This is a genomic window from Mesorhizobium sp. Arg314 (assembly GCF_053714275.1).
The window spans coordinates 54,583-97,831 of sequence record NZ_JBSKBP010000023.1 but is presented as its reverse complement, the minus strand read 5'-3'; the positions used below and the strand labels follow the sequence as shown (position 1 = coordinate 97,831).

The following is a 43,249-nucleotide window of genomic DNA, read 5'->3' as shown; positions in this document are numbered from 1 at the left end:
ACGTTCTCGTATTCAATCGCCGATCCCTGTGGCCGCTCGTTCCAATTTACGAGGTATTTCATAATCTCCTCCTCCCTCTCGGGTGACCGCGAAATCCCCGAATCGCATTGTAGCTCTCCGAGGCGGACTTCCGACCGCCCTTCATCTCCTACAATACACGAAAGTGGTGAATCTGTCCGACGTTTGAGAACGTATGAAGAACTCATTCCTGCTCGACGGTGGATACGGCTGAAGCGGGTGGAGCAGTTCACGCAAGCGCTCGCCGACCACGAGGACGGACGTCGGGCCGCCGAAGCATTGCGCTCGCTGATCGGCGAGATCGTCCTCACGCCCAGCGACAGGCGGGGCGCGGTCCATGCCGAGCTGCGCGGCGAGTTGTTCGGCATCCTCGAATTCGCCAATCCTGAACAAAATCAAAGGATTGACCGTATTATGACAAAAGGGGTTGCGGGTCCCCGCAACCACCACATTTGCAATGCTTGCTATCGGGGTTGCCAAACCATCCTGTCAGAACCTGACGTTGAGGTTTGCCTTGGCGCCGTTGTCGGTGCTGTGGCCGCCGAACTGGCCGACATAGGATAGGCCGAGCGTGGCATTGGCCGACATTTGTAGGTCGAAGCCGGCCTCGATCACCGCGCTGTCCCTGGCGACAGGCACGCCGGCGATGGTGAAGGCATCGCCGCCGGCGAGGGCGAAGGTCGAGGTCGGCGTGACATCGCCGAAGGCGTGGCGCCAGCCCAGCATGCCGCGCGCGGTCGCGCTCATGCCGCCGAGCGCGACTTCGGTCGAGGCGCGCAGCCCGAGCGTGGTGAAGGTGGCATTGGTTGTTGAGCCGGCGCTGGCCAGCGCCGCGGCGCCACCTTGCTCGGTGAAGCCGTCAGTGTGCACGCTGACATAGGCGAGGTCGGCGAAGGGCTCGAAATGGAACCGATTGGCATCCATCTTGTAAGCGAGTTCGCCGAACACCTGCGCCGTGCCGGCGTCACGGTCGGCCGATAGTTGGTCGGCGAAGCCGTTGAAGGCGACCGAGCGTTTTGTCGAGATGCCGTTCCAGCTGTAGGCGGCGCCGGTGCGGAAGGCTATGGCCCCCCAGTTGGTGCCGCCATAGAGGCCGAGATGGTAGTTGTCGCTGCTCCCGCTCGAATAGCGGGCATCGGCGTGGAAGGACGAATGGCTGTAGCCGCCGATCAGGCCGACGCGCCAGTCGCCGACCAGCCTGTCGGCGCCGACCAGCAGGCCGCCGGTCGAGCGATCGAAGGCGGCGGCATTGCCGTCGCTGTCGGTGTTGCCCCAAGCGCCGAAGGCCTGACCCCAGACGGCGAAGCGGTCGGTGTCGGCGGCCGCCATTTCCGGTCCGCCTTCGCCATACGCCATGACCGGCAGCGGCGCAGCGCCTGCGTCGCCGAACGCGGCGGCGATGCGGTTCGTGGTGGCGTCGCGGATGAAGCGGCTGTCTTCCAGCAGCATCCCCTTGGCCGAGGCATGGATCTCGCCCGAGAGCTGGTCGAAGGCGTCCTGGGCGGCTGCCGCCGTCGGCAGCACCACGGTCGCGTCGTAGAGCGGATTGCCAGCCCCCAGGCTTTCCGCGCCGCCGCCCGTGGCGATCTGGTTCGGCGTCAGGCCGACCGAGGCGAAGGACTTTGCCTGCACCACGTCGAGATAGACATGCGTCGGGTCGTAATTGGCGACAAGGCCGATGAAGGGGCCGGCCCCGCTGAGCGTGTAGGTGCCGGTGACGCCGGCATCGGCCTGCAGCACGGTGTAGTGCGTGCCCAGCACGTAAGGCGCGGCATCCGTCTTGACCACGTCGAGGACCGCTCCGGCGGCGATCGTCGTCGTCCCGGTCGCGTGAATGAGATCGGACTGGCCGGTCGAGGTGAGTTCGACCCGGTAGATCGAGCCCGCTGCCTGGTCGATATCGCCCGCGACATTGAGCGTGCCGATCGAATTGCCCGGTGCGATGATGCCGCCCGACTGTGCGACGATGCCGCCGACCGTGCCGTTGCCGCCCAGCGTACCGCCCGAGATCGTCACCAGCGAGTTGGCCAGCGAACCGTTCACGGCCAGCAGTCCGCCGCTTACATTGGTTGCACCGGTGAAGCCGCTCGAATTGGCGGTCAGGTTCGTCGTGCCGGCGATCTGGTTGATCGTGCCGATGCCGCCGATCGCAGAGGCGAACGTGTAGTTCGTGTCGGTGTGGTTGAAGTTGATCGCGCCTGCGCCGGCGCCGAACTGAACGCTCGCCGCATTGAGCGAGCCGGCGGCCGCCGCTGGCGATCCGCTCGCCGCACCGATGTTCAGCGTGCCGACGGAGCCCGCCAGGACGGCGATGTCGACCGCGCCGCCAGCCGACACCGCGCCGCCATTCGCGATCGTCAGTGTGCCTGTGCCGGCGGTGCCGACAGTTAGGTTGCCACTGCTGGCCCAGATCGAGCCGGCGCCATCGACAGACACTGCGCCGATAGAGCCGGCAACACTGCTGATAGCGCCGTTCACGAAGCTGACATTGCCGCCACTCGAGATGTTCAGCGTGCCGCCACCAGCGCGACCGACATAGAGGTCGAAGCCGCTGGTCCAGGTCGAGCCCACGCCGGCGACCGTCACTGTGCCATTGGAAGCGGCCAGGTCGCCCACAATGCCGGTCGCGCTGGTGACGGTTCCGCCGTTTGAAATGGTCAGCGTGCCAGTGCCACCGCTGCCGACGACCAAGGCGAAGCTGCTGGCCCAGATCGAGCCTACGCCGTCGACCGTCGCAATGCCGGTCGAGCCTGCCTGGTGGCCAACGTAGCCCAGGGCATTTTTCACCGCGCCGCCGTTCAGGATGTTCAGCGTGCCGGTGCCCTGGTCGCCGACGTAGAGGTCCGAACTGTTTGTCCAGGTCGAGCCCGCGCCGGTGACCGTTGCTGTGCCCGTACCGCCCGCTGCCTCACCGACAACACCCTTGACATCGCTGACCGCACCGCCGTTCGAGATTGTCAGCGTGCCGGTGCCGGAGCCGCCGACGGAGAGGGACCAACTGTCGGTCAAGGCCGACCCCGCGCCATCGACTGCGATCGATCCGGTGGAACCGGCAGCGTATCCCACAAAGCCAATGCCGTTGCTCACGACACCGCCGTTCGTGATTGCTAGCGTGGCATCACCATTTTGGCCAATGACGAGGCCCAAATTGTTGGTCCAGGTCGAGCCGGCACCGTCGACGAATACCAAGCCGGTCGAGCCCGCGAGGGCGCCGATAACCCCCACGTCATTGCTGACGGCGCCGCCTTTCGAGACCGTCAACGTTCCCGTTCCCTGATCGCCGACGACCAGATTGGAACTGTTTGTCCAGGTCGAGCCCGAACCGTTGACCATCACGATGCCGTTGGAGCCCGCGTGCCAACCGATGGTGCCCGTGGCATTGCTGACCGCGCCGCCATTGGCGATGCTCAGCGTGCCGGCGCCAAGTTCGGCGATATACAGATCCCCGCTGTTGGTCCAGGTCGAGCCGAGCCCGTCGACGGTCACTGTGCCTGTGCCCTGGCCGTAGCCGACATGACCCACGGTGTCGCTCACGGCGCCGCCGTTTGAGATCGTCAAGGTGCCGGTGCTGTTCGTACCCAAGGCAAGGAAAAGGTCGGAACTGTTGCTCCACACCGAGCCTGCTCCAACGACGCTCACCGTGCCGCTCGCGTTCGAAGCATAGCCGAGATAGCCGGTAGTATCGGAGAGGGTGCCGCCGTTCGTGATCGTCAGCGAGCCTGCGTAGCTCGCAATGGTGCCGACATACAGATAGTGGGCGGCCGCATTCGGTGCATTGATCACGGTCGGATTCGGGAACGTCGCATCGAGAGTAACGTCGTCGCTCGATGTCGGAACAGCGGCGGGGTTCCAGTTTCCGGCGGTAAACCAGTTCGTGGAGGCAGCGCCGGTCCAGATCTCGGCTGCCGTGGCGCTTGGCTGACCAAGGCCGATCAGCGCCGTCGACGTCAACGCCAGATATTTCAACGCCTTCTTGCGGCCTTCAAATCCATTCTGCGGCATTCAATTCCCTGACATGACAGTCGTTTCACCCTGGGGCTGACATGTCATCGGCGCCCGGCTGTTGTCTTGGGCAGGGCCGCACCGGAATTGGACTGGAGAGAGGTGCGATATCTTGCTCGCGCACTGTGGCGGTTTGGCCCCATCGATCACCGACGGCGCCGTGGCTTCTCATGGCGAGGGAATCGGGCATGGCGGCGATTCGCTGGTTGCCGGAGGCCGCTCGGGCTTATCTGGCGCTCGTCGGGGTGTAGCCGAAGCGACGGCGGAAGCAGCGATTGAAATAGGACACGTCGCTGAATCCGCTCATCATCGCGATTTCGCTGACCCTCATGTCGTCAAAGTGTCTTTGCGAGAGCATCTTGTGAGCTCTTTGCAAACGCAGCTCGAGCACACGCTCGGAGAAGCTGATACCCGTCTCCTGAAGGATGTCGTGAACATAGCGCGCCGACAGGCGGAGTTGTTTTGCGACGCCCTGCGCGGAGATGCCGGGGTCGGCGAAATTGCCTGCTATCTTGGCCAGGACTGCCTGCAGCCTGGCCGCTCGCAGGCCGCGCAGGCCGGCCAATTCGGCAGCCTCGCCTTTCGCGCCCGTCACCAGACCGATCAGATCGACGATCGTGTCCGTTGCGTGCGTGGTGAGATCGGCCGAGACGAGGGGGCGGCCGGTCTCAAGAAGTTGGCAATAACGTTTGAGAAGATCGAGAGCCTCGTTTTCGGCGCCGATCTTCAATGCCAGCCTGTCATCGATCTGCGGGAAGGCCTGTGTGAGGACGGCGCGCGGGACCACCACGTTCGCCCACACATTCCTGTCGGCGCCGACCATTTTCAGTGATTCCGATGCCGTGACCAGAACCGCTTCTCCCCTACCGACACCGTACTCGCGGCCGACCTGTGCCCCGGTCAGGACGGTGTCGGCTCCGTTGATCAGCAGGAGATATCCGTCGTTGTCGTCATCGGCGATGTTGCTCGCCTTCCTCGTCGCATGCCTGATCGTTCCGGCCATCCGGCCAAGAACCAGCGATCCGACAGCCGTGGCTTCGATTGCCGCCTCGAAAGGCAGGGTCGAGGATATGCCGTACTCAACCGACCAGATCTCCGCGACATGGATGTCTTGCCAGAGGGAAAATCGATCGCGTTCGCTAAGATGCGAGGGCAACTGAGCCGATGAAAACACCGTCTTTCGCGACAATCGAACACCCCGAAAAATCTACGCTTCAAAAAAATCGAACGCGACACTTTTCAATCCGGAAATAACCGGCAACATTGATCGCCTGGCGTTCGACCGATCGCATTAAACGCTTAGTCGAGTTCAACCACGCGCGGCGTCACCCGAAAGTATGACGTCGCAAAATCCTTCGAGGCGAGATCGGCGTCTCTTGTGCCGAGCCGCCGGTCAACTTGTTGCTGGTCATTTTTTTGCTCATTCCCCATGAGTGGGCAGGGCATGTCAGGGGGTGTGGTGGAGAGGCTGGGCAGCGAAGTACTTTGTTCGATTATCGGTGAAATTTATGATTGCGTTTTGAATCCGGAAGGCTGGACCGGGGTCATGACCCGGATCACGGAAGCTGTCGACGCTGCCTATACCACTGTCGCGCTAGCCGGCACCGCTGACAACCACGGCCGGTTCACGGCTCAATCGCCCTGGGACCCCGTGCAGATGCGGGTGCTCCAGGAGGACTATGACTTTGATGGGATTCCCGGACTGAAGGCCGCGGTCGCCGGCGACATCGACACGCCTGTTGCGACGCTGTCGCATATGAGCGAGGCCGAACTCCAGCAGACGCCGTTTTTTCAGGATTGGGCCAAGCCGCAGGGATTGCGCGAGGCCTGCATCACGAAATTCGTTCACACGCCGGACCGGATTGGGCTCATGGGCTGCACCACGCGTGCCAACAGGGGAATCATAACCATTGAGGAACAGCGTTTCCTGGCCTCGCTCTCGCCGCATCTGCGTCGCGCTTCCCTGATTGGAGATCTGCTCGACCAGACCCGCATCACCGCCAATCTCTATCGCGAGACGCTCGATCATCTCGCCGTGCCTGTCGTTCTTGCCAGCGCCGACGCAGCGATCCTCCATGCCAATGGAGCTGCCGACCGGATGTTTTCCGGGCAAGGTCCCATTCTTTCCAGGAACGGCCTGCTCCAGCCGCAGAATCCGGCGGTCGCCCGCGCTTTGGCGGACGCAATAGCCGGCGCCGCGAGCGCGGATGCTTCGCTTGGCTCTCGCGGCATAGGGCTGCCCGTTTCAGCGCCGGGTCAGCCGCCCGCCGTGGCTTATGTATTGCCGCTGACCGAAGGAACCGCGCGCGCGGCCTTCCGGCCCGCCTGTGCCGCCGTCTTCGTATCCACCACAACGTCCTCTTCCCCGCTCCCGGAGGCCGTTCTCACGACGCTGTTCGACCTTACTCCCGCGGAGGCCCGGGTCCTCCTGCGGATCGGCGGCGGATTGCCCGCGTCCAAGTGCGCCTTGTCGCTCGGCATCAGCGAAAACACCCTGAAGACCCATCTCAACCGGATCTTCGCCAAGACCGGCACGAGGCGCCAGGCCGATCTCGTCAAGCTGAGTGCGGACATAGGCATGCCTTTCGCAACTCATGCAACTCATCGGCGCTGAAGGAGCGAATCCTTCCCCTCTGTTCGGACTGGCTCCTCATCGAAATGCGCATGCGGAGAGCCGATCGCATGCCACCTGACGGCATGGCGCGCGCCGATCGACTGAGGCTGAATGGCCACACCGATCGAGAAAGCGCCGCGATGCGTTCCAGGACAATTCGGATGCGGTCCTGCCCAAGACGCGGATGGCCGACAATGCAACACCGGAAGCCTCGACGACACCTGGACCGCGCGGAGCATTTCCGCTGCGGGAAACGCAACATCCTTGGGGCAGCAAACAAGCAATGAAAACGGTTCTTCTCGCCACAGCCTTCATTCTCGCGCCTGTCGGCATGGCGTCCGCGGCGGACATCAATGAAACCTCGCCCGGTGCCACCGCTTACGACTGGTCCGGCCTCTATGCCGGCGCTCATTTCGGTTACGCAGCCGGAAAATCCAATTTCTTCATCGCTGGCGCCGGCGGCGGGGGCACCGATGTCGGCGTTCCCCTCGATCCGAGCGGTTTTATTGGCGGCGTCCATATCGGCTTCAATCAAGAAATGGCGAACCGCTTCGTGCTCGGTGCCGAGGCTGACATTGCGTACAATGATGTGGATGGACTGACGACCTTCCCCGGCGGCGGCACGTTGCTCAAGAGCGAAATCAAGTGGTCGGGTTCGGCGCGGTTGCGGGCTGGCTATGCTCTCGATCGGACTTTGCCTTACATCACTGCAGGCGTGGCCGCGGCCAAGTACGAAGTGACTGGGATCTCCGGCACCCCCAGCGGTGACATATTGCTCCACGACGAAACCCATGTTGGCTGGACGGTTGGGGCCGGCGTTGAGCACGCCTTCACCGACAAGTGGATCGCTCGGGTCGAATATCGCTACTCCGACTTCGGCAGCAAGGATCTCTCCGCAGCAGATGGTCTTAACACGATCGCGGACGTCGATCTCAAGACGCACGATCTACGGGTCGGCCTCAGCTACAAGTTCTGATGCGGCGGACCGAGCAAACCCCGGCGCTCGCGCCGGGGTTTGCTTGCGCGGCGAGGTGACCTCCCGTTGGAGGGAGGAGACCATCCGTCTTCGTCCTTACCGCCGCCACGGCGGCTCCGGCGCGAAGCGCTTGCCGATCCAGTCGGCGAAGGCGCGGGTCTTGGCGGCCTGGCCCTTGGCCGATGGCATGACGACATAGACCGCGCCTTCGTCGGCCAGCGTCCAGTCCTCCAGGATCGGCACCAGCCGCCGGTCGGCGAGCTCGCGTCCGACCAGCCAGTCTGTGCTCATCATCAGGCCGACGCCCTGCACCGCTGCCTCGACCAGCACCTCGGCATCGTCGCTGACCAGCGGCCCCGAAACCTCGACGCGCGCGCGCCGGCCCTCGCGGTCGGTCATCTCCCAGGCCGGAAAGGTCTGGAAGCCGGTGAAGCCGAGGCAGGAATGCTGAAGCAGTTCCTCCGGCGTTTCCGGCCTGCCCCTCCGGGCAAGGTAGGAGGGCGCGGCGCAGAGCAGCCGGCGCCGCGTGGCCACCTTGCGCGCCACCAGCCGCGAATCCTCCAAGCTACCCAGCCGCACCGCGACATCCAAATTCTCGGCGACCAGATCGGCGAAGCGGTTGGAGAACTCGGCCTCGATGCGGACATCGGGGAATTCTGCCAGGAACTGCGGCAAGAGGGGCCCGACCCACATGCGCCCGAATGTGCCGGGCAGCGCCAGCCTGAGCAGGCCGCGCGGGCCCCCGGCTGCATGCGCGGAGGCGGCGGCCTCGGCTTCGTCAACGGAGGCGAGGATGGCGCGCACGCGCGGCAGGAATTCGGCTCCGGCCTCGGTCAGCGAGACGCTGCGCGTCGTGCGATGGAGCAGCCTGACGCCCAGCCGCGCCTCCAGCGACTGCAGGCGGCGCGACAGGACGGTGGCATCGCGTCCGACGCGCGCTGCCGCCCTGGTGAAGGAGCGCGCCTCGGCGACGGCCGCGAAGGCCGCCATTTCGGCGAGCGCCGCCGGTTCATGGGATTGCTGCATGCTACGCAATACTCAAATGCAAAGACCGAGGATTATCGAGGAATAGCGCAGCAGATAGGTTTACTCAACCCGCCAAACGGCAACCCAGGAGTGAACCATGAAAGCCATCGAACTGAGCCAACCCAGGCTGGACGCCTTCCGCGCAGCCAGTGTCGCCATACCTGAACCGCAGCGCGGCGAGGTGCTGATCCGCCAGCGTGCGGCGAGCCTCAATTTCGTCGATGTCGCGGTGGCGAGCGGCAGTTATCCCGGGCCGAGCTTTCCGCTCATTCCGGTCGCCGACGGCGCCGGCGAGATCGTTGCGCTGGGCGAGGGCGTTACGAGGTTCAGCACGGGCGATCGTGTCGTCGCGCATGCCAAGCCGCGCTGGATCGGCGGTCGGCCGCGGCCTTACGAGATGACCCAGATGCGCGGCATCTCGCTTCCGGGGTCGCTGGCGGAATATGTGGCGTTGCCGGCGAATTCCGTCGTGCCGGTCCCGGCGCATCTCTCCTTCGAAGCGGCGTCGACGCTGCCGATCGCCGGCACCACCGCCTGGAACGCCATCCGCGCCGCCGGTGTCGGGCCGGGCTCGGTGGTCGTGCTGCTCGGCACCGGCGGCGTCTCGATCTTCACGCTGCAACTCGCCAAGGCGGCCGGCGCCACCGTCATCATCACCTCGTCGTCGGACGAGAAGCTGGAGCGGGCCAAGGCGCTCGGTGCCGATCATCTCATCAACTACCGCGCGACGCCGGACTGGGACGGCAAGGTGCTGGACCTGACCAACGGCCTCGGCGCCGACCTCGTCGTCGAGACCGGCGGCACCGCCACCTTCGCCCGCGCCGTCAACGCCACCGCGCCCGGTGGCACGCTGTTCACCATCGGCTTCGTCACCGGCGCCGAGGCCACGGTCAATCTGCTGCCGATCATCATCAAGGCGCTGAAGGTGGTCGGCAACAACACCGGATCGGTATCCGACCTTCGCGACGCCGCCCGCGCCATCGGCGCAGCCAGGATCGAGCCGGTTGTCGACAAGGTGTTTTCACCCGATGAAGCAACCGAAGCCTATACCCACATGGCCGCCGGCGGCCTGCATTTCGGCAAGCTGGTGTTCGGGTTGGAGTGGTAACAAGAGCACCGTCGGAGATTGGCGAAAGCCGGCGAGCGCTGATCTCCCCCCTTGTGGGGGAGAAAGCGATTTCAACATCTTAGCCGAAGGCTAAGTGTTAGAAATCGCAAGAGAGGGGAAAAGCACCGACGAAGAAAGTTGGCGCTCTGCGAGAGAGCAGTGTCCGCGTCCTACGAAATCCCCTCTCTGGCATTTTCCAAACACTTGCTCGGGGACAAGCCCGCTCGCAAATGCAGGAAAATGCTTTCTCCCCCGCAAAGGGGGAGATAGAGCGGCACTAAATCAGCTTCTCGAGCGTGATCGGCAGATCCCGCACGCGCTTCCCCGTCGCGTGGAACACTGCGTTGGCGATCGCCGGCGCCACGCCGACGATGCCGACTTCGCCCACGCCCTTGCCGCCGAGCGCGGAGGAGTGCGGGTCGGGGATGCCGACCGAGATCGTCTGGATGTCGGGAATGTCGGCATTGGTCGGCAGCATGTAGTCGGCGAAATTGCCGTTGACGATGCGGCCGTGGCGGCGGTCGACGATGCCTTCTTCGAGCAGCGCCTGACCGATGCCCATGATGATGCCGCCCTTCCACTGGCTCTCCGCCAGCTTCGGATTGTAGAGCCGGCCGCAATCCATTGCCGACACCACGCGCGACACGCGCACCGTGCCGAAATCCTCGTCGACCCTGACTTCGACGAAATGCGCGCACCAGGAATAGCGCGAATAGTCGCCCTCGGTGTGCGGGATCGACATGGCGATGGTGGTGTAGTTCTTGTAGCGCTCCTCCGGCGTCGTATTTGCCGGCAGCGTATCGCCCTTGGCTTCGACGCTATCGCGGCCGAGCGCGCTCATCAGCTCGGCGATCGACAGCTCCGGCCCTTCGCCGCGCGGCGAGGCGATGCGGCCGTCTCGCACTTGCAGCGTGTTCGCCTGCAGCTTCTGGAAAGGCGAGCGTGGGTCGGAGAGCGCCAGCCCGATCAACTCGTCCAGCGCCAGGCTGGCCGCCTTGTAGACGGCGCCGGTCATGACGCCGGCCAGCCGCGAGCCGCCGGTGACGCCCGCGCGGGCGAAGTGGGAATCCCCCAGCTTCACCGAGACATGCTCCACCGGCACGCCGAGCGTTTCGGCGGCGGTCTGCGCCAGGATCGTATAGGTGCCCTGGCCCATGTCGATGGAGGAGCTTTCGACCTCGACCGAACCGTCGGCCAGGATCTTCACCACCGCCTCGCCATGGGCGCGCCGCACCGGATAGGTGCCGGCCGCCACGCCCCAGCCGATGAGCTGGTGGCCGTCGCGCATCGAGCGCGGCTGGGGCGAACGCTTGGCCCAGCCGAAGGCTTCGGCGCCCACCGCGAAAGCCTCGCGCAACTGGCGTGTCGACCACGCCTTCTTCGCGTGCGGATCCTGTTCGGCATAGTTGATCAGCCGCATCTCCAGCGGATCGATCCCGAGTTCATAGGCGAGCTCGTCTATGGCGCATTCGATGCCGAAGGCGCTGGGGTTCTCGCCCGGCGCACGCTTTGCTCCCGGCACCACCGTATTCACCCGCACGACATTCTGCTTCGAGGAGAAATTCGGCGTGGCGTACATGATCGAGGTGACTGAGCCGAGCGGCTCGACCCACATGCCGTCGACCGCCGTCTCGTTGACGCCGCGATGCACGATCGATTGGATGCGGCCTTGCTTGTCGGCGCCGATTGCCACCGTCTGGCGGGTCGCGGCGCGGCCGCCATAGGAGGTGAAATTCTGCGGCCGGTTGAGCACCAGCTTCACTGGACGTCCCAGCATCTTGGCCGCCGCGGCCGCCACCGCGCTGTGCGCCAGCGCCAGCGCCTTCGAGCCGAAGCCGCCGCCGATATAGGGCGAGACCAGCCGCACATTCTCGAACGGCACGGAAAACCACTCGGCATAGGTGCGCGCCATGCCGTCCAGCCACTGGCTCGGCTCCCAGATGGTGAGCTCGTCGCCTTGCCAGCGCGCGATCAACCCGTGCGGCTCCATCGCCGCCTGGAATTCGCGCGGCGTGTTGTAGGCCACGCAGACGCGCACCGGGGCGGCAGCGAACGCGGCTTGCGCGTCGCCCCATTCCTTGGCCATGGCGTCGATCGGGATGCCGTCGCCGGCCTTGCCGTCGCTCAAATCGACGATCGCCGGCGTCTCCTCAAAGGTCACCTTGACCAGCGCTGCCGCCGCGACCGCCTGCTCGAAGGTCTCGGCCACCACGGCCGCGACATGCTGGCCGGAAAAGGTGACCTCGCGGGCAAGAGGATTGTAGGTCGGTTGCGACGGCGGGTTGCCGAGCCAGTCCGAAGCGCCCTTCAATTCCATGATGGTGTCGGGCGTCAGCACGGCCAGCACGCCGGGCGCCGCCTCGGCCGCGCGGGTGTCGATGGCGGTCACCTTGCCGGCGGCAATTGTCGCGCCGACCAGCACCGCATGCGTCAGCCCGTCGAGCTGTTGCTCGAAGGCATACTTTGCCGCGCCGGTGATCTTGGCCGGCCCGTCGACGCGCGACAGCCTGCCGCCGACCGCTTCGAGGCGCGCGCTGTCGGACGCGGCATGTTTCATGTCATGAACGGTCATGCCGTCTCTCCCAATTTGAGGATGGCGCGCGTGATCACGCGCGGCGCCAATGCGATCTTGTAGTGGTTCGCGCCATGGTCGACGGCGCCCGCCATGGCGAGTTCGCTCGCCTTGCGGACCGTGGTTTCGTCGAGCGCTTTGCCCTTCAGCGCCTCTTCGACCGCGCGCGCTCGCCAAGGCTTGGTGGCGACGCCGCCGAGCGCCACGCGGATGTCGCGGATGGTGCGGCCGTCGCTTTCGAGCTCCAGCCCTACCGCCGCGCTCGCGGCCGCGAACTCATAGGACTGGCGGTCGCGCACCTTGAGGTAGGTCGAGCGCCTGGCCGCGGCCGAGCCTGGAATCTCGATCGCCGTGATCATCTCGCCGGGGCGGATGTCGTGCTCGCGCTCGGCAGTCGCGCCGGGCGCGAGGAAGAAGTCCTCGGCCTTGAGCTTGCGCTCGCTGAGATCGACCTCGGCGTCGAAGGCGACGAGCGCCACCGCCAGGTCACCCGGATAGGTGGCGATGCATGCCTCGCTGGTGCCGAGCACGGCATGGCCGCGCGTCACGCCGCCGATCGCCGAGCAGCCGCTGCCCGGCGCGCGTTTGTTGCAGGCCGGGAAGTTCTGCGGGTCGCGGAAATAGGGGCAGCGCGTGCGCTGCATCAGATTGCCGCCGATGGTCGCCATGTTGCGCAGCTGCGCCGAGGCGGCCTGCCAGAGCGCTTCCGAGACGGCCGGAAACAAGCTCTTCACCTCGGCATTGTCGGCGACATGGCTCATCTTCGCCAGCGCGCCGATGACGGCGCGGTCGACGGTTATGTCGATGGCGCTGAGCCCTTCGATATGGCTGATGTCGATGACGGTCGATGGCTCGGCGACACCGCATTTGGCGAGGTCGACCAGCGTCGTGCCGCCGGCAAGCAGCATGGCGCCGGGCAGCGCCGAAGCATTGCGCGCGGCCTCGATACTGCCCGTTCGGATGTAAGCGAAATCTCTCATGAGCGGAGCTCCTGTGCGGCCTGGCGGACGGCGGCGACGATGTGCGGATAGGCGCCGCAGCGGCAGAGATTGCCGGCCATGTATTCGCGGATTTCCTCGTCCGAGCCGGCATGGCCCTCGCGGATGCAGGCCACCGCCGACATGATCTGTCCGGGCGTGCAATAGCCGCACTGGAAGGCGTCCTGTTCGAGGAAGGCGGCCTGCACGGCGTTGAGCGTGCCGTCTTCGCCGGCCAGTCCCTCGATGGTGGTGACCGAGCGGCCTTCGACCTGGGCAGCGAGCGTCAGGCAGGCCAGCACGCGCTCGCCGTCGACATGCACGGTGCAGGCGCCGCACTGGCCCTGGTCGCAGCCCTTCTTGGTGCCGGTCAGCGCCAGCCGCTCGCGCAGCGCGTCGAGCAGCGTCACGCGCGGCTCGATGTCGAGCGCGTGATCGCGGCCGTTGATGGTGAGATGGATGGAAAGCGTGGTTGGACTGATGGTGACTTGGTCATTCATGGGGCGTCGGGCTCCGGGTTGCTGGACGCTAGGGGGATGGAAATGGGGCTTGGGAGGAGAGGGGCAAGGGTAACGTCCGAGGAAGAGCTCGGGCGCGGTGCCGACTGATCTCCCCCGCAAGGGGGGAGATTGGCAGCGTCACCGCCTCCGCCCTGCTCCAGCGGCCAAGGAAAGCTCTCCGTCTTTCGACACGTGACATACCGCTTCCCCTGGTTATATGATAAAAGCACTCCACTAAAGCGGAGGTGCCTCCGTTTATTTAACTGGGGTCTGGCCAGCCATGGTTCAACCCCCCATATTGCGTTCAGTGGAGAAAAAAGTGCCTGACCAGGAAATGACCACCGAAGCGACGCGCGACGCGCCGGCGCAAAAGCCGTTGCGCGCCGATGCGCAGCGCAACCGCGACAGGCTGGTCGAGGTGGCGGCGCAGGCTTTCGCCAGCGACGGCGTCGACGCCTCGCTGGAGGACATCGCCAAGCGGGCAGGGGTCGGCATCGGCACGCTCTACCGGCATTTCCCGACGCGCGAGCATCTGGTCGAGGTGGTCTACCGCCGCGAGGTGGAGGGGCTCTGCCACGCCGCCGAGGAACTTGCCCACGAGCATCCGGCCGATGTCGCGCTCGAATTCTGGATGCAGCGCTTTGTCGACTACATCGCCACCAAGCGCGGCCTGGCGACCAGCCTGCGCTTGTTGCTCACTACCAATTCGACGCTGTTCTCCGACACCTCCGGCCGCGTCTCGGGCGCCATGCGAAGCCTGATCGAGGCTGCCGCCGCCTCGGGAAAAATCCGCGCCGATGTCGACGCCTCCGATGTCATGCATGCGCTGGGCGGCATCTACTCCGCGCCCAACACGCCCGACTGGCGCGAGCGGTCCGGGCGGCTGGTGAAGCTGTTGATGGACGGGCTGCGGTTCGGGGCGAGGGGTTAGCGCTCGCCCTCTCGTAGGAGGGCCGGCGGCGAAGCTGCCAATCTCCCCCCTCGTGGGGGAGATGTCCGGCAGGACAGAGGGGGGCGCTGTCCCGCCAACATCTCAAGTCGGACCGGCCAACCCTGCGGCAATAACAATGTGCTGGCAGACATTGTCGATGTCTCGAATGACGTCGTCGTTCCAGAACCGCAGGACCATCCAGCCATCCTGCTCCAAGCGCTTGCTCCTGATCGCATCTGCCTCAGCACGACCTGCATCGCCGTGTTGCGAGCCGTCGACCTCCACGGTCAGCTTCTTCTCTGGGCAAGCGAAGTCTACGATGTAGTCAGCGATCGGGAACTGTCTGCGGAAGCCCAAGCCCATAAGCCGATGGGCACGAAGCTCATTCCAAAGCTTCAACTCTGCGTCGGTCATAACCTTGCGCATCGATTTCGCTTTGGTGCGATGCGTGGGCGGCGGGGGGTGTATGCGGCATGGTCGAATTACGAGGCTGAAGTTGGTGTCGCCAACGTTTTTACTCTACGGCGCCCCCCTCTGTCCTGCCGGACATCTCCCCCACGAGGGGGGAGATTGGCAGCTTCGACATCGCGCCACCCTTTTGCCAGTCATCCTCTCGCATTCCCCAACCCACGGCCTACATAGTCGGCACCACCCTCCCTCCCAAAAGGACCCTCCCATGCCTCAACAGCTCGCCTTGAACGACGGCGCCACCATTCCTCAGATCGGGCTTGGCGTGTGGCAGGTCGATCCCGATATCACGGCCAAGGTCGTTCGCTGGGGCATCGAGGCCGGCTACCGGCTGATCGACACCGCCGAGGGTTATGGCAATGAGGAAGGCGTCGGCGAGGCGATCCGAGCCGCCGGCGTGCCGCGGTCCGACCTGTTCATCACCTCCAAGCTGCGCAATGGCGGCCACCAGCGCGACGCCGCGCTGCGCGCCTTCGACGATACGATGCAGAAGCTCGGCATCGACCGGATCGATCTCTTTCTCATCCACTGGCCGGTGCCCAGCCAGGACAAATACGTCGAGGCCTGGAAGACGCTGGTCGAGCTCAAGCAAGCCGGCCGCACCAAGTCGGTCGGTGTCTCGAACTTCAACCAGGACCATCTTGAGCGCATCATCGGCGAGACCGGCGTGACGCCCGTCGTCAACCAGATCGAATTGCACCCGCGCTTCCAGCAGCGCCACAAGCGCGATTTCCACAAGCAGCACAACATCCACGTCGAAAGCTGGAGCCCGCTTGGCAGCGGCAGGCTGCTGGCCGATCCGACTTTGGAGAAGATCGCCAGGAAGCACGGCAAGTCGGTGGCCCAGGTGATCATCCGCTGGCACCTGCAGGAGGGGCTGGTCGTCATCCCGAAGTCGGTTCATCAGGATCGCATCGCCGGTAATTTCGACGTCTTCGATTTCGAGCTGGACGGCGAAGATATGCAGACCATTCGCGGCATGGATTCCGCCGACGGGCGTACCGGACCTGACCCGGCCACGGCGGCGTTTTTGTTCTGAGGCGTTGCGCCTCTTTTGGCGCGCAGCGCGGAGCTGCCAATCTCCCCCACGGGTGGGGAAATGAGTAGTTCTACCGAAGACATGCCAGCGCTCATCCGGTGAGCGCAGAGACCGTCTTCCGGGATGTCGATCCGGCGCAGGTGACGAAGCTTCGTATCTCGTCAACCAGGCGGTCGCAATCTTCGCCCCAGATCACGTGGTCCCTGCCGGCCAGCTCGACGTATCTGGCGCCTTGGATGTGCGTTGCCAAGTAACGCCCTTCCTCTGGGCGTACCCAACGGTCGCCCGTCCTCTGCACGATCAGCGTCGGGATGCGGATCGCGGGCAGGATGTCGCGAACATCGACTTCGGTACCCCAGCGCCAGAGCGCGATTGCATCGGCGGGCGAGGCCGAATTCCTGAGATAGGCGGCAAACCACTCGCGTTCGACCATGTTTTCGGTCAGGCTGGGCGCTGCGTTGCTCATGTCGGCGGGCTTGCCCCATTGCCGCTCGACGGCGGCCACGTCGTCGTCCACCTGCGCAACGGTTCTGGCCCAGGGATACTCTTTTGACCACGTGCCCTTGGCGTAGGTTCCGTTAAGCACCAGCGCGGACGTGCGCTCGGGATAGGTGGCGGCGAAAAGCATGCACATCGGACCGCCCTCAGAGCTGCCGAACAGCACCGCTCGGCTGGAGCCGACCGCGTCCAGCACCGCACGCACATCCTCCATGCGCTCTTCAGCGTCGGCAGGCCGACATTGCGGTCGGATAGACCGGTGCCGCGTTTGTCGAATCGTATCAGGCGCGAGAAGGTGCCGAGCCGCTTGAGTACATGCGCGAAGCGCGGCGAGCCCCAGGCAAGGTCGAGATTGGAGACCCAGCCCGGCACGTATATGAGGTCAATCGGCCCTTCGCCGGTCACCTGATAGGCGATGTTGATTCCTGCCGATTTGACGTAGTGGGTGGGCGGTGGCATCGGCTCGCCGCCGGAAAGGTTCCCGCTGGCATTTGCCTCGGAACCGGCCGCCGGCTCGAAGACCGCAGCCGGACGCTTCGAGTGGGGCGATGAGCTCATCCGGCGTGCCCTTAGCGCCTCGTACAGTTGGCGCGTTTCCAGTTCTGGCGGAAGTCCGAGCTCTCTCTCCAGCGCCTCACGGCAGAGCTCATACTGCTTAAGGGCAAGGTTGATGCGGCCCTGCGCGGCATAGGCCCTCATCAAGGCCCGGTGGATATCTTCGCGCAGAGGCTCCATGACGAGCAGTCGCGCAGCCGTACGCGCGCAGGATGAGTGGTCTTTCGATGCGCTGTAATGCGCCACCAGCCTGTCCAGTGCCGCAACCGCGATAGTCCTCAGGCGCTCACGCTCGACCCGCAGCCAGTCCTCGAACGGCTCCTCTTTCAGGCCAAGACCGTCGAGCAGGTCGCCACGGTAGACGGCAAGCGCCTGCTTGAGGTCTTCGGGCGAAGAGCTTGCCGCCAACATCTCGAACCGGGCGACGTCGAAATCGAAATCGTCGAGGCGAAGGGCAATGCTGGTCCCCTCGGTCAGGAACCGGCCGCCGCCCGACTTATACATCGCCTTCCGGACGGCCGACACGGCTTGCCTGAGGCTCATCCGGGCCTGCGCCTCGCCGTTCAGGCTCCAGAGCAGGGCGGCGAGCTTCTCGCGCGACTGAGCCTGTCCGGTTTGCAAAGCGAGATAGGCCATCATCGCGCGCGCCTTGCGGCTGAACGCAGGAACCTCGGCTCCGACGCCGGCAAAGTCGAAACCACCTAGCAGATGAAGATGAGGCTCCGTCATAGGATTTCGCCCAGGCATTGGCTCGGCCAAGATTGTTTCGCGCATCCGCCTCTATTTCAACCGCGATTTGCCCACCGCGTCATATTTCACGATTCCATCACGCTGCGCTCACCTACTTCATCACGGCAATGGCCCAGGGTTGCTCGACAACCCAGGAGAAACACCATGCTGCCCCCAGGTCCAACCGACTGGCCCTTTCACTATATCGAGGACATCTGGCGGAACCCTCGCCTCAACACGCCGGCACCGCAGCGCCACGAGATAGCGCTGGAACGCTACCTGGAGCAGCAGCGGGCTCGCCGCCTATCGGCCACGCCCATCGTCGATTTGCGGCGGGTCGCGGGCCGGCTCTTCCGGCTGGCGGCCCGGATCGCCAACGCTCCCGTTTCTGTCTTGTGGGAAAAGAAAAGAAGCGTCGCAACCACCCCTTCGATTCCACCAGCATGACCTGCGACTCCGGCGCCACGCCATCATAGGCCATCGCGTCTCAGTGCCGCTAGCTTGTCCATGTCCGGCACGTCCATCATCAGCGCCACAACGGCAGGGGCGTGGTGCGTCCCGAGACCGTCGCGAAAGTGGCGGAGGCGGCGCGGTTCGCTCGACTATCCGCGCCGGCTGCCGGAGGCGCATCGTAGCGTCATCCGCATCGAGGTGATCCTGAAAGCGCCAGCATCTTCTGCGACGGAGATCACGCTGGCGATCTATGTGAGACGACCCCTCTGGCCTGCCGGCCATCTCCCCCCGGGGGAGATCAGCCATCGCGCCGGCTTTCGCCAATCGCCAGCGAGAGACTCAGATCCCTTCCCCATCCACCAGCGGCACGTCATCCCCCTCCCAAGGGCTCGGCATCGAACCGCGCCCTGCCGTCGGCAACGGCATCCAGCATCTGAGCTCCGGCTCGGCATATTCGACCACGCGGCCGGGCGAGGAATCCGACGCCCGCCAGCCTTCTTCGCCGAACTGGTCGGCGCGCGACCAGTAGGCCATGTCGACCTCGGCCGGTCCCTGCTCGGAGGAGCGCACCGTCACCAGGATGCGGCTGCCGTCCCGCGGCGCGCTCGCCATGTTGCGCCAGTGGTCGGTGTCGTCCATGCGAATTCCTCCTGCTCAAAGCAATTCCAGGAAAAGTCTGCAGCGATAGTCGCCGCCCTCCGGGGAGGGGTCAACCCGAACTTGGCGCGAGACAGAAATATCGTTCAGAGCTAATATATTCGCCGACCGCAATCGGACAGGCAACGATGGACGAAGGATTGCTGTCTCAAGCCACCCGTCTCGGGCCGGTCCATCTCAGGGTGACCGACATTCCGGCGGCCTTGACCGTCTGGCGTGGCACGCTCGGGCTAACGCTGGTCGGCGAGGAAGCCGCTGCTCAGGCGGAGCTCAGCGCCGGCGGCCGGGCGTTGATCGTGCTCCATGCCGGTGCGGAAGTCGCCCTGCCGCAGAAGTCGCGCGATCTCTTTCATGTCGCCATCCACGTCACGACCCGCCGCGACCTCGCGCACACGGCCGCCCGCCTCAAGGCGTCGGGCTTGCGATACAGCGCCCAGGACCACCTTGCTTCGGAATCGCTCTACGTCTCCGACCCGTCCGGCAACGGCATCGAGATATGCTTCGACACGCCGGAGCGCTTCCTGCGGCGCGAAGTGTCGCCCGACGGACGCGTGTCGCTGATCGCTGTCGACGGCAGCGCGCATTCCGGGCTCGAGCCGCTGGACGTCTCGGGCTTGCTGCGCGATCTCGGCAATTCCGGCCATGTCGAGCCGAGGATGGCGCGGGACGCCTTCATCGGCCACATCCATCTGCGGGCCCGCTGGCCCGAGACGCTGATGGAATTCTATCTCGGCGTGCTCGGCTTCCGGCCGCATATCCAGTCCCGGACCTTCGGCATGTTCGATTGCGGCACCCAGCGCCGCGCGCATATGATCGCCTTCAATGTCTGGGCGCGCGATGAGCTGCGCGAGCCGCCGCCGAATGCCGCCGGCCTCGACCATTTCACCGTCGAGCTTGGCTCGGCGGAGGAGCTTGCCGCCGTGGGGCGCAGGCTCGAAGCGGCCAATGTGCCGGCGAAAAAGGATGGCGGCGTGGTTTCGACCGCCGATCCGGAGGGCAATAGCTTGCGGTTCCTGGTCCAGGGAGGTTGACCGCGGCCGCTTGACGAGGGCAAACGCAAAGGGAGGGGAAAATGTCGCTCAGGGTGATAGGAACCGGCTTCGGCCGGACCGGCACGGATTCGATGCGCGAGGCGCTGACCATGCTTGGCTTCGGCCCTTGCCATCATATGTCGGAAGTGATGGCGCATGCGCAGCAGAAGCGGCTCTGGCGCGCGCTGGCCAAGGGCGCCGCGCCCGACTGGGACAGGCTCTTTGCCGGCTACAAATCCTGCGTCGACTGGCCGTCGGCGCATTACTGGCGCGAGCTGATCGAAACCTATCGCCAGGCGCGCGTCATCCTCACCTGGCGCTCGCCCGAAAGCTGGTGGGAGAGTTTCCAGAAGACCGTCCTGCCGGCCATTGCCGACAGCAAGGACCAGGACGCGCTGGGCGTCGCGCTTGTCGCGAAGCAGGTCTTCGGCGACCGCCCGCAGGATCGCGCGCATGCGATCGCCGTCTACGAGGCCAATGTCGAGGCGGTGCTGAACACCGTGCCGGCGGAGCGCCTTCTGGTCCACAAGCTCGGCGACGGCTGGGGGCCGCTTTGCGCCCATCTCGGCGTTCCCGTGCCGGATGAGCCCTATCCCGCCCGCAACACCGCGCAGGAGTTCCGGACGGCGCTGTCGCTGAACTGAAAGGCAGTAGGGCAGTAGGGGAGTAGGGCAGTAGGGGAGTAGGGGATAGGAGAATAAGGGAGGGAAGTTGCCGCGTGCGAACGACCTGATATTCTTACTACTCACTACTCACTACTCACTACTCACTACTCACTACTCACTACTCACTACTCCCTACTCCCTACTCCCTACTCCCCTCAATCACACATGCACGTCGCCGAAGGACAGCTCGCCGTCGTCGGCACGCATCAGGAACGCGGCCGCAAGCATCGCGAGGTAGCAGACCACGACGCCGCACACGACAACGACGCCCGGGATGGGCCCCAGCGTCGCCACCCGGAACGCATCGATCAGCGAGGCGCTGAAGCCGATGGGCGAACCTTCGCGCTGCAGGCTCGGCGTGGTGATCTTCAGGATCCAGGCAAGCATCAAGATCGTGTACATGAAGATGTAGTTGCGGCGCAGCCGGCGGATCAGCGCCGCGCGCTGCGTGATCAGGAAACGCGGCGAGCGCAGGCCTTCGCCCAGGATGGCCAGCCAGTTCGAGGCGTAGTCGGGCTGCGGCGAGAAGACCTGCGCGAAATAGTAGCGCTCGAACTGCCGCACCCGGGCGCGGTAGACATCGAAGAAGCGGTAGCGCCGCGCCTCGATCCACAACAGCAGCGTGATCAGGAGCATGGCGAAGAGCAGCACGCCGTGATGCGCGCTCGGCGTCGACAGCGACACCGACAGCATCGCCGCCACCACGGTGATCGACCAGTTGCTGGTGCGGTCGAGCCGGTCGCGCCAGCCGGCCATGCGCGCGATCTCGGCGCGGTGGAAATGCGACAGCGTCGTGGTGAATTCGGCGGAGCTGAGTTTCAGCGCCAGCGTGTCGGAAGCGCGCGGAGGTGCCGCCGCCTCGGTTGATGTCGCTGGTGCGGCCGCCTGTACAGACTTTGTCGGCCCAGCCGCGTCGGTGGATTTTGCGGCCTTCGTCTGGGACATTCTCTGCCATGCGCCTCCCACCGCCATGGCCGGCCGCATCCTGAGTTCGAGAACAGCCGGCCACACCCCAATTATCACAACGTGCGGCCGGCCAGAATGTTCCCGCCTTTTCAGGCGGATAATTCAGGATGCAAGCGGTGGAAGTCCGCCATTCGCGCGCCGCGGAAAGGGCAGCACCTCGGCCATCGGCCTGGCATGCTGGGCCGCCGCCACCGCGTCGATCACAAGGTCGAGCGCCGCAAGCGCCGCGCGGCTCGTCTCATCGTCGCCACGCAGGTAATGGCACGCCCGGTCGAGGTGCAGGTGGGCGGCGGCAAAGTCGCTTTTCATTAGCTTCTCCTTATTGCCCGCCACGGCGCGACCATCGCCGAGTCGCTTTACCGGGGAGCAAAGATGGGCGGTGGTATTTGAATCGAATTGTAAGGGGATGGCAGTTGGTGGCGGACTCCGTGAGTTCGTCATCCTAGGGCGGAGCAAGGAGCGAAGCGACGCGCGCAGACCCTAGAATCCATACCGTGACGCTAAGGCGTTGCGGCTTTTCAGAATTCTTCGCCGTTGCATCTCACGCGTGTGGGTCACGGCATGGATCCTCGGGTCAAGCCCATCGGGGAGGTGCTGGAAACGCTCGGACAGGAAGCGGCGGGCGAAGGCGGTCGATACCGCGCTCTCGGACGGATCCGGTGACACGGCAATGATGATGGACAACCTGTCGGCCTGAGGCTTGGCGCGGGCGGGAACGCGGGCGCCCGAATTGTCGCCGCCTTGCGCTCACCTGCCTTCGAAGAAAGCGTGGATCGAGGCGTCCAGTTTCTCGATGAGATCGGCGTTGCGTGTGCTGCCGGCCCAGATCAGCGCATTGAGCCGCATGTCCTTGTTGAGGAAGTTCACCTTGCGGGACGCCAGCAGATACTGCGCCACCTCGTAGTGCCGCCCCTTGATGGCCTCGATCAGCGCGCTGTTGCGACCTGTCTTGTCGGCCAGATTGACGTCCGCGCCACGCTCGACCAGCAGCTTGACGACATCGAGATGCCCGGTCCTTGCCGCCTCGATCAGCGCCGTCCTGCCATAGTAGTCGGCGCGGGCATCGATATCGATTTCGGGACGTCTCACCAGTGCCTGGATGCAGTCGTAGTGCCCCTTGGCCGAGGCCAGGCTCAGGGGCGTGCTCTTCCACTTGTTCCTCGAATTGACGTCGATCGCCGGGTGCGCCACCAGGACTTCGAGCGCCGCCATGCGGGCATTGTGCGCGGCAAGGTGCAGCGCCGACCAACCGCCTTCGTCGGTCTGGTTGATGTCCGCTCCGGCGGCAAGCTCGGAGCGCACTGCCGCGGCGTCGCCTTTCTCCGCCGCGACCAGCAGGTTGGACCAACCCCTGGCTTCTTCTGCTTCCAAGCCTGCGGTCACTGCAATGTCCCCGGACCATGGATCGCGCCGGCCTCGCCGGCATTTCACGTGCAGCGTCTTGGCGCAGAGTTTCATACTCGCCCCGGTCCCGCAAATGGAATTCGCGCCAACTCGTGGCTTCGGTTCGGCCTTGATATGAGTGAGCGCCAATATAAAATAACTCCCTTCCGACAGCGTTTGGCGATCCGCCTATCGAGAACAAGGATTTGCAGTGGCGGGTAGCGACGCACGACGAATCCCGAGGATTTCGCGCCCGATGGGGATCGAGGAGCCGTTGGGGATTCTTCCTCGGCCACGGGGGCCGACCCTGATGATCCGGAAGACGATTGAGAAGGAGGACAAGAAATGGCCGCCTATCTGATTGCCGATGTCGATGTCACGGACGCCGCCATGTTCGAAGAATACAGACGCGAGGTCCCGGCGACCGAAGCTCGCCATGGCGGGCGCTATCTCGCGCGCGGCGGCGCCACCCGGGTGCTGGAGGGCGATTGGGAGCCGCACCGCCTGGTCATCATCGAATTTCCCGACATGGCCGCGCTCGCCGCCTGGTACGACTCGCCGGAGTATGAGCGGCTGAAGCAGCTCCGCTTCCGCTGCGCTCACACACGCATCATAGCCCTCGAAGGGGTGCCGGCGCCATAAGGGTGCGCAATCTCCCCCCGCAAAGGCCCGCAATGGGGAGATCGGCGGTGCTATCTACGCCACCTGCAGCTTCTGCCGGCTCGGCTGCGGCGGGAAGGCGATGGCGATGCCGGCAGCGCCGAGACCGATCAGCGCCGAGCCGATGAACAGCCAGTGATAGCTGGCATAGGCGTCGTAGATCATGCCGCCGGCTAAAGGCCCGAACGACATGCCGAGGCTTGAGAGCATCGTGGCCGCTCCAAGGATGGTGCCGATGATGCGCAGGCCGAAATATTCGCGCGCCAGCACCGCGTAGAGCGGCATCACGCCGCCATAGGTGGCGCCGAAGATGATGGCCAGAAGGTAGAACTGCTCCAGATTGCCGACCGCGAGGTAGGCCGCGATCACCAGCCCCTGGATGGCGAGCCCGGTGACCAGCACCGGCTTGACGCCCAGCCGGTCGCCGAGCACGCCATAGAGCACGCGCCCGCCAAGGCCGGCGAGACCCTCGACGCTGTAGATCGACACCGCCGCCATCGGCGCCACGCCGCAGGACATGGCATAGCTCACCATGTGGAAGATCGGGCCCGAATGCGCCGCGCAGCAGGCGAAGAAGGTCAAGCCCAGCACGATGAATTGCGGCGAGCGCAGCGCCTGGCCGACACTCATGCCGGGATCGTCGGCGACGGGCGCCGGCGTGCCGTCGGCGGCTGCGACCGCGGCCGGCGGCTGGCGCACCAGGAAGACGGCGGGCAAGAGCAGCACCCAGGCCATGACGCCGATATCGAACATGGCGGTGCGCCAGTCATAGGCCGTGATCAGCCAGCGCGCGAAGGGCGAGATGGTCATCGGCGCCACGCCCATGCCGGCCGAGACCAGCGACACGGCGAGGCTGCGGTTGGTGTCGAACCAGGCGGTGGTGAGCGCGATCATCGGCGCGAAAAATGCGCTCGCCGCCAGCCCGACGATGATGCCGTAGCTCAATTGAAAGACCAGCAGCGAGGTGGCGCGGCTCGCGACCACCAGCGACAGGCCGAGCAGCACCGCGCCCGCAAGCACCACGGGCCTGGCGCCGACCCGGTCGTAGATCGCGCCCCAAGCGAAGCCGCCGAGGCCCATCACCAGGAAGTTCAAGGTCATGGCGCTGGAAATGCCGGTGCGCGACCAGTTCGTGTCGAGCGACATCGGCTCCAGAAAGATCGCCAGCGAAAACATGGCGCCGAGCGCCACGCAGGTCATCAGCGCGCCGGCCGCGACGATGACCCAACGATAGGAATGGTTCATGGTTCTTCTCCCATGCCGTAAGGCATCCTGTTTGATGCGGCACGGTTTTTCCAGTCTACCCGCGCCGCTTGCGTCCGGAGGACGCCAGGGCGGAAGCCGATCCTACAATCTGGTTGCATTTCTTATCCGGATTTTTTGGTGGGCCGGTGATCGCCGATTGCCTGACGGGTCGGCACTCTACGGCGCCCCCCTGTCCTGCCGGACATCTCCCCCACGAGGGGGGAGATCGGCAGGTTCGTCGCAGGCGCTTTTCCTGCGATGTTGGCGAATGGCTGCGCGAAGGCTGATCTCCCCCCAACTGGGGGAGATGTCCGGCAGGACAGAGAGGGGCGCTGTCCCGCCAGCCTTCCAGCATTGTCAGCAGTCAGCAGCGCCGCGCATTGACCGCACATCGGTCCCATTTAGATTAAACCCTCAACCAGGAGCGCTCTCATGGAACTCTATCGCGGCCGGCTCATCGACCACATCCAGCTTGTGGTGCGGGACCTCCAGGCCAGCCGGCGTTTCTATGGCGCTGTCTTCGAGGTGCTGGGCATCCCGATTGGCGGCGAGGCGGATGATTACTTCTGGGCCGACGAGCTGTTCATCTCCAGCGCCGACAGCCGCGCGGCGCTGGGCGTGCTCACCGGCCGCCACCATTTCGCCTTCCAGGCGAAGGACCGCGCCATGGTCGACGCCTTCTACCAGGCGGGGCTCGCCGCCGGCGGCAAGGACAATGGCGCGCCAGGCGAGCGCCGCTACCACCCCGGCTACTACGCCTGCTTCCTGCTCGACCCCGACGGCAACAACGTCGAGGCGGTGTTCCATGGCGAGGCGAAGCGGAGCGCGGAGGCGGTGGAGATCAGTTTCTAGGGAAAGCCCGGGCATGCTTAGATGGCCGTGTCCCAGCCGGCGAGCTCGAGCCCGCGACGGAGTCGTTCGCGGTCCTCTTCGCGTTCCATGCGCATGTCCCGGACGATCTGGGCGATGGTGAGGTCTGGCTCCAGGGCGCGACCTTCCGTGACGCAGGCCAGCGCCTTCCCGCGGTCGCTGGCAAATGCGTGGCATGCGGCCAGCCGCGCCCATTGCCGAGCGCTCTTGCGGGGCAGGCAGGAGAAGGACGCGGCTGCTTCCTGATACCGCCCGAGCGCCAGCAGGGCTTCGCCTCGGTCGTAATAGTACCAGGTCGGATGCATGGGATTGAGCTGGACGGCCTTGTCGAGCAGCGCGAGCCCAGCCTCGCCGTCGCCGCGTAGGGCGCGGAAAAAGCCGGTTTGGGCCAGCGTGTCGGCGTCATAGGGATTGAGATCGAGCGCGCGGGCGAAGTGTTTTTCGGCGGCGTCGTATTCGTCGCGGCCCCGGTAGAGCAGAATTAGCGCCAGCATGCGGTGGCACCGCGCCTCGTCGGGGCTCAGCGCGATTGCGTGCAGCGCGCGGTCCCGCGCCTGGTCGAGCACGGCGCGCGGCGCATCGGCATAGCCGCCGATGATGACATCTGCAAGCGCCAGATAGGCGTTCGCCAGGCCAGAACGAGGATCGAGCTCGAGGGCTTTGAGGAAATGCTCGCGCGCATCCTGGTTGACCCGTTCGCCATAGCTGCGCAGCAGCTCCTTCCCGCGCAGGAAATGCAGATAGGCTTCGACATTGGTTGCAGCCGCGGGCAGGCCGCGCCGCATCACCGCGCTTTCGATGTTGGCGACCAGCGCCGTCACAATGCGTTGCGCCACCATCGTCTGGAACGTGAAGATCTCGCCTTTGGCGAAGGTGAAGCTCTGGCCCCAGACGCGCCGGCCCAATGCCGTCTCGGTGAGCACCACGCGGGCGCTGTAGTCCTTGTCGGCGGCCTCGACGGTGCCTTCGGCGACATAGTCGGCTCCGAGCCGCTTGGCGGTTGCCCTGACGTCCTCGCTCGAGTGAGCGGCCAGCGCGAATGCCGAATGGCGCGCAAGCACGGCAATAGTCTTGAAGTAGGAGAGCGCGTTGGTGATTTCCTCGACCGCCCCGTCGAACAGCGCCCTGGCGGTGGCGTCGGTGGGGTCGACACGGAACGGCAGGACGGCGACCATCGGTTCGGCCCCGGAAACCGGCACTTCGGCAGCCGCAGCCGGCACTGCCTGGTTGTCGGGCGCATGGAAGATATAACCTCGGCGCGAAACGGTGCGGATCAGCACCTGCGCCTCGTCGCCTATGGATTTACGGGCGTCGTGGATGGATTGGGTGAGCGAGTCTTCGGAGACGATGATCCCCGGCCAGACTGCCTGGAGCAATTCCTCCTTGCTCAGCACCCGTCCGGGATTGCGCGTCAGGAAGGCGAGCAGCTCGAAGGTCTTTGGCCGGACCGGCACGATCTGGCCGTCACGCCGGAGCGTACCCCGGTCAAGATCGAGAACCGCGCCGCCGATCCGTAGCGCCAACCCGCTGCCCCATCGCCGCGCCTCATTGCGCACCGTTCATGGGAACGGCAAATGCGGGTCGAGGTCAAGCCGGAAGCAGGCGCAGGCGGGAAAAGAAGCCGAGAAGGCGAGGCCGAGGCAGGGAGTGTCCGACGGACGCGTCGGCCGATGGTCTGCTGGACGCCACCTGTTCGAGGTAGCTCAGAATCTCGTTGGTCTCGCCGAAGCATGGACCGGCAAAGCCGGTCGAGAGGAAACGAAGCAATTCCTCTCGTGCCAGTTGGGCGGGAGGGAACGGCCCGTCAGCGTTGATGTTCATGACCAACCTCCAGGTGCTCATCACGGTGATCGAAGCGCAAGCATTGCGGCGACAGGGCTTTTTTGTCCTGAACGGCTGCTGATATTTTGCTGAATTGCTACGGCTACTGGCGTCAGAACGGCTTTGCCAATTCCTTCCGCACCTCGTCAGGCCGATCGCCGGTCAGAATATGGCGTATTGCGCGCGCCCTGAGCCCAACTCCTCGCGGAGGCGGGCTCGCTCGCGCCACGTGGCGAAAGGCCGAAAACGCCGGGACAGCGCGGCAGGGTTTCTCGGGCTGGCAGATCGCCGATATCGAGCCGAACGGCGCCGCTCTGGCATTTCGGCATGCAGGGTCGCGTCCTGTTCGCGACCGGCCGGCACCGGGAAGCCACAGCGGCGCCGAGGCCGCTGCCATCGCGGCCCGACTGCGCACGGAATTTCCAGGCTTCTCGATCGAGGGCTTCATCTCTGGCTATCCCGTCACCAATCCGGGTGCCGCGCGCGCCATCCGCGACGCGGCGAAGCTGGTGCCGATCCGCTAACTCCCGCCCAGAAACGCCGCGATCAGCTTCAGCATGTTGCCATCCTGCCCGAATTCGACCTTGTCGAAGTCGCGGCTGCCCTGGCGCTGCGCCTTGGAGAGCTGGTCGAGATATTGCGTCAGCTCCGCCCTGACCTTCTTGCAGCCGGGATCGTTCTGGGCGGTGAGGCCGGTGCTGAAGGCGACGATCTTGTCCACCATGTCGACAATGCCGGCGCCGTGCACCTTCTCATGCGCGATTAGCCCGGCGGCGAAGGCATCCCAGCGCGCCTGCAAGGCGGGGCTGAGTTTTCCCGCCGGCTTGGGCAGAGTGTAGGTGATGATCAGCTTCGGCCGCGCCGTCTTCAGCACGCAGGCCTCGCCTTGCGGCTGGTAGTCGCGCTGCCAGGTCAGCTTGAAGAAAGTATGCGCAATGACACGCCGCTCGTTGCCGGCCGTGCCGACCGCCGGCCCCTTCTCGCCGATCGAGAGATAGAGCTGCTCCGCGCTCTGGCCTGAGACGGCATAGGTCTCGATCTTCTCGATGGGCTTCCAGTCGGCGCGTGCCGACGTGGACAGGAGCAGGGCGGCGAAGAGGAGGAGAGCAGACTTCATGGAGCGAGCCATAGCATCGGGCCTCGTTCGGAAGAAGCCGGCCACGGATTTTCGGAACCCGCTTCACCCGTCAGCCGTTTGCTTGAGCAATCATCCTACCCACGGGGGAGGAGAAGATGACCCGCAACGACATCATTTCCGTGCTTGGACCGGTCGACGAGGCCGTCATCGCCGACATCGCGCTCACCGGCGCCAGCCTTGAGGAACTGCGCGAGGCCTTCGCCTGGATCGGCGCCGACGAGGCGCTGGTCAATGAAGGCCACGCCATGCCCGGCGCCCGCGTGGCGAAACTGATCGAGATCCTCGAACCGCCCGAGGACGAGCCCGAGGCGCCGCGCGCGATGGAGTAGCGCCGGCGCCTTATCTCCCCCCCTTGTGGGGGAGAACGCGATTTCAACATCTTAGCGAAGCTAAGTGTTAGAAATCGCAAGAGAGGGGATTTGCTGGGGAACTGCCTTTGCGGGCTTCGGCGAGGATCGTAAGGCAGACAGCGTCGATGTTTCGCTCAACCTCCTCATTCCAGAAACGCAAAGTCCTTAAACCCTTCGTTGCGAAATGCCGGTCGCGTTCCAAATCTCGCGCTGACTCGGAGTGCTGACTGCCGTCGACCTCGATAACTAACCGTATCTCGAAGCAGACGAAGTCAAGGATATATCCGTCGAGCGGCACTTGCCGTTTGAACTTCAGGCCTTCGAGCTGCCTGTTGCGCAACGCTTGCCAGAGCATGTTCTCGGCCTTCGTGGCGTCGGCGCGCATGGTTTTTGCGAAGGTGCGGTGTGATGGCGGAACCTGTTGGCGCATCGCGTGAAAATCCCCTCTCTTGCGATTTCTAACACTTAGCTTCGCTAAGATGTTGAAATCGCTTTCTCCCCCACAAGGGGGGAGATAGGACGCCGCGCCGCCTCGCGGTAGGTGCTTGTCCCTACTTGCCCCTCGAACCCCTCCCGTCATAGTTTTTGCCGCTTTGGCGGGAGGAAAGGCGTTTGGACACCAATGTCGTCATTGTCGGCGCCGGCCCGGCCGGGCTCGCCGTCGCCGCCTGCCTGAAACAGGCGGAGCAGGACTTCGTAATCCTCGAAAAGGCCAGTGAGGTGGCACCGTCCTGGCGGCGGCATTACCGGCGGCTGCATCTGCACACGGTGAAATCCTTCTCCTCGCTGCCTTTCGCGCCGTTCCCGAAAAGCCATCCACGCTATGTGCCGCGCGAGAAGGTGGTCGCTTATCTCGATGCCTATGCCGAGCGCTTCGGGCTGAAGCCGCGCTTCGGCGTCACGGTGAAATCCATCCGCCGCGAGGGCGGGAAACTCCTGGTCGAGACCGATGCTGGTCCTTTCAATGCCCGCAAGGTGGTCATCGCCACCGGCAACAATGCCCAGCCGATCACGCCGGCCTTCTCTGGCATCGAGGCCTTCAAGGGCAAGGTGCTGCACAGCGCCGCCTACACCGAGGCAGCACCCTATGCCGGCAAGGATGTGCTGGTCATCGGCATGGGCAACACGGGCGCGGAGATCGCGCTCGACCTTGCCGAAAGCGGCGCCAGGCCCACCATCTCTGTGCGCAAGGGTGTCCACATCGTGCCGCGCCAGCTCTTCGGCGTGCCGATCCAGATGGTGGGCATCGCCAGCCGGACGATGCCACAGGCGCTCAACGACTGGATGTTCCCAAAGGTTCTCGACCTGGCGCTGGGCCGTCTGGAGAGATACGGCATAGTGCGCCCGAGAGAGGGCATCCTCGCCCAGATCGATGCGGGACGCATTCCGATGATCGACGTCGGCACGGTCGCGGCGATCAAGGCCGGCCGGATCGGCATTGCGCCCGATATCGCAAGCTTCACCGCGGATGGCGTGAAATTCGTGGACGGGGTGGAGAAGAAATTCGACGCGGTGATTTTCGCCACCGGCTACCGTCCGGCCTATGACGGCTTCCTGCCGACGGAGCTTCGGCCGGGCAAGAGCGGCGTGAACGCCCGCGCGACCGAGCTCGGCGTCTATCTTGTCGGCTTCTACAACCCGGTCACCGGCCTGCTGCGCGAGATCGGCATCGAGGCGCAGGCGGTGGCGAAGGATATTGCGGGGCGGTGAGAGTTCACGAAGCGCCAATGACGTAGGCCGAGTTCCTTCGCGCTGACTCCGGATGTTTAGGGTTGCGATGCCTGAATCGGGTGGTGCCTCAACATCGCCCGTGCGAAGCCACGCCATCACGCTAGGGGACACAATCCATGCTCACGCTCTACGACTACCTCCCGTCGCAAAATGCCTGGAAGGTTCGCGTCCTGCTCGGCCTGCTCGGCGTCGCCTATGAAACCCGCATGGTCTCGATCTTCGAGGGCGAGAGCCACACGGAGGCCTTCCTGAAGCTCAACCCCGCCGGCGCCGTTCCGGTGCTCGCCGTGGAGAATGGCCAGGCGATCGCAGAGTCCAACGCGATCCTCGTCTGCGTCGCGGAGGGCACGCCCTATCTGCCGTCGGACCGGCTTCTTCGCGCCAAGGTGATGCAGTGGCTGTTCTTCGAGCAGTATTATGTCGAGCCGGTCGTCGGCTCGCTGCGCTTCTGGACGCTGACCGGGCGGCTGGAGCGCAACCAGGCGCTGGTTGCCGGCAAGCGCGAGGCGGGCGTGCGGGCGCTTGGCGCGCTGGAGCGCAGCTTGGCCGACACGCAATTCCTGGTCGGCAATGCGCTCACCATCGCCGACATCGCCGTCTATGCCTACGGCCACCGCGCCGAGGATTGCGGGTTCTCGCTTGCCGACTATCCGGCAGTAGGCACTTGGATCGACCGTGTGAGCGCCGCGATCGGCCCGGGCTATCCGGTGCATCCCTACAGCATCGATCCGCATTCGGCTGGCTGAACCGCCGGAACACAGCGGCGGGCAGGGCGTTTTCCAATGGCAGTGTGCCGGGCGTCACCTCAAACCGGTGCTTGGCCGTTCCGCGCTGCGTTCCAACCGGAGCAATGGAGATCCGCAATGGTTCGCACCATCGCCATCGCAATCCTCGCCACCGGCGTCATGAGCCTGCCTGCCATGGCGGACGAGCAATACTGGGTCGCCAGGGATGCGGTCTCGAAGCAATGCGAGATCGTGCCGAAGAAACCCGACGGCACGCTCGTCGTCGATCTCGGCAAGAAGAAATATGCCAGCGAGGGAGAGGCCAGGAAGGCGATGGAGGCGATGACGGATTGCAAGAAGAAGTAGGGCTGCGGCGCAAAGCCCTACCGGTCCACCAGCGACATCGTCCGCTCGTTATAGCGTGGCCCCGACACCTTGTCGGGCGTCAGCGCCATGTCGAGCCCCAGCATCTCGGTGGCGTCGAGCGTGATATCCGCCGCCGCGACGTTCTCTTCCAGATAGGTCCGGCGCTTGGTGCCGGGGATCGGCACGATGTCGATGCCGAAATCCGGGCCCTTGGCGAGCAGCCAGGCGATCGCGACCTGGCCGGGCTTGACGCCTTTTGCCGCGGCGATGTCGCGCACCGTGGCGGCCGCAGCGACGTTCAAGTCGAAATTCTCGCCCTGGTAGCGCGGGTCGCCGCGGCGGAAATCGCCCTCCGGATAGTCTTCCGCGCGCCTGACGTCGCCGGCGAGGAAGCCGCGGCCGAGCGGGGCGAACGGCACCAGGCCGATGCCCAGCTCCTTCAGCGCCGGGATGATCTCCGGCTCGAGGTTGCGCTCCCACAGCGAGTACTCGCTCTGCAGCGCCGAGACCGGGTGCGCGGCGTGCGCGCGGCGGATGTTGGCAATGCCCGCTTCCGACAGGCCGAAGAAGCGCACCTTGCCCTCGGCCACCAGTTCGCCGACCGCGCCCGCCACATCCTCCATCGGCACAGCGGGGTCGACGCGATGCTGATAGAGAAGGTCGATATGATCGGTGGCGAGCCGCTGCAGCGAGGCGTCGACCACCTCGCGTATGTGCTCGGGCCGGCTGTCGAGGCCGGCCTGCTTGCCGTCGGCGATGCGGAAGCCGAACTTCGTCGCGATCGTCACCTGGTCGCGCCGGCCCTTCAGCGCGCGGCCAAGCAGCTCCTCGTTGACGAAGGGCCCGTAGACCTCGGCCGTGTCGAGAAAGCTGCAGCCGAGCTCGATCGCCCGGTGGATCGTCGCGACCGACTCCGCCTCGTCGGCCGGCCCGTAGGCCTGGCTCATGCCCATGCAGCCGAGGCCGATCGCCGAGACTTCGAGCCCCTGGCCGCCGAGTTTCTGTTTGCCGAGGCTCATGCATGTTCTCCGCTGATCGCTAACCGGCAAAATTATAGGGCCGGAAGCGAGCGCGTCCAGCGGCACCTCAAGCCCTCGACAGCATGCGGCGCATGATCAGCGAGGCATGTCTGCCGACACCATGCGCGGCCTCCCGGCGTTCGACCACCTCGAAGCCGTGCTTGCGGTAGAAGGCAATCGCACGGTCGTTGCCCTCGATGACCTCCAGCGCGATGCTGGGGATGCCGGCATGCGCGGCAAGCACCGCGTGCAGCAGGTTGACCGCCAGACCGCTGCCGAACGCCTGCGGCTCGATGTGGAGCCGGTCCAGCATGACGTCGCCTTTTTCGTCCATCGCCGCCATGGCGTAGCCGGCGATCGAGCCGTCGGCGCGTTCGGCGACGAAGGACATCTTGTCCTCGTCGTCGAGCTCAGCCGCGAGCTTGTCCGGCGCATGCTTCTCGTCGGAAAGCCGGGCCACGGTCTCGTCGCCCATGATCGGCGCATAGGTCCGCCGCCAGGATTGGCCGAGCAAGCGCGACACATCAGTGAGGTCGTCCCGTGTCATTGCCCTGATCCGGGTCATCTTCGTCGTCCTCGTTAGGGTCTCAAAGATAGGGCGAAGCGACCAGTACACCCAATCTCGGCGTTAGAAGGCTTGGGTTCCTCGCCCCGCCAGAGGCGGGGGTCCGGAGGACGGGCGAGACCCGTGGCTCGCCCGGCACGGTGGCCGCGAAGCGGACGCTGCTCGATAGCCCGCTGCCGAACCGATAGAGGCGGCAGCGGGCCGTTGGTGCGACGGGAGTGCTGTCCCGCCGAGCAGGAGACACTGCTCACCGCGATCTAAATCAGCCGCGCCAAGGATCGCGACTTACGGATTCGTAAGCTCACTCACGATTATGTTCCCAGCCGCGGCCGGCGTGCAATTACCGACCTGTCTTATCGTGGTCGAACGCAACTCCACTCATGCCAGCCGGCGTGACCGGTTTCCCCGCCTCGCGGAACCGCCGGCCGAAGACCATCAAGTGCCGCGCGGTGCTGTTTCGCAAGCGGCGCAGGCGCCATTCCAGCCCGGTCTCGGTGTTGATCCGCCTGGCATAGATGCTGGCGCGCATGGCCCTGGCGTCGGCGGCGATCTTGATCGGATCGTCGTAGAAGGCGCAGACCTTGTCGGCCGCCATGCCGGGCGTCTTGAGCCAGGCGGGGATATGCGTCGAGGCGAGGCAATCGACATCCGTAAGCACCCGGTGGATGCCGTCGCCTTGCGCCGGGCAGGTGGTGGCGAACGCATCGCCGATGAACACGACGCCGTCGCGGCGATGGCCCTGCGTCGTCGTCAGGCTGACCTGCCTCACGTCGACCTCGCTGGCGGCTGCGAAGCTGCCACATCGCTCGGCGATCTCCGGCATCAGCTCCAGCATCATCTTTTGCGGGTTTTCGCGGAACGCCCTCACCCATGGATCGGCCACGGTCCGGTAGACGAACATGTTCGCCCGCATCCGCTCGCCGATCCTGAAGATGGTAAGATAGGCAATGCGATCGGCAACCCGCCTGCCGTAGAAAGTGAGGGACTGGAGGCCGAATTCCCGCGGCGTGATTGCGAGGTCGAACCCCATCGTCAGCGAATGCGCCTTCGATTCCTCGACGCGCTCGACGCCGATGGCGCGGCGCACCGCCTCGCTGTAGCCGGTGGCCACCACCAGCAGCCGGGCATCGATGACGGAGCTGTCGGTGAGCACCAGGCGCTGACCGTCCGGTCCGGTCGACACCTCGGCGACCTTGCCTACCGTCAGCGGCACTTGCGGCGGCAGCGCCGCGCGCAGGCCGTTGACCAGCGGCGTGTAGGAAAAGGCGAACTCCGGACCCTGCTTGCGCTCGAACAGCTGGCCGAAGCGGAAGACATGGATGTCGGTCATCGGCGTGACGAGAGACCTGAAAACCGGGCCGAGGCCGAGCTTCTCGAACAGCGCCATCTGTTCCGCGCGGGTTTTCTCGGCGCGGAATTCGTCATGGTGGATACGGTGCGGATCGATCAGCGCTATCGTGCGGCCCGCCTTGGCGAGCGACAGCGCCAGCACGGTGCCGGCGAGCCCGGCGCCGACGATCGCCACGTCGACCTCGGCCCGGCCAGTAGGCACGGCAGGCGTTTCGCGGTCTTCTGCGATGCTCATTTTTTGTCTCCACGGCCCGCAGGCATGGCGTCCCGCCGCCGGGTCTGCTTCCAACGTGGCGCCATTGCCGAACCATCTATGAATTCCAGTCCGCCCGCCTCGTTGAGCGTATGCAGCTTGCGTCCGGCCCAGCCGGCGCCTGGGTTGAGGATCGTCTCGACGACCTGTTCCATGCCGCTCTCGTCGAGTTGGGTGACGCGTGCGATGCCGAGCGCGGCGCCATAGCTGCGGCGGCAGTCCTGCACCGGGCGCAGAAGCTGGCCGTTGCGGCTCACCATGCGGCCCGCCGGCCGCGCCGAGGCGATGTCGATCAGCAACGGGTTCTTCGGATGGGCCGTCCATGGCCCGCGGAAATCCGGCGCCGACCAGAGATGGAGCAGGTCCGAGAAGGCGCCGCCGCCGTCGCGCACGGTGGCGAACATCCACCAGTGACCGCCATGCTCGACAAGCGTGGCGTCGCTGGCGACGACGTCCGACAAAAGCGTCGCTTCCTTCACCCAGCCGCCCGGGAAAGCGGTGGCGCGGTAGAGGTCGACCGTACGGTTGGCCGAGCTCTCCGGCACCATCCACATCTCGCCGTCGCGCTCGAACACGAAGGGGTAGGAAAGATGATAGGGCAGCTCCAGCACCGGCTTCGGGGTGCCTTCCGGTCCGTTCGGACCGAAAGCCACCGCCGAAAGTATCGCCTTGCCGGTGCGGTGGATATAGTCCTCGACGAACAGCGTCACCTGGCCGCGATAAAGCACGGGGAACGGGTCGGCGTAGAAGCGGCTGCCGTCGTCCGGCAGATCGCGCCAGCCCGATTGCGGATGGGCGCGCAGATCGTAAAGATCCTTGCCCCCGGTCTCGCGCCAGCCGACCCGCCAGTGCGGGGCGTTGTAGCACAGATGATAGATCTGCTGGACGATGCGCCGCGCCGTCGCCTTGGCCGCCCGCACGCCGAGTTTCGTGGCCGACGGCATCGCCGGCGGCGGCGCCTCGGATGGCGGTTCTGGCAGCACCGGAAGCGATGAGCGCGCGGCGCCTTTGACCGCCGCGACGATCATGCTGGCGCTGCGCGCCAGCATGTCCTGGAAGGATGCCAGCGCAATGCCGTGATATTCGGTGCCGAGCCGTCCCTCGGCGACCGTCGCGCCGTTCTGTTCGAGGCGGGCAAGCGGCGTGCAGCCGGCAAGGATCAGCGCCAGCAGGGCCTCCTCGCCGCAGACGCCGTCATAGGAGAGCCGCCAGACCCGTCTGCCTGACGGCTCGACATCGCCGATGAGATCGATGGTGAGATCGGCCGGCTCGAACGGTCTCGCATAGCCGGCCAGTGTCGAAAGTGTCATACGCCTGGCCGTCCCATTGGCGGGCAGGCGGTGGATCAGCGCCTCAAGCTGGAACAGTGCTTCGGCCGGGCGCGGCACACCGCCCGGCGCCGGACGCGCGTCGACGGAAAGCTCGACGCCGGGCAGCAGCGCCAGCCGCTCGGCCAGCGCGACATGGAAAGCGCGGACGCAATCGCCGTTGAGACGCAGGTTCAGGCGCATGGCCGGCACCCGGGCGACCCACGTCCGGAGCTGGCAGGCAGGCCCGCCAGGTCAAGTTCCCGCCGCATGCGCGCGATGTCTCCATTTCAGCTGCACTTAGATTCTACTGCGTCGGTGCAAACTTCGTGCCAGAGCGGCCTCAATTTATGAACATAATTAACAGTGTTTTAATCGTTGCCGGGAATAGCTAGACCAACGCCGCATTTCTCGTTTTTGCCGGCCGATGGAGCGTTGTCGGAGCGACCTTTGCAACCACCCCTGCTCATGGTGCCTCAGCAGAACGCTCCAGAGGCGGTCGCGCCGGCGCCGGCCTATTACGCGCATGCGCCCGCGTCCGCCACGGTCGAGCTTGGCGATCTCGGCCGCATCCTGTTGCGGCGCCGCTTCCTGATACTCGCCGTGACCGCGCTGCTCACCGCCGTGACGCTTGTCTACAGTGTCCTGACGCCGTCGCTCTACTCCTCGACGGCGCAGATCATCATCGACCCGCAGGACCTCCAGGTCGTCACCAACGATGTCAATCCGAGCCGCATTTCGCCGGATGGCGGCATCACCCAGGTCGAAAGCCAGGTGAGCGTGGCGCAATCGAACGGCGTCCTGCTGCGCGCTATCAAGGCCACCAACCTGACCGAGAACCCGGACTTCAACGGGCAGGGTGGGCTCGGCCGCTGGCTGGGCATGTTGTTTGGCTCCGACGATGGCGACAGGACGGCCGAGACGCTCGATTCGCTGCGCCGCCGCCTGGCGGTGAAGCGTGACGACAAGGTGCTGGTCCTCAACATCATCATCACCGCCAAGGACGCCAAGACCGCAGCGGACCTCGCCAACGCCATTGCGAAAGCCTATCTGGCCGATCAGGCGGATGCGCGCTCCCAGGCCGCCGCCGCCGCTTCCGACGCGATCACCGCCCGGCTTGAGGACCAGCGCAAGCGCGTCGAGCAGGCGGCCAACGCCGTCGAGACCTACAAGGCCGAGCACAACATGGTGATGGCCGCCGGCAATTTGGTGAGCGACCAGGAACTGACCGACCTCAACACCCAACTGACCGCCGCCCAGACCCGCACCGCGCAGCTCAAGGCGCAGGTCGACCAGCTGCGCCGGCAGGGCGGCGCGCCGGACGCGACCTCCGAGGCGATGCGCTCGCCGGTGATCGCCAGCCTCAGGGCGCAGGAGGCGACGCTGGTCGATCAGATATCGCAGTTCGGCACCGCGCTCGGGCCGCGCCATCCCTCGATGATCTCAGCGCAACAGCAGCTGAGCGACCTGCGCAAGCTGATTTCGCGTGAGCTCGGCCGCCTCGTCACCGCCGCCGAGACGGATTACGAGCGCGCCTTGGCCAACCAGAAGGAACTGGAGACCAAGATGGCGTCGCTGAAGGGCAAGTCGCTCGACACCGACCAGGCATCGGTCAGGCTGCGCGAGCTGCAGCGCGATCTCGATGCCGTGCGCACCGTCTATGCCAACTACCTGCAGCGCGCCCAGGAAACGCGCGAGCAGACCAACGTCAACAGCACCAATGCCCGCATCATCTCGCATGCCATGCCGGCGCTGAAGAAGAGCTGGCCGCCGAAGGGGCTGCTTGTCTTCGGCGCCATCTTCGGCGGGCTGGCGCTGGGCATCGGCATGGCGCTGATCGCCGAATATCTGTCGCCGACCGTGCTGTCCGCCAACCAGATGCAGTCGGCCATCGAGGCGCCGGTGCTGGGCGTGCTGCCGGGCAAAGCGCGTCGCCGCTGGGGCCGTTCCGGCGCCGTGACGCAGAAGACCGACGCCGTGGCCGGGCTCGCGCTGCAGCGCATCGCCGCCGCCACCAGGCGTCCGCCCGACTGGCCGCTGGTGCCCTCGATCCTGGTGGCGTCGCCGCCCGAGGACAAGGCGCAGCGGTCGAGGGTTGCATGGCAGCTCGCCAATGCGGCGGCGGCCAGGGGCCGTCGCGTCCTGTTCATCGACATCAATGCCGGCAAGGGCCAGAAGGACCCGCAGCCCGGCGTGCTCGACGTGCTGCGCGGTGAATATCCGCTCGACGCGGTCAGCCGCTATGCGCCGGGCAGCTCCGTCGCGCTGCTCGGCCGCGGCCGGCCGACCGCGGTGTTCCAGGAAGCGCAGGCGCTCTATTTCGCCCACCGCATGCTGGCCGAGGCTAACCGCAGCTTCGAACTGGTGGTCGTCGACGGCGGCGCGCTGGCCGACGACCTCAACGTCCTGCCGCTGGTCGCCATGGCCGACGAGATCCTGCTCGTCGCCAGGCTGAACGCGACGCCGATGCGCGACGTCGCCACGACCTCGGAAGCGGTCTCCGTCATGGGGCGGTTGCCGACCGGCGCGATGCTGGTCGACGAGGCGGCCTGACATGGCCTCGGTGCTGGCTGGTCCCGCCCGGCCTGTCCCTGCGCCCGGCTATGGCATGGCCGGCCGGCGCGTCGTCCCTGTCGACACGCTGACCCGTTTCGGCCTGACCATCGCGGTGCTGCTTCTGTTTTCCCTCTCGGGCGGCATGCTGTGGCTGGTCGGCTATAATTACGACGGCCTGCAGGGCAGCGCGCTGAGCAAGATCCACCCGTCCACCTATCTCTTCGTGCTCGTCTTCGTCTGGCGCTCCTGCACTTTCGGCAATCCGGTCGGCTACGCCGTCCACGTGGCCAACAAGCGGCCGGCCACGACGCTGATGGCGGTGATCTCGACGGTGCTTCTCTTCGTCGTCATCCTCAGGCAGCGCCCCGGCATGGCCGGCATGATCGACACCTTCGTCGCGCCGGCGCTGCTCGTGCTACTGCTGAGCGAGGATGACGAGAAGACCTTTGCCCGGCTGCAGCTCGTCATCCATGTCGTCATGACGGCGAACGCGCTCCTGGCGCTCTTCGAGTTCGGCACCAAGCACCTGGTGTTCCCCTACCGGTTCGACGGCGCGGTGTTCGTCAACGATCTGCGCTCGACGGCGCTGCAGGGCCACCCGCTCTCCAACGCCACGGTCACTTCGATCTATGTGCTGTCGCTGCTGTCGGGCGCGGGTTCCTTGTCGACGCAGCTCAGGCTCGGGCTCGTCGGCCTGCAGTTCTGCGCGCTGGTCGCCTTCGGCGGTCGCTCGGGGATGGTGCTGACGGTGGTGCTCGGCGGCGCCTATATGCTCATCCGCGGCGTGGCGCAGCTCAGGACCGGGCGCGTCAATCTTCTGGGCGCCGCACTGGTGATCATACTCGCGGCGCTGCTGCCGCTGGCGATCGCGCTCGCCGGCTATTACGGCTTCTTCGACGCGCTGCTTGAGCGTTTCGTCTCCGACAGCGGCAGCGCCAATGCCCGCGTCGAGATGTTCGATCTCTTCAGGCATCTGGAATTGCGCGACCTGATCGTCGGGCCCGATGTCGACCTGCTCGACAGCATGCGCCGCATCACCGGCCTGGAGCAGGGCATCGAGAACCCGATCCTGCGCCTGACGCTTTATCAGGGCGCCTTCTTCACGCTTCTGATCTTCTTCGGCTTCGCGCTGTTCATGCACGAGGTCGCGCGCCGCTGCCACACCGGCATCTGGCTGCCGATGCTGGGCTGGCTCATCCTGCTCAACACCTCCGAAAGCATCGCCTCCAAGACGACGCTGATGACCAAATTCGTGGTCATCGCGCTGGCGCTTTACCGGCCGGCGAGGGTGGGGATGGGCACACGACGATCTATGTGAACGCGAGAGGTTTGCTCAAGCAACCACCGGCACTCCACTCGCCTCACGCCTCTTCGTCCCGCGACAACAGCGGCACCGCTACCAGATTGATCGCGACCACGGAGAGCCAGATGGCGCCAAGTCGCCGCTTCACGTGGCGAGCGCTCCATGAGGCTCAATCCGATGGCATCCTCAGCCCAAGCGCCTCGACCATGGCCGGGTCGAGCGCGCGGGTGGTGTCGTCCATCATGCCCATGCCGTCGAACAGGTCCCAGAACGCCCAGGGAAAGCCGAAGGCTTCGGCGCTCTGCCGCACATCGGCGATGTAGCGGGCGCGGTCCGGGTTGGGCGCGGCTCTGTAGCGTGTATCGGTTCGCAGCGCGCCGAACTCGCCCATGATGATGCGCTCGGGCGCGATGCCGTTTCTGTCCGCCCAGTTACCGACCTGTTTGAGGTAGCCGTCGATGAAGCGGCGGTCGGGCTCAGCGTCGAAATAGACTTTCAGCACGCGCTCGGTCTCGGCATAGGCGGCGCGCTTGGCCTCGTCGGACCTTTCCTTATCCTGCGCCATCCTCGCCCTGACCGAGGCCAGCGTCTTCTCGAGCGTGCCGGCCGAGGCCGGCCACGGCACATTGTTCAGCGCGCGGTAGACCGGCTCGCGCATCCACGGAGCGCCCTGATGGCTAAACAGATAGGGCTCGTAGAAATGGAAGGTGAACAGGATCGGCTCGAAGGCCGCCAGCGGCGCCGGGTCGAGCGCGGTCAGGCCGCGCACCATCGAGCCGCAGCCGCCGGTGACCAGCAGCGGCAGGTCTTGCACCGAAGCCCGCGCGGCGGTCAGCAACGCCGCTTGCACCTTGGGCCAGGCCTCGGAGGAACAGTCCTGCGGCGGCTCGTTGACCGGCTCCAGCGCGATCCTGCCGGGCGCCATGTCCGCCAGCATGCCGGCCACTTCGCCGACGAAGACCTGGTAGCGCGCGAATTCCGGCGCGCTGGTGCTGGAAACCATACGGTCGGGATTCCAGTAATGCGTGGCGCCGTTGGCCTGCACGTTGACGATGACGCCGAGATCGGCGGCTCGAGCTGCCTCGACCGCCGCGCTCAGCATCGCCATGAGGTCGGCGCGCCGGCCCGCTTCGGCGGCAAGGAACGGGCCCGGATCGACAGGCAGGCGGATGAAATCGAGGCCGCTGGCGCGCAGCCGGGCGAGGTCGGCGGGCGTCGGCACCGGCCGCTGCGACTGGAAAGGCGGCCAGTCATAGTCGGTGCGGGGTGCGGGAAGTTCGCGCGTCAGCGCAAACCACGGCCAGGCGTTGACGCCGCGTCTGAAAGGCCACGCGCCGGCGGCGGCACGCGCCGAGGATGCGAGCGGCGGAACCGCACTCACCAGAGGTACTGTCGCCGCCAGCGCCGCGCCGAGTACCCGGCGGCGCGACCAGCCGGTCATGCGTGGCGGGCGCGGTCGGCTTGCGCCGGCGTGTCAGCGGTGACGCCGAGCTGCCGCAACGCTTCCTTCTCATAGGCGGTGAGCACGTCGTCCCAGCGGAACGCTTCGCGCGCCCGTTCCCGCGCCGCCTTGCCGCAGCGCGCCACCAGCGCGCCGTCGGCCAGCGCCTCGTCGATCCGCTGGCTCAGGCTGTCGGCATCGCGGAAATAGGTCGCCGCCTCGCCGGCGACCCAGCGGTTGTAGCGGTTGTCGTGCGCGATCACCATGTTGCCGGCAGCCAGCGCCTCGACAAGCGATGGGTTGGTGCCGCCCACCGTGTGGCCGTGCATATAGGCGCGCGCGTGGTAGCGCAGCGCCTTCACGGTCGCCTGGTCGTAGATCGCGCCCGGCATGATCACCACGGAACCCGCCGCCTCGCGCACGGCGCGGTGGTAAGGAATGTCGTCGTTGAGCGTGCCCAGCACCACCAGCTTCATGTCGCCGGCATCGCGCCGGCGGAAGGCTTCGATGATCGGCAGGATGTTGTTGTCGGGTTCGATCCGCGCGATCGAGACCAGGTATTTGCCGGGCTCCAGCCCGAGCGCGCGAATGGGTTCCTCCGGCGCCGAGGTCACCGGGTCCGCGCCATAGGCGATGGTGGCAATCGCGCTGCGCGGCCGCCTTGTCGCCAGATGGTCGGCGATCGCCGGGTGATCGGCGACGAGGCGGTGCGAGAGCCAGGCGCCGATCCATTCGTTGAGCCAGAACCAGCTGCGCGCCGCCGGTCCCCATTTCGGCCGCCGCCACTCGATGCCGTCCATATTGGTGATGATCTTGCGCCGCATGAGCCTGAGCCAGGTCAGGAACACCGCGCCATTATAGCCGAGCACCAGGCACACGCCCGGCCGCCTGGCGGCGTCGAGCACGCATTGCCAGTCGAACTCAAGCGTCGCGCGCGGACCCTTGGAGGCGACCTCGATGGTGATGAGCTCGATGCCGCGCCAGGTCTCGCTCGTCACCCTTTGGCCGACGCGCTCGACTTCCTTCTGGCAGTAGACGCCGACCTTCCAGCCGCGTCCGGCCAGGAAAAGCGCCAAGCGCTCGGCAAAAGTCTCGAAGCCGCCATGGGAAGCCGGAATGCCGCGCGTCCCCAGGATCAGGATCGAAGGCTTTTCGATCAGGATGGAAGGTCGTTCCGGTTTCAAAATAAGGGATTCCCCGGAGCTCGGTCATGGTTGTTGTTATGTCAATGACACACCCAGCAACTTCCGTGCCAGGGTACCCCCGGGAGGAACACTCGCATGAAGTTGTAAAATTTCTCTTCAGAACGCCCGGCTTGCTTCACTATCGGTCAACTTTCGAGAAGTATTTGTATCGATACGGGGCACGGTTGGGTTTCCTG

40 protein-coding genes and 2 pseudogenes are annotated in these 43,249 nt (G+C 65.5%); 18 read left to right on the top strand and 24 right to left on the bottom strand.

Annotated features, from left to right (window positions below; genetic code table 11):
• Window positions 1–582: pseudogene (locus ACWGS9_RS22735) on the top strand (hypothetical protein); the annotation flags it as partial.
• On the opposite strand, the gene ACWGS9_RS22730 reads toward ACWGS9_RS22735, so the two are convergent.
• Both ACWGS9_RS22730 and ACWGS9_RS22725 read right to left on the bottom strand, forming a co-directional pair.
• Window positions 508–4,020 (bottom strand): autotransporter outer membrane beta-barrel domain-containing protein, encoded by a 3,513-nt coding sequence (locus ACWGS9_RS22730; protein WP_454507357.1) that lies wholly within the window; start codon window positions 4,018–4,020, stop codon window positions 508–510. The pseudogene ACWGS9_RS22735 and the gene ACWGS9_RS22730 overlap by 75 nt on opposite strands.
• 226 nt (window positions 4,021–4,246) lie before the next feature.
• On the bottom strand, window positions 4,247–5,209 hold the full coding sequence (locus ACWGS9_RS22725; RefSeq protein WP_454507356.1) for an AraC family transcriptional regulator: 963 nt from the start codon (window positions 5,207–5,209) through the stop codon (window positions 4,247–4,249).
• A gap of 255 nt (window positions 5,210–5,464) precedes the next feature.
• Between ACWGS9_RS22725 and ACWGS9_RS22720 the strand changes: the two genes are divergently transcribed.
• Together ACWGS9_RS22720 and ACWGS9_RS22715 are read left to right on the top strand one after the other, a co-directional pair.
• Window positions 5,465–6,634 (top strand): helix-turn-helix transcriptional regulator, encoded by a 1,170-nt coding sequence (locus ACWGS9_RS22720; protein WP_454507355.1) that lies wholly within the window; start codon window positions 5,465–5,467, stop codon window positions 6,632–6,634.
• 184 nt (window positions 6,635–6,818) lie between these two features.
• A complete protein-coding gene (locus ACWGS9_RS22715; protein ID WP_454507354.1) occupies window positions 6,819–7,610 on the top strand; it encodes an outer membrane protein in 792 nt (263 codons plus the stop codon).
• A 96-nt stretch (window positions 7,611–7,706) separates the two neighbouring features.
• Here the strand turns inward: ACWGS9_RS22715 and ACWGS9_RS22710 are convergent, their stop codons facing one another.
• Window positions 7,707–8,636, bottom strand: a complete 930-nt coding sequence (locus tag ACWGS9_RS22710; RefSeq protein WP_454507353.1) for a LysR family transcriptional regulator — start codon at window positions 8,634–8,636, stop codon at window positions 7,707–7,709.
• A 97-nt stretch (window positions 8,637–8,733) separates the two neighbouring features.
• On the opposite strand from ACWGS9_RS22710, the gene ACWGS9_RS22705 reads away from it, so the two are divergent.
• Entirely contained in the window at window positions 8,734–9,744 is a 1,011-nt protein-coding gene (locus tag ACWGS9_RS22705; protein ID WP_454507352.1) for a zinc-dependent alcohol dehydrogenase family protein, read from the top strand.
• 277 nt (window positions 9,745–10,021) lie between these two features.
• Here the strand turns inward: ACWGS9_RS22705 and ACWGS9_RS22700 are convergent, their stop codons facing one another.
• Genes ACWGS9_RS22700 through ACWGS9_RS22690 form a run of 3 tightly spaced genes read right to left on the bottom strand, consistent with a single transcriptional unit; the run spans window position 10,022 to window position 13,793 of the window.
• Window positions 10,022–12,316, bottom strand: a complete 2,295-nt coding sequence (locus ACWGS9_RS22700) for a xanthine dehydrogenase family protein molybdopterin-binding subunit (RefSeq protein ID WP_454507351.1) — start codon at window positions 12,314–12,316, stop codon at window positions 10,022–10,024.
• Window positions 12,313–13,296 (bottom strand): FAD binding domain-containing protein, encoded by a 984-nt coding sequence (locus ACWGS9_RS22695; RefSeq protein WP_454507350.1) that lies wholly within the window; start codon window positions 13,294–13,296, stop codon window positions 12,313–12,315. Before ACWGS9_RS22695 ends, ACWGS9_RS22700 begins: the two co-directional genes overlap by 4 nt.
• Window positions 13,293–13,793 carry a (2Fe-2S)-binding protein gene (locus tag ACWGS9_RS22690; protein WP_454507349.1) on the bottom strand — a complete coding sequence of 167 codons (501 nt, stop codon included), beginning with the start codon at window positions 13,791–13,793 and terminating at the stop codon, window positions 13,293–13,295. The genes ACWGS9_RS22695 and ACWGS9_RS22690 overlap by 4 nt, the downstream gene beginning before the upstream one ends.
• 334 nt (window positions 13,794–14,127) lie before the next feature.
• On the opposite strand from ACWGS9_RS22690, the gene ACWGS9_RS22685 reads away from it, so the two are divergent.
• Complete coding sequence (locus ACWGS9_RS22685) at window positions 14,128–14,724, top strand: TetR/AcrR family transcriptional regulator (RefSeq protein WP_454507361.1); 597 nt, start codon at window positions 14,128–14,130, stop codon at window positions 14,722–14,724.
• A gap of 102 nt (window positions 14,725–14,826) precedes the next feature.
• Here ACWGS9_RS22685 and ACWGS9_RS22680 read toward each other — a convergent pair whose 3' ends face one another.
• A complete protein-coding gene (locus ACWGS9_RS22680; RefSeq protein WP_454507348.1) occupies window positions 14,827–15,150 on the bottom strand; it encodes an endonuclease domain-containing protein in 324 nt (107 codons plus the stop codon).
• 250 nt (window positions 15,151–15,400) lie between these two features.
• Here ACWGS9_RS22680 and ACWGS9_RS22675 point away from each other — a divergent pair, with 250 nt between their 5' ends.
• Window positions 15,401–16,231: an aldo/keto reductase gene (locus tag ACWGS9_RS22675; RefSeq protein ID WP_454507347.1), complete on the top strand. Its 831-nt coding sequence runs from the start codon at window positions 15,401–15,403 to the stop codon at window positions 16,229–16,231.
• 91 nt (window positions 16,232–16,322) lie between these two features.
• Here ACWGS9_RS22675 and ACWGS9_RS22670 read toward each other — a convergent pair whose 3' ends face one another.
• Both ACWGS9_RS22670 and ACWGS9_RS22665 read right to left on the bottom strand, forming a co-directional pair.
• Complete coding sequence (locus ACWGS9_RS22670; RefSeq protein ID WP_454507346.1) at window positions 16,323–16,943, bottom strand: alpha/beta fold hydrolase; 621 nt, start codon at window positions 16,941–16,943, stop codon at window positions 16,323–16,325.
• A 413-nt stretch (window positions 16,944–17,356) separates the two neighbouring features.
• A pseudogene (locus ACWGS9_RS22665) lies at window positions 17,357–17,695 on the bottom strand (AfsR/SARP family transcriptional regulator); the annotation flags it as partial.
• A 483-nt stretch (window positions 17,696–18,178) separates the two neighbouring features.
• On the opposite strand from ACWGS9_RS22665, the gene ACWGS9_RS22660 reads away from it, so the two are divergent.
• Window positions 18,179–18,460 (top strand): hypothetical protein, encoded by a 282-nt coding sequence (locus ACWGS9_RS22660; protein ID WP_454507345.1) that lies wholly within the window; start codon window positions 18,179–18,181, stop codon window positions 18,458–18,460.
• 345 nt (window positions 18,461–18,805) lie between these two features.
• On the opposite strand, the gene ACWGS9_RS22655 is transcribed toward ACWGS9_RS22660, so the two are convergent.
• Window positions 18,806–19,105, bottom strand: coding sequence for a hypothetical protein (locus ACWGS9_RS22655; protein ID WP_320217385.1), 300 nt, complete (start codon window positions 19,103–19,105; stop codon window positions 18,806–18,808).
• A gap of 146 nt (window positions 19,106–19,251) precedes the next feature.
• Between ACWGS9_RS22655 and ACWGS9_RS22650 the strand changes: the two genes are divergently transcribed.
• Window positions 19,252–20,154, top strand: coding sequence for a VOC family protein (locus tag ACWGS9_RS22650; RefSeq protein WP_454507344.1), 903 nt, complete (start codon window positions 19,252–19,254; stop codon window positions 20,152–20,154).
• A gap of 41 nt (window positions 20,155–20,195) precedes the next feature.
• Window positions 20,196–20,798, top strand: coding sequence for a sulfotransferase family protein (locus ACWGS9_RS22645; protein ID WP_454507343.1), 603 nt, complete (start codon window positions 20,196–20,198; stop codon window positions 20,796–20,798).
• A gap of 180 nt (window positions 20,799–20,978) precedes the next feature.
• Here ACWGS9_RS22645 and ACWGS9_RS22640 read toward each other — a convergent pair whose 3' ends face one another.
• The 3 genes from ACWGS9_RS22640 to ACWGS9_RS22630 form a co-directional block, all read right to left on the bottom strand.
• On the bottom strand, window positions 20,979–21,764 hold the full coding sequence (locus ACWGS9_RS22640) for a DUF2270 domain-containing protein (protein WP_454507342.1): 786 nt from the start codon (window positions 21,762–21,764) through the stop codon (window positions 20,979–20,981).
• A gap of 123 nt (window positions 21,765–21,887) precedes the next feature.
• Window positions 21,888–22,094, bottom strand: coding sequence for a hypothetical protein (locus ACWGS9_RS22635; RefSeq protein WP_027165858.1), 207 nt, complete (start codon window positions 22,092–22,094; stop codon window positions 21,888–21,890).
• A 438-nt stretch (window positions 22,095–22,532) separates the two neighbouring features.
• Complete coding sequence (locus ACWGS9_RS22630) at window positions 22,533–23,168, bottom strand: ankyrin repeat domain-containing protein (protein ID WP_454507341.1); 636 nt, start codon at window positions 23,166–23,168, stop codon at window positions 22,533–22,535.
• A 345-nt stretch (window positions 23,169–23,513) separates the two neighbouring features.
• Here ACWGS9_RS22630 and ACWGS9_RS22625 point away from each other — a divergent pair, with 345 nt between their 5' ends.
• Window positions 23,514–23,810, top strand: coding sequence for a DUF1330 domain-containing protein (locus tag ACWGS9_RS22625; RefSeq protein WP_454507340.1), 297 nt, complete (start codon window positions 23,514–23,516; stop codon window positions 23,808–23,810).
• A gap of 54 nt (window positions 23,811–23,864) precedes the next feature.
• Here ACWGS9_RS22625 and ACWGS9_RS22620 read toward each other — a convergent pair whose 3' ends face one another.
• Window positions 23,865–25,073 carry an MFS transporter gene (locus ACWGS9_RS22620; RefSeq protein ID WP_454507339.1) on the bottom strand — a complete coding sequence of 403 codons (1,209 nt, stop codon included), beginning with the start codon at window positions 25,071–25,073 and terminating at the stop codon, window positions 23,865–23,867.
• Window positions 25,074–25,505: 432 nt separating this feature from the next.
• Here ACWGS9_RS22620 and ACWGS9_RS22615 point away from each other — a divergent pair, with 432 nt between their 5' ends.
• On the top strand, window positions 25,506–25,925 hold the full coding sequence (locus ACWGS9_RS22615; RefSeq protein WP_454507338.1) for a VOC family protein: 420 nt from the start codon (window positions 25,506–25,508) through the stop codon (window positions 25,923–25,925).
• Window positions 25,926–25,942: 17 nt separating this feature from the next.
• Here ACWGS9_RS22615 and ACWGS9_RS22610 read toward each other — a convergent pair whose 3' ends face one another.
• A complete protein-coding gene (locus ACWGS9_RS22610; protein ID WP_454507337.1) occupies window positions 25,943–27,466 on the bottom strand; it encodes a winged helix-turn-helix domain-containing tetratricopeptide repeat protein in 1,524 nt (507 codons plus the stop codon).
• A 64-nt stretch (window positions 27,467–27,530) separates the two neighbouring features.
• Window positions 27,531–27,764: a hypothetical protein gene (locus ACWGS9_RS22605; protein WP_454507336.1), complete on the bottom strand. Its 234-nt coding sequence runs from the start codon at window positions 27,762–27,764 to the stop codon at window positions 27,531–27,533.
• 86 nt (window positions 27,765–27,850) lie between these two features.
• Here ACWGS9_RS22605 and ACWGS9_RS22600 point away from each other — a divergent pair, with 86 nt between their 5' ends.
• Window positions 27,851–28,288 (top strand): hypothetical protein, encoded by a 438-nt coding sequence (locus ACWGS9_RS22600; protein WP_454507335.1) that lies wholly within the window; start codon window positions 27,851–27,853, stop codon window positions 28,286–28,288.
• Here the strand turns inward: ACWGS9_RS22600 and ACWGS9_RS22595 are convergent.
• A complete protein-coding gene (locus ACWGS9_RS22595) occupies window positions 28,285–28,881 on the bottom strand; it encodes a DUF922 domain-containing Zn-dependent protease (RefSeq protein WP_454507334.1) in 597 nt (198 codons plus the stop codon). The two genes, ACWGS9_RS22600 and ACWGS9_RS22595, sit on opposite strands and share 4 nt — an antisense overlap.
• Before the next feature lie 116 nt (window positions 28,882–28,997).
• On the opposite strand from ACWGS9_RS22595, the gene ACWGS9_RS22590 reads away from it, so the two are divergent.
• Entirely contained in the window at window positions 28,998–29,231 is a 234-nt protein-coding gene (locus ACWGS9_RS22590) for a hypothetical protein (protein WP_320217400.1), read from the top strand.
• 67 nt (window positions 29,232–29,298) lie between these two features.
• Here the strand turns inward: ACWGS9_RS22590 and ACWGS9_RS22585 are convergent, their stop codons facing one another.
• Window positions 29,299–29,682: an endonuclease domain-containing protein gene (locus tag ACWGS9_RS22585; RefSeq protein WP_454507333.1), complete on the bottom strand. Its 384-nt coding sequence runs from the start codon at window positions 29,680–29,682 to the stop codon at window positions 29,299–29,301.
• A gap of 182 nt (window positions 29,683–29,864) precedes the next feature.
• On the opposite strand from ACWGS9_RS22585, the gene ACWGS9_RS22580 reads away from it, so the two are divergent.
• From ACWGS9_RS22580 to ACWGS9_RS22570, 3 genes are all read left to right on the top strand, one after another.
• A complete protein-coding gene (locus ACWGS9_RS22580; RefSeq protein ID WP_454507332.1) occupies window positions 29,865–30,962 on the top strand; it encodes a flavin-containing monooxygenase in 1,098 nt (365 codons plus the stop codon).
• 137 nt (window positions 30,963–31,099) lie between these two features.
• On the top strand, window positions 31,100–31,729 hold the full coding sequence (locus tag ACWGS9_RS22575; RefSeq protein ID WP_454507331.1) for a glutathione S-transferase family protein: 630 nt from the start codon (window positions 31,100–31,102) through the stop codon (window positions 31,727–31,729).
• Window positions 31,730–31,846: 117 nt separating this feature from the next.
• Window positions 31,847–32,074, top strand: a complete 228-nt coding sequence (locus ACWGS9_RS22570; protein ID WP_454507330.1) for a hypothetical protein — start codon at window positions 31,847–31,849, stop codon at window positions 32,072–32,074.
• A 17-nt stretch (window positions 32,075–32,091) separates the two neighbouring features.
• Here ACWGS9_RS22570 and ACWGS9_RS22565 read toward each other — a convergent pair whose 3' ends face one another.
• From ACWGS9_RS22565 to ACWGS9_RS22550, 4 genes are all read right to left on the bottom strand, one after another.
• Complete coding sequence (locus ACWGS9_RS22565; protein WP_454507329.1) at window positions 32,092–33,093, bottom strand: aldo/keto reductase; 1,002 nt, start codon at window positions 33,091–33,093, stop codon at window positions 32,092–32,094.
• Window positions 33,094–33,160: 67 nt separating this feature from the next.
• On the bottom strand, window positions 33,161–33,658 hold the full coding sequence (locus ACWGS9_RS22560) for a GNAT family N-acetyltransferase (protein ID WP_454507328.1): 498 nt from the start codon (window positions 33,656–33,658) through the stop codon (window positions 33,161–33,163).
• A gap of 340 nt (window positions 33,659–33,998) precedes the next feature.
• Window positions 33,999–35,243: an FAD-dependent monooxygenase gene (locus ACWGS9_RS22555; RefSeq protein ID WP_454507327.1), complete on the bottom strand. Its 1,245-nt coding sequence runs from the start codon at window positions 35,241–35,243 to the stop codon at window positions 33,999–34,001.
• A complete protein-coding gene (locus ACWGS9_RS22550; protein WP_454507326.1) occupies window positions 35,240–36,772 on the bottom strand; it encodes a glucosamine inositolphosphorylceramide transferase family protein in 1,533 nt (510 codons plus the stop codon). The genes ACWGS9_RS22555 and ACWGS9_RS22550 overlap by 4 nt, the downstream gene beginning before the upstream one ends.
• A 246-nt stretch (window positions 36,773–37,018) precedes the next feature.
• On the opposite strand from ACWGS9_RS22550, the gene ACWGS9_RS22545 reads away from it, so the two are divergent.
• Both ACWGS9_RS22545 and ACWGS9_RS22540 read left to right on the top strand, forming a co-directional pair.
• Window positions 37,019–39,121, top strand: a complete 2,103-nt coding sequence (locus tag ACWGS9_RS22545) for a GumC family protein (RefSeq protein ID WP_454507325.1) — start codon at window positions 37,019–37,021, stop codon at window positions 39,119–39,121.
• Window position 39,122: 1 nt separating this feature from the next.
• Window positions 39,123–40,442 (top strand): VpsF family polysaccharide biosynthesis protein, encoded by a 1,320-nt coding sequence (locus ACWGS9_RS22540; protein WP_454507324.1) that lies wholly within the window; start codon window positions 39,123–39,125, stop codon window positions 40,440–40,442.
• A gap of 154 nt (window positions 40,443–40,596) precedes the next feature.
• Here ACWGS9_RS22540 and ACWGS9_RS22535 read toward each other — a convergent pair whose 3' ends face one another.
• Window positions 40,597–41,868, bottom strand: a complete 1,272-nt coding sequence (locus ACWGS9_RS22535; protein ID WP_454507323.1) for a glycoside hydrolase family 5 protein — start codon at window positions 41,866–41,868, stop codon at window positions 40,597–40,599.
• Window positions 41,865–43,052 carry a DUF1972 domain-containing protein gene (locus ACWGS9_RS22530; protein WP_454507322.1) on the bottom strand — a complete coding sequence of 396 codons (1,188 nt, stop codon included), beginning with the start codon at window positions 43,050–43,052 and terminating at the stop codon, window positions 41,865–41,867. Before ACWGS9_RS22530 ends, ACWGS9_RS22535 begins: the two co-directional genes overlap by 4 nt.
• Window positions 43,053–43,249: the final 197 nt, after the last annotated feature.

Bases quoted from the DNA above. Each gene is read 5' to 3' on its own strand.
- ACWGS9_RS22675 (WP_454507347.1), top strand. From the start codon at position 15,401: ATGCCTCAACAGCTCGCCTTGAACGACGGCGCCACCATTCCTCAGATC.
- ACWGS9_RS22615 (WP_454507338.1), top strand. From the start codon at position 25,506: ATGGAACTCTATCGCGGCCGGCTCATCGACCACATCCAGCTTGTGGTG.
- ACWGS9_RS22540 (WP_454507324.1), top strand. From the start codon at position 39,123: ATGGCCTCGGTGCTGGCTGGTCCCGCCCGGCCTGTCCCTGCGCCCGGC.
- ACWGS9_RS22590 (WP_320217400.1), top strand. From the start codon at position 28,998: ATGACCCGCAACGACATCATTTCCGTGCTTGGACCGGTCGACGAGGCC.
- ACWGS9_RS22635 (WP_027165858.1), bottom strand. From the start codon at position 22,094: ATGAAAAGCGACTTTGCCGCCGCCCACCTGCACCTCGACCGGGCGTGC.
- ACWGS9_RS22625 (WP_454507340.1), top strand. From the start codon at position 23,514: ATGGCCGCCTATCTGATTGCCGATGTCGATGTCACGGACGCCGCCATG.
- ACWGS9_RS22700 (WP_454507351.1), bottom strand. From the start codon at position 12,316: ATGACCGTTCATGACATGAAACATGCCGCGTCCGACAGCGCGCGCCTC.
- ACWGS9_RS22585 (WP_454507333.1), bottom strand. From the start codon at position 29,682: ATGCGCCAACAGGTTCCGCCATCACACCGCACCTTCGCAAAAACCATG.
- ACWGS9_RS22705 (WP_454507352.1), top strand. From the start codon at position 8,734: ATGAAAGCCATCGAACTGAGCCAACCCAGGCTGGACGCCTTCCGCGCA.
- ACWGS9_RS22680 (WP_454507348.1), bottom strand. From the start codon at position 15,150: ATGCGCAAGGTTATGACCGACGCAGAGTTGAAGCTTTGGAATGAGCTT.
- ACWGS9_RS22645 (WP_454507343.1), top strand. From the start codon at position 20,196: ATGTCGCTCAGGGTGATAGGAACCGGCTTCGGCCGGACCGGCACGGAT.
- ACWGS9_RS22655 (WP_320217385.1), bottom strand. From the start codon at position 19,105: ATGGACGACACCGACCACTGGCGCAACATGGCGAGCGCGCCGCGGGAC.
- ACWGS9_RS22685 (WP_454507361.1), top strand. From the start codon at position 14,128: ATGACCACCGAAGCGACGCGCGACGCGCCGGCGCAAAAGCCGTTGCGC.
- ACWGS9_RS22620 (WP_454507339.1), bottom strand. From the start codon at position 25,073: ATGAACCATTCCTATCGTTGGGTCATCGTCGCGGCCGGCGCGCTGATG.
- ACWGS9_RS22650 (WP_454507344.1), top strand. From the start codon at position 19,252: ATGGACGAAGGATTGCTGTCTCAAGCCACCCGTCTCGGGCCGGTCCAT.
- ACWGS9_RS22535 (WP_454507323.1), bottom strand. From the start codon at position 41,868: ATGACCGGCTGGTCGCGCCGCCGGGTACTCGGCGCGGCGCTGGCGGCG.
- ACWGS9_RS22555 (WP_454507327.1), bottom strand. From the start codon at position 35,243: ATGAGCATCGCAGAAGACCGCGAAACGCCTGCCGTGCCTACTGGCCGG.
- ACWGS9_RS22720 (WP_454507355.1), top strand. From the start codon at position 5,465: ATGTCAGGGGGTGTGGTGGAGAGGCTGGGCAGCGAAGTACTTTGTTCG.
- ACWGS9_RS22660 (WP_454507345.1), top strand. From the start codon at position 18,179: ATGCTGCCCCCAGGTCCAACCGACTGGCCCTTTCACTATATCGAGGAC.
- ACWGS9_RS22595 (WP_454507334.1), bottom strand. From the start codon at position 28,881: ATGAAGTCTGCTCTCCTCCTCTTCGCCGCCCTGCTCCTGTCCACGTCG.
- ACWGS9_RS22575 (WP_454507331.1), top strand. From the start codon at position 31,100: ATGCTCACGCTCTACGACTACCTCCCGTCGCAAAATGCCTGGAAGGTT.
- ACWGS9_RS22550 (WP_454507326.1), bottom strand. From the start codon at position 36,772: ATGCGCCTGAACCTGCGTCTCAACGGCGATTGCGTCCGCGCTTTCCAT.
- ACWGS9_RS22690 (WP_454507349.1), bottom strand. From the start codon at position 13,793: ATGAATGACCAAGTCACCATCAGTCCAACCACGCTTTCCATCCATCTC.
- ACWGS9_RS22730 (WP_454507357.1), bottom strand. From the start codon at position 4,020: ATGCCGCAGAATGGATTTGAAGGCCGCAAGAAGGCGTTGAAATATCTG.
- ACWGS9_RS22710 (WP_454507353.1), bottom strand. From the start codon at position 8,636: ATGCAGCAATCCCATGAACCGGCGGCGCTCGCCGAAATGGCGGCCTTC.
- ACWGS9_RS22560 (WP_454507328.1), bottom strand. From the start codon at position 33,658: ATGACCCGGATCAGGGCAATGACACGGGACGACCTCACTGATGTGTCG.
- ACWGS9_RS22605 (WP_454507336.1), bottom strand. From the start codon at position 27,764: ATGAACATCAACGCTGACGGGCCGTTCCCTCCCGCCCAACTGGCACGA.
- ACWGS9_RS22565 (WP_454507329.1), bottom strand. From the start codon at position 33,093: ATGAGCCTCGGCAAACAGAAACTCGGCGGCCAGGGGCTCGAAGTCTCG.
- ACWGS9_RS22640 (WP_454507342.1), bottom strand. From the start codon at position 21,764: ATGTCCCAGACGAAGGCCGCAAAATCCACCGACGCGGCTGGGCCGACA.
- ACWGS9_RS22695 (WP_454507350.1), bottom strand. From the start codon at position 13,296: ATGAGAGATTTCGCTTACATCCGAACGGGCAGTATCGAGGCCGCGCGC.
- ACWGS9_RS22570 (WP_454507330.1), top strand. From the start codon at position 31,847: ATGGTTCGCACCATCGCCATCGCAATCCTCGCCACCGGCGTCATGAGC.
- ACWGS9_RS22670 (WP_454507346.1), bottom strand. From the start codon at position 16,943: ATGGAGGATGTGCGTGCGGTGCTGGACGCGGTCGGCTCCAGCCGAGCG.
- ACWGS9_RS22715 (WP_454507354.1), top strand. From the start codon at position 6,819: ATGGCCGACAATGCAACACCGGAAGCCTCGACGACACCTGGACCGCGC.